Here is a 57,671-nt window from a genome sequence, read left to right on the forward strand (position 1 = left end):
TGTCGAACCCCTATACCGGCGTGATCTCGATCTTTGCCGACCAGATCATGCAGGGCAAGACGCTCAACATCTTCGAGGACGGCGACATCACTCGCGATTTTGTCTATGTCGACGACGTTGTGCGCGCCTTTGCCAGCACCGTCGCGCTGGGCAGTTTCTCGGATCAGATCGTGGATATCGGCGTGGGCGAGGCGGCGACCATCATCGACGTGGCCCGGCAATTGATCGACCTTGTCGGGGACGCGCGCAACGGCGTCCAAGTCACCGGCGACTTCCGCGCCGGCGACATTCGCTATGCTCTGGCCGATATCTCGAAGGCACGCCGCCTGCTGAACTGGTCCCCACAGGTCTCCGTCAGGGACGGCCTCAACCAATTCAGCATTTGGGCAAAAAAGGAGCAGGGGTGATGCGCGGGTTAATCTTCAATCTGGAGTTTCAAAAAGGTGAAGTCCTTGGGTACGCCACGCATTGCCTTACGTCGCTGCGACCGGATTCCTGCCCGAGCTGACAATTGCCCTTTCATTGGGCATATCGTGCTTTATGTTTCAGGCAATCTCGCAACTGGTTGACGTGTATCGTCATAGCAACGAAGAAAAATACCAGTCCCCGACGTTGTTGCGTACAGCACTGTATATCATTCTTTTCCCCGCAGCTGATTGCCGGCCCAATTGTGCGCTTTGGGTCCGTTGTGACGCAGATGGGAAAGCGGCTTGATACCGGCAGCAGGCGCTCGGTTGGGGCCAAGCTCTTCGTCCTGGGCCTGGCGTCAAAGGTCATCATCGCAGATAAGGTCGCACCAATTGCAGACCACGCTTTTTCACTCGGGCCAGCGTTGGACATGGGGGAAGCGTGGCTGGGCGCTGTGGCCTATGCCCTTCAGATCTTCTTCGATTTTGCCGGATATTCGAACATGGCGATCGGACTGGGTCTGTTTTTCGGGTTCAAATTTCCAACCAACTTCCGCGACCCATATGTGTCCAAGTCCATGACCGAGTTCTGGCGGCGTTGGCATATGTCATTGTCCAGCTGGTTTCGCGACTATCTGTACATTCCACTGGGCGGAAACCGTCACGGTCAGGTCCGTACGGTCATCAATCTGCTGATTGTCTTTCTTGCGACCGGTATCTGGCATGGTGCCGCGTGGAACTTTGTCATCTGGGGCCTGTGGCACGGTAGTTTTCTGACGCTTGAGCGGTTCTTTGGCAAACCCCGTCAGATTGTTTTTGCACGAGTCTACACGTTGCTCGTGGTGCTGATCGGTTGGGTGTTCTTCCGGGCCGAGACGTTGGGTGACGCGGTTGACTACCTTGGCCACATGTTCGGCGCCTCGGGGGATGGCGTGATATCCCCCGAGTTCTTTCTGACGGTCAGCAATGAAGTCATGGCGATCTTCGCGATTGGTCTTTTCTTCGGCTTGGTTCCACGGCCGGTCCGCGACCGCATCTGGAAACGCCCCAATAGAATTGGCTGGCTCTCTAGTATGTTGTTCACCTTCCTGCTGTTGGTATTTTTGGTGCTCGTGGCCAACAGCACATAAACGCGATCAGCGCCGATGAAGTTCGCGCGAATTTTGCGGAATTCAAAAACACCAAGATTGTGGTTGGCTTTATTCCTGACACGCTGGATCAGTTGACGAGCGAACAACTGGCATCTGTTCATATCGACCTGAATAACCCTGCACCGGAAATAGACGCCTTGCGGTTCGTTTGGGACAGAATCGTGCCCGGTGGAATTGTGCTTCTGGATGACTATGCTCAGAAAGGGTTCGAGCTGCAGAAACAGGCGATGGATGAGCTGAGCCGGGAGATGAACTTTCACATTTTGTCTCTGCCGACAGGTCAGGGCTTGATCCTGAAAACCTGAGATTTGTATGCCGGACACGTGGCGCGTCACGTGTCCGGTACTTTCTGCATGCAAAGGGTGTCAGAACCGGTCTTGTTGTTGCCATAGGGTGCAGTCTTTTGAAGCAGACCCTGCAGAAGGACCGGCGAGGTTCCGCGGCCGTCGCCTTGCCGTGACCAGTATTGTCAAAGAAGTCCACGCGGGATTGTCTCGCGCCATTCCTTTGTCAGGACTTCGGATTTTTCGGAGCCTTCGGTCGCGTGCAGTTTTCTTTCCAGGAAAAAATTCTGCTCATCACAGGTCATCTGGCCTTCCGTATGTATCTCAACCTGCCAATCGCCTCGTGCGAACGTAAATGACCAATTGGCTTTGTACTGTGCCGTTGTCGGATCGTCCGGGTGGATCGCGTAACGCATGGCCACATGGCTGCCAACTGTCATGCCATGATAAGGATCGGTGGCCTTGCCGTAATCGTCAAATGTCGTAAGGACCACGGTTCCGTCGTCTTCCACCGAGCGCTCCGAACGTCCAGAAGGTGGCCGCAGTTGACTGGCCTGAAGTGTCGGATAATCCTGAACCGGCCCGGGATTTGATGGTGCGATTTCCTCGTGTACGTCCCGCACAGGCAACAGCAGGGCTGAGTGTTCCAGCAGCAGCGTCACTTGTGCAGCGTCGGGTGCGGGCCAGACTATTGGCCAATATGAGGTAGACAGCGCCAGACGCAAGATGTGTCCCGGTAGTAGGCGGTGGGCGCATTCGTTCAATACGATTTCCGCTTCATAGACCTTGCCGGGTACCAGGGCCTCGGGCGTTTCATGGCTGTTGTGATGCGTCAGGTTCAGCGCGCGGTAGGTAATCCGCTGCGACGTTCCGTCGGGGGCAACGTCACACAGACGCGCGACCAGTTGCGCCACCGGCTTGTCCACGGTGAAGGACAGTTTCAACCGGGCGCGCCCCAACAGGTCTAGCGGTTTTTGCATTGCTGTGCTGTCGAAGCAAAGTGACAGTGCGTCATCCTGAGATTGATCCTCGGACAACTCGTTATCTATCCGCATGCCCGGACAGAAATACCCGCCTGCTTGTCCGATATGCGAGGGGCTGGCCACCGTCGCTTTTTCGGCGAAAGGAGCGTCCGCAAATCCACCCGGTCGCAGGTGCCAGTGCTGGGTACCTACATTGGGTGAGGGCCATTGGTTTTCGGCGATCCAGTGCCCCTGTCTTGGCTTGTTTTCCTTGGTCGGATTGAAATGTTGCTGCATATACGTCCGATAGGCGGGCAGATCCTCGGCCCCGTTCTGTTGCCCTTTCAGCCATCGGTCGAACCACCTGATGACTTCCGAGTGGAAGTCCCCGGCATCCAGTTTGGCAATATGCGGATAGCGGTGTTCCCAGGGTCCGATTATAGCCTTAGCGGATACTTCAAGATTGGCGGCCAGCGCGGGGGGCGCGTTGACATAGGCGTCCGCCCAGCCGGTGATTGCCAAAACGGGGGCCTGAATGGCTGACCAGTCTTCACAGACCGAGCCATGTTTCCAAAACCCATCTCGGGTGGGATGGCGCAGCCAGTCGGCGGCTGAAAATGGCACGTTTTCAAGCCGTTTCAGCCAGTCCTCGCGCCAATCTGGTCGCAAAGCGGGGTCAGCGGGGCGCGTCAGGTAGGCGAACATCTGGCACCCCCAGTTGACGTTGTCGCTGAGCAGGCACCCGCCCATGAAATGAATGTCGTCGGCGTAACGATCAACTGTCGAGGCGACACTGACGACCGCTTTCAACGCGGCAGGACGGCGGAAAGCCAGTTGCAACCCGTTGAACCCGCCCCAGGAAATTCCGATCATGCCGACGTTTCCGTCGCACCAGTCCTGTGCTGCGATCCAGTTCAGAACGGCTTCGCCGTCGCTGAGTTCCTGCTCGGAATATTCATCATCGAACTGGCCTTCGCTGTCGCCGGTTCCGGCGATGTCGACCCGGATGCAGGCATACCCGGCCTTGGCAAACACAGGATGGGTGGTTTCATCCCGCGGCGCAGTCCCATCACGCTTTCGGTACGGAAGGTACTCCAGAATCGCAGGGGACGGCCCTGTTTCCGGCAACCAGATCCTTGCGGCAAGCTTTCGCCCGTCCGCTAGTGGTATCCATGTGTTTTCGATGATTTCAACTGGCATTTTCGGACGTCACCCTTTCTGCGACCGGCTTGCCTACCCGGATACCAGTGAATTCGGAACTTGGCGACGTTTTACATGTTTCGGTTCCACCGCGCCGGGTTTTTTTACCGCGGCGCGGTGGCGTCTTAGCTGCGCATCCGTGCGCCTTCCGGATCAAACGCACACGCATATTGAAGTTTCGCCGCAAACCGACTGCCGGCTATGTCAAGCTGGACCCTGACGCCATCAGCGTCTTTCAGTTTGACATGGGCGAGTGCAACCGGCTTGCCGATACGATAGCCAAAATCGGCGGACATCGTATGACCCACAATCTCGTCTCCGGCGTAGATGGGCTCATGTCCCAGTGGCACCGCCGCCTCGTCGTCGATGATCACCGTGACCAGATGGCGTGAACTCGTTTCGCGCCGCTGCGCCAGCGCTTCGGAACCGATAAAGGGCTTCTTCTTCGACACCAGACTGTCCAGCCCGGCCTCGACAGGGGACGTGTCGCTGTCCAGCTCATGACCCATGGCGGCAAATCCCTTTTCGATCCGCATGGCGGTCTGGGCGTACAGGCCCGCCGGTTTTGCGCCCGCTGCCGTCAGCGCTGCATAAACCGCGGGGGCGTTTTCGGCGCGCATGGTGATTTCCCAGCCCGGTTCCCCGACATATGACATGCGCACGGCCCGAACATGGCATCCGGCGATGTGCGCGGGACCGACCTTGAAATAGCCCAGTCTGGTCAGTTCGGGCGCACCGGCCTCGGTGATGATCCGTGCGGCGTCAGGACCCATCAGGCCCAGAACGGCGTAGTCCTCGGTGCTGTCGGTCAGGGTCACATCAAACCCTTCCGAGTGGCGGCAGAACCAGGCCAGGTCCCGTTTGATCGCATTGGTGCCGACGAACAGGCGATAGTGTTTATCGGCAATCCGATGGGCGGTAATGTCGCTTTCATATGTGCCGCGTTCATTCAGTACTGCAGTATAGACGGCACTGCCCGGCGGTTTGGCCATGTTGGACGCGCATGTATGTTGCAGGAACGCCTCGGCATCCGGGCCTTCAACCTCGATCTTGCCGTACGATGACGCATCGAAGACAGCCGCTTGCTCGTGCGCGGCTTTGACTTCATTCGCCACGTTTTCGAACCAGTCGGGTTTGCCGAAACTCATTGCGGGCTCGGCGGTTTTTCCGAAGTAGAGCGGGCGCTCCCAGCCATAAAACTGGCCAAAATGCGCGCCCGCTGCTTTGTATTCCGTCTCGAGCGGCAGGGCACGCAGGTTCCGCGCGGTTGTGAGCTGACGGCCGGGATAGGCGATTTCGTAGTGGGTTCCCAGAATTTCCGGCGCCCGGGCCATCAGATGATCCAGCGAGTTGAACACAGGCGCAAAACGTTTGGCATCCGCTTCGCCCAAATCATACGCCGTGTGCCCATGAACGATGCAATGTGCCAGGTTCATCCCGGCGCCGCCACCCGAAGCGATCCCGACCGAGTTCAGACCACAGCCCAGATAGAGCCCGCGTGTCTCCGCCGTCTCGCCCAGCATGAACATGCCGTCCGGGGTAAAGCTCTCGGGCCCGTTGAGCAGCATTTTGACCTCGGCCGTCTCAAGCGCCGGTAACCGGTGCAGCGCGTTCATCATCATCGGCTCGAAATGGTCCCAGTCCTCGGGCAGTAGGCTGAATTCAAAGTTTTCATCAAGGATGCCGGGTTTCACCGGTTTGCCCATGGGTTCAAAGCAACCCACCAGCAAGCCGCCTGAATCGTCGCGGATGTACAGATGGCTGTCGTGGTCGCTGAGCGTTGGAGTATTTCCGACAATTCCGTCGATTGGCTTGGTCAGCAGGTAGAAATGTTCGCAGGCGAGAGCAGGCACGGCGGCGCCGGCCATGGCGCCCACTTGGCGTGACCAAAGCCCGGTGCACAACGCAATGGCATCGCATGTGATCGTACCTGCCGTTGTTTCAACGCCCTTGATGCGGCCATTTTCAGTCAGGATGCCAGTGACCCCGGTATCCTCGAAAATCCTTGCGCCCAAACCTTTCGCAGCCTTGATCAGTGCGGCGCACACGTCCGAAGGGCTGACACGGCCGTCGTCCGGCGACCAGACAGCGCCGATGACATCTTCGGCATTCATCAGCGGCCAGCGTTCCTTGGCCTCGCCTGCGCTGATGGATTGCGCTGTGACACCATAGGCTTTGGCCAGCGCCTCTTGCCGTCGGATATGTGTCAGGCGCCCGTCCGAGGTGGCGATGGACAGGCTGCCTTTCTGGATCCAGCCAACATTCTGGCCCGTTTCCTGTTCAAGCCGGGAATAAAGGTCGACCGAATACTGGATCATCCGGGTCAAGTTCTGCGAATGGCGAAGGGCGCGAACCTGTGCAGCAGAGTGCCACGTCGTACCGCTGGTCAGCTTGTTGCGTTCCAGCAGGATCGCATCGCCGACCCCCATTTTTGCCAGGTGGTAAAGGGTCGAGCACCCCATAATTCCACCGCCGATAACAATAACTGAAGCGTGGCCTGGGACAGTCATTTCGCTTTCCTGTGATTCTGATTCAAAGCCAATTTTTTCAGAATATTAAATTTGAAAAAATAGTCTAACCAATTTTATCATTCGTTAAATTTTGTGAACAAGCGTAAAGTTTACCACCATTCCGGGAATTTCCCGAGCGGTCCTGAGCCAATCGTTGGCGTATTGCGAGGTTTGTTAGGTCAGGGTCGGAAGACGATCATAGTCTTCCAGCCGGTCCCTCAGGAAAGAATAATCGGTGCGGGCCTGATTCAGAACGGATCGTTCCAAAACGATGTGTTTCAAGGCTTCTTCATGCTGTGGAAACGCGACGGGGCCATTGTTTTCGTCCATCCAGGGCCAGCAGAACAGCGAATTTCCATACTGCTCACCGGCGCGGTTGAGTGACATCAGGAAAATTTGGTTCTCCATCGCTCGGGTGGTCGCGAAGGCGTGCCAGGTGGGGAAGGATTCGTCCCGGAAATAGGCGCCGCAATGGGTTATCAGATCAACACCCCTGTCGACAACCAGGGTACGGCATAGCTCGGGAATGCGGATGTCGTAGCAAATGATAGGGGCGATCCTGAACCCACGGACTTCGTAAGTCAGCAGATGCGCGCCGCGCTCAAAATACTCTTTCTCCATCGAGGCGCCGTATTGGGCCAGATGTAGTTTGTCATAATGCCCGACAAGATTGCCGTCCGGTCCCACAACCGCAATCGAGATATAGTTGCCGTCTGTCCCTCTGCGCGCGAAGCTGTAGGAAACGAAAACGCCGAACTTTAGCGCCACATCACGCCACGCGCGGAATGAAGCACCGTCCAGGGGTTCGGCAATATCGTCCAGACGCGAAAACGCCGCGCGGGAATAATCTATGCTCGACAATTCGGGCAAGACCACCAGGTCCGCAGGCCGGGCGGCCAGTTCCTTGGATACTCTCTGCGTGGATTGCGCCAGATGATCGTCGCGTTCCTGCGCCGAGTTCGTTTGCGGAATGCGGATCTGACACGCCAGAATTGTCAGTGTTTCTTCCTTCGACATTGTCAGACTTCCTTGTCCTTCCAATACTCGCCCAGCCTGATGCGATCCGCTTCAATCTGTTTGATTCTGTCTGTTGCGCTGGCCCGTTCCTCGATCGTGAAGAACCCGATCAGTGCCTCGATCAGCACCGTTACGCCGGCAAAGGAGCCAAAGAAAAACGGGGCCTGATCCTGAGCCAGCAGTGTGTGATCTGCCATGATCGCAATAGGCGACGCGGGGCTGTCGGTGATTGCGATCACCTTCGCCTTTCGTTCCTGTGCAAATTCGGACACCTGAATGGCCGCGTTGGCGCAAGGTTGCAGGCTGATTGTTATCACGGTGTCCTTTTCCGAGATATCGGTGATTGAGTCGGCCAGAACACCGCCCGCGGCCTGAAGCAGGCGGAATTTGCCGCTAGTCATTCCCGCCAGATAGTGCAGGTAAGACGCGTGGGTTTGCGAAGCCTGCATTCCCACCAGATAGACATGTCTGCTTTTGCTCAACATGCGGGCGATCTCGGCGATGTGTTCCGGGTCGTTGGCTTCGAACAGAGAAGATACGTTGGTCAGGGCTGCGTCGCGCAACTGTTCCCAGAACCTGATGTTGCTGCGGCTGTCTTCCGAGTCGCTCATTGTGACGGCGCGCAGATGGTAATCTTTGATGTCGTGCTGCTGCACCTGTTTGCGATAGACGTCGCGCAGTTCGCTATAGGTCTCGTACCCCAGGATTTTTGCCATGCGGGAAAAATTCGGCAGGGAAACGCCCGCATTTGTTGCCACACGGCGCATGGACAGTGTCGCGATGTCGCCCGGATGCTCAAGCATATAGGTCGCGACGATTTTCAGAACGCGGGGAAGGTCGGGGTAAAGGTCCCTCAGGCGTTCGCCGATTTGCTGATAATCGCTCATACTACAAGTGCTCAGAACAGGAGGTTGCTCACGTTGATGTTTCCGGGTACATTGATAGTGGCCCGAACCCAACAGCCTGAGCGCGATGCTAGGATGATTTTCACGTTCGTGCAATATTTCGCGACAACTGTATCATTTGAAAACAGCCGAGCCGGACGATGCCCTGTGTCGCGGTGTCGGCATGTCAGTCCGAGTATGTGCGTTTGCTCAGCGGAGTACTGGATATTCTGGCCTTCAACATTTCAAGAAAGGCGAATTCTGCGGGGTTCAAACGCGCGTTACTGTGGTGGACCATAAAAAAATCGATCACCGGTTCGTTGGTGTAAGGCGGCAGGCGCCAGAGTTTGCCCTGCGCCACATATTGACGGGCGAAGTGGACGGGCAGGGGGCCAAACCCCAGCCCGGCAATGATCATCCGCAAGGCCTCGTCCAGATTAGACGTGTATCCGATAACCTTCTTGTCCAGCGCCTGCTGCGCCCGCAAAAGGGCCACCGGCCTTAGGGCATCCCACAACTGGTCGGTTTTGAAGGAAACGGACGAATACTCTCTCAGATCGCTCAGCTTCAAATCCGCTTGCCCAAAAAGAGGATGCGTCGGTCCGCAAAAGAAGCTGAAGAAAGATCTATACATGATCTCGTGATTCAGTCTGGGGTGAATTTCGTTGGCCAGGCAAAAGCCCACGGCCGCGTTCTTCTCCAGAACACTGCGCTGGACGTTTGCGCTGGACATGACGTTGATTTCAAATGTCACGTTGGGATTCTGTTCGTGAAAATCAGACAGAACCCTGTCGTAGAAAGGGCTTTCAATTCGGCTGGTTGTGGCGATGGAGACCTGACCGGTCAGATGATCCCGTGTGGTTTGGGCTGTCTGCACGGCGCGCGTGATGGTTCCGAACACTTCAACACATTCCTGATACAGGGTTTCGCCGGCCGGCGTGACCCGAAAGCTTGACGGACTGCGCTCGATCAGCTTGGTGCCGGTGCGGGCTTCAAGCCGCTGCAAGGCCTGGCTTATCGTCGGCTGGCGCAATCTCAGCCGGTTGGCTGCGCTGGTCAGGCTACCTTCCTGGACGATGAACATGAAGGTGCGCAGCAGGTTCCAGTCCAGTTCCCGCGCCAGTCTTTCCGCCTTGGTCTCTTTCATGGCATTAACCAGATCAATGATGGCTATTCACATTATCTATTTGGTCTATGACGGATCTGCGCGCAACATCTTCTTGTCGTCCTGATACGTTCAGGGATTCTCGGAGGCCTGTCAGTGCAGAAATCGAATTTGTTCTATCAATCCCGTCTCCGGCGGCCTCAGGTCGACCGTGCCGAAGGGATCTATTTCTGGGATGCGGAAGGCCGACGGTACATTGATGGCTCATCCGGTGCGATGGTCAGCAACATTGGACATTCGAACCCGAACGTTCTGGCTGCGATGAAGGCGCAAATGGACAGCGCCACGTTCGCTTACAGGCTCCATTTCGAAAACGCCCCGGCCGAAGACCTCGCGTCAGCCATCGCCGCGCGCATGCCGGGCGGTCTGAACCGGGTCTTCTTTGTGTCGGGTGGCTCAGAAGCGGTTGAATCCTGCGTGAAGTTTGCGCGGCAATGGGCGGTCGCCACCGGGCAGCAGGACAGATGGAAAGTGATTTCGCGGTTCCCTTCCTACCACGGAAGCACCTTGGGTGCGCTTGCACTGACCGGGTACGGGCCCTTGGTAGACGTGTTTCGGCCAATGTTTCAGGACATGCCCAAGATCCCGGCACCGCGTTGCTATCTGGACAATGACAACCTGTCCGATGACGCGCGCGGTTTGAAATACGCCGAGATGCTAAGGGATGAGATCATCGCTCAGGGTCCTGAGACCGTACTGGCCTTTATCATGGAACCGGTGGGTGGCGCGTCGACCGGAGCGTTGGTTGCACCGGACAGCTATTATCGCCGCATCCGGGAAGTCTGCGACGAATTCGGTATCCTTTTGATCATGGACGAAGTCATGTCCGGCGTTGGCCGGACGGGCAAATTCATGGCGTCCGAACATTGGGATGTTCGTCCGGACCTGGCCGCCGTGTCCAAGGGCTTTGCTGCCGGTTATGCGCCGCTGGGCGCGATGATTGCCGACGAACGGATGGTGGACGCCGTCCTGGCCGCTGGCGGTTTTGCGCACGGTCACACCTATGCAGGCAACCCGCTGGCCTGCGCGGCGGGACTGGCTGTGCTGGGTGAAATCGAACGCCTGAATCTGCTTGAGAACGCGACCCGGATGGGTGGTGTTCTGATGGCCGGGCTGCACGAGTTGATGGGACGCTATTCCTTCATCGGCGATGTGCGGGGCAAAGGTTTGCTGATGGCGTTTGAAATGGTTTCGGATCGCAACAACATGACGCCTCTTCCCAAGCAACTGGATGCGTATTCCCGGTTTGTGGACATCTGCTACGACCGGGGTCTGATCACCTATTCCCGCCGGACCAGGGGCGGGCTGGAAGGGGATCATTTCCTGATTTGCCCGCCGATGATCGTAACCGAAGATCAGGTTGGCGACATTCTGAACATTCTGGATGACAGCCTTTCCGTATTTGCGCGGGAAGCCGGGCTGGAGAGCTGAGTATGACAAGAAAAATCATCATAACCTGTGCGGTCACGGGATCGATCCACACCCCCAGCATGAGCCCGTATCTGCCGGTGACAACGGATGAGATCGCGACTGCGGCTATCGGGGCAGCTGAAGCAGGGGCCTCGGTGTTGCATCTTCACGCGCGCGACCCGGAAACCGGAAAGCCAAGCGCGGATATCGGCGTATTCCGGCAGTTTTTGCCGCGCATCAAACAGGCTACAGATGCGGTCATCAACATCACGACAGGTGGTAGTTCGCAGATGACGATCGAAGAGCGCCTGTCCGCTCCGTCGCAACTGTCGCCCGAGATGTGTTCGCTCAACATGGGGTCAATGAATTTCGGTCTTTTCCCGATGCGCGAACGTTTCTCGGACTGGCAACACGACTGGGAAGAGCCATTTCTGGAAAACTCTCGCGACAATGTTTTCAAGAACACGTTTCATGATATCGAGCGTCTTTTCACGCTGATGGGGGATGGGTGCGGAACACGGTTCGAGCTGGAGTGCTACGACGTTGGTCACATCCAGACCGTCGCCTACTATCTTCGGAAAAAACGGATCAAGGCACCCGTCTTCCTTCAGTTTGTCATGGGTGTCTTTGGCGGTATGGATGCCAGCCCCGAGAACTTGATGCACATGAAATCAACCGCGGACCGTTTGCTGGGTGATCAGTACCAGTTTTCCGTTCTCGCTGCCGGGCGCCAGCAGATGCCTTTGGGGACAATAAGCGTGGTGCTGGGAGGGAACGTGCGCGTCGGGCTGGAAGACAACCTGATGATCGCGAAAGGCGAACTGGCCACAAGCAATGCGCAGCAGGTGCAGAAAATTCGACGCATTGTCGAAGAATTGGGGTTCGATGTCGCAACACCCACGGATGTACGCGAAACACTGGGGCTAAAAGGCGCGGATCAGGTCGCGTTTTAGGGGGATGGCATGAAAGTCTTTGTTGATCAGGAAAAACAGCGCCAACATTTCCCTTCGGGATTTCTGGTGAATGGCCTCATGCAGCCCAATCCGGAAAAACCTGAACGGCTGGAACGGTTTCTGGATGGGGTTGCGACAGGCGGGCATGACATTCTGGCCGCCGAGGATCATGGCCTGGGTCCGATTGCGGCGGTCCACACTCCGGCTTATCTGAAGTTTCTGTCGACGGTTTACCCGCGCTGGCAACGTATTTCGGATGCGGCGCCAGAGATTTTCCCGAACATTCATCCCGACCGCCGCACGGCGAGCTATCCGTTATCCGCCGTGGCGCAAGCGGGATACCACATCGCGGATATGTCTTGTCCTATCGGAGAGCACACCTGGGAAGCGTCGCGCTGGTCTGCGAACTGCGCTGTTTCTGCAGCGCAGGCCGTGAGCGAAGGCGACGATGTCGCCTATGCGATGTGCCGCCCGCCCGGGCATCACTGTTTCAGCGATCTGGCGGGTGGGTTCTGTTATCTCAACAACAGCGCAATCGCGGCGCAATACCTACGAAAGCAGCATGACCGCGTGGCGATCATCGATGTGGATCTGCACCATGGAAACGGTACGCAGGGCATTTTCTATGAACGCAGTGACGTCTTCACGCTTTCCATCCACGCGGATCCCGCGCGGTTCTATCCGTTCTTCTGGGGCCACGCGCATGAACGCGGTGAGGGCGCCGGATTTGGTTATAACCTCAATATTCCCCTACCACGCGGAACCGGGGATGACGGGTTCATGAAGGGGCTGGAAAGCGGGCTTGAACATGTCCGGGCCTTTGCGCCGGGCGCTGTCGTGATCGCGCTGGGCCTCGACGCTTTCGAAGGTGATCCGTTTGGCGGACTGGCGGTATCAACGCCGGGCTTCACCAGAATTGCGGAGAAGCTGAATGAGTTGGCCGTTCCGACCGTCATCGTGCAGGAGGGGGGCTATCTTTGCGATGAACTGGGTGAAAATCTGAACGCATTTCTGTCCGGTTACTCAGGTTGATGTTGAAACGCCCGGGGGGATTCAGCAAGATGACGATCTGCAATTGTTGCAACGTCCGGTGCCAATGGAGTGGTCCGAATGAGTGCGATCCATAGCTGTTCGGGTTTCAGTTCAAATCCACCGGCGACGCGTGGGCCTGCAACAATTATTGGCGGGCTCACATCCACAGGGTTGAAATCAAAATGTTTTTCGTCGGCCAAATTCGCCTTTCAGATGTTTCAATCGAAAAAGATTCGCAAAAACAAATTGCAGATGATAAATTCCAGCTTTAGTGATAACAAAATATTAAGAACTGGCCACGTGGCGATGCTGCTGGCCAAAACGATTCTAAAAGCCCGGTGTTCAAGGGCAAAAACCCCAAAGGGAGGAAAATTCTCATGAAATTCTACAAACTGGCCAAAGGGCTGGTCATTGGCGCCACCAGCGCGCTGATGGCCACCGCTGCATTCGCCGAAGATATGACTTTGCGGTTTGCCGGTGTTTTCCCAATCGACCATCAGGGTACAAAGATGATGGAACAGGTTGCGGCAGACGTCGCGGCGGCGAATGTCGGTCTGAAGATCGAAGTGTTCCCCGCAAACCAGCTGGGCTCGGGCGAGGCGCTGTTTGAAGACGTGGCCCGCGGCAACATCGATCTGGCGGCGGCCTTTATCTATGCCGACACCGATCCGCGCCTGGAGTTTCTGTCGATGCCCTTCCTCGTGGGTGGCTGGGACGACATGAACAACATCATGCGCAACATGGATTCCGAATATAACAAGATCCTGCAGGAAATCACCGACGAGTATGGTGTGAGCGTGATGGCCCAGAACCCCGAAGGGTTTGTCGGCATCGTGGCCACGCAGGAGCCGACCAACTGGAACACCTTTGACGACAAAGGCATGAACATTCGGGTCTGGTCGTCTCCGGCTGTGAAAGCCATGGTAGAAGCACTTGGCTACAAGGCCACGACCATGGCATGGGGCGACATTTTCCCCGCGATCCAGTCCGGTATCGTTGACGGCGCGATCTGCTGCACCAAAACGGCAACCTACTCGATCTTCGCGCAGTCGGATGTCGGCACGCATTTCGTAGAGTACAATTCGATCTCGGAACTGACTACGTTCTATGCCTCGCAGCGTACACTGGACAAGCTGAACGACGAGCAGCGTGCGGCATTGCAGGCCGCAATGACCAAGGCGTCCGACGACTTCTTCCAGTATAACCGCGACAACGATGCGGCCTTTGGGGAGAAGTTGATCGAAAAAGGCTATACTATCCTGTCCCTGAACGAAGAAGAGCAGGCCGCAATGGCTGCCCACATTCAGGAAAATATCTGGCCCATGATGGCGCAAAGCGTCGGTCAGGATGTGATTGACCGTTTGCTTGCAAGCAAAAACTGATAGTCTGAAACTCAGGTGGGCCGGCAAACTTGCCGGCCCTTTTTCTAATACCTGACAAAAAAACAAAAAGCGGGGACAGACATGTCGATAGAAGACGATGACATGACGAGATGGGTTGGCGACGAAGACGCCGATAAACCGCAGAAAGTTACCGACGAATTGCCGCCCGTCATCGGGTATCCCATGAAAATGATCGCGTTTGTTTGCAGACAAATCGTCATGGCCTGCGGCTTCCTGATGGCCTTCACCTTTGGCGCTGTTGTTGTGATCCGATACGGTTTCGGTGGCGACCTGTTCGCTTATGAAGAATGGCTCCTAGCCTTCTCGATCATCGGCTTCTTTGCCGGTGCGGTTCTGGCCTCTGCCCGCAACCTGCATATCAATGCCGACATTTTGGGTATCGTGATCCACAATCCCCGGATGATCTGGTGGCGCGGGTTTGTGGTGCTGTTGGTCGAGCTTCTTGTGATCCTCTTTATGGTCTACGCCTGCTACGTCTCGCTGCTTGACGACTTCTCTTTCCCCCGGCTGCGATCCACTCCGGTCCTGCGTATTCCGTTCGTCTCCTGGCGCATTGCGATCATGTGCTCTTTCGGCTTCATGGCGATGTTCACCGCTGCGTATCTCTACGTTCATATCCGCAAGGGGCTCGGGCTTCCGTTACGCTCTGAAATTCTTAAGGGAGCCGCGAAATGATTATCGCCGGAAGTCTTGTTATTGTCTGCCTGATGCTCTTGCTGGGTGTCAGCGTTTATGTGGCGTTCGGAGCCGTCCTGATCTTTATCGCGATGGTGGGAGATCAATCCATCACAGGATATCTGCCGACCGGAGCGACGGGGATCCGCTCTCTGGTGCTGCTCGCGATTCCACTTTTCATGATTGCCGGTGGCATTATGGAGAAAGGCAGAATTGCGGCGCCTCTGGTGGCGTTGGCCGAAATGTTCATTGGCCACATCAAGGGTGGACTGAACGCGGCCTCCGTGCTGGCCTGCGGCGTGTTCGGCTCGATCTCGGGCAGTGCGAATGCGACCCTGACCTGCATCGGCGGTATTATGATGCCGCACCTGAAAAAGGCGAATTACCCGAAAGGGCAATCCGCGGCCCTGATTGTGTCGGCAAGCCCCCTGGGCCTTCTGATCCCGCCCAGTTCATCGCACATCCTCTACGGCTGGGTCGCACAGCAACACGTGCTGAAGTGCTTCCTGTCGACGGTCATTCCCGCGATCATCCTGATCACGCTGCTGATCATCACCAATCAGTTCATGCTGCGAAAGTATGACGATATTCAACTGAAAGAGCGCCCGAATCCCTTCATGCCTGCATTGTTGGGCCAGGGTCGGTTGGCGGGTCCGGCGCTGATGATGCCAATCATCATCCTGGGCGGTATCTACGGCGGTATCATGACACCGACCGAAGCCGCTGGTATCGCCGTTGTTTACGCGATTCCCGTGGCAATCTACTTCTATCGCGGCCTGACCTGGAAAACCCTGGCACAGACCATCCAGACCTCGGGTGTGACGATCGGGGTGGTCATGGTGATGATTTTCATGGTGCTGATCGTATCGGACAACCTGATCTCGCAGGGCGCGCCGCAGATGGCCAAGGATATGGTCTATTCGGTTTCGGACAACCCGGTCGTGATTTTGCTGATGATCAATGTCGTCATGATCCTGATAGGCATGCTGATGGACGATATCTCGGGGCTGCTGCTGTCCACGCCGATCCTGCTGCCAATTGCGCAGAGCGTGGGCGTTGACCCGATCCACTTTGCCGCGATCATCGGCGTCAATCTAGGTATGGCCAACATCACGCCGCCCACGGCGCCGCTGCTTTATCTGGGTGCGCAGGTTTGTGACACGCCGGTTGCCAAGATGCTGTGGCCGACCTTGATCTTCATCGTGTTCGCATGGCTGCCGACACTGATGCTGACCACGTTTGTTCCTGAACTGGCATTGTGGTTGCCGGACCTGTTGCTGGGCCGGTAATCCGACATTACAAATCTGAAAAGGCATCCGAACCATCCGGGCTCGGATGCCTTGTTTTTTAGTGCAGCCGTTTTCGTTGAGGATCTGATCGTCTGACCTCACATGGATACAATTGGCAGCACCCTGTTCAATGGCGCAGGCCCTATTAAAAAGCCGGAGTGTTCCTCCGGCTTTCAGACAATTCGAAAGTGATGCCTGTCTTTAGGCCGCTTTGCCCGATTAGCTGTAAAATAGGATCGAGAGTGCGGCAATGAATGCCAGCCCGGCAACAACAAAGCTGACGTAGTGTACGGTTTCACGTAGTTCTTTGGTCATCGTGTCATTCCAAGTGTTTCAGGGACAGAAGTTCTTGTTTCTGCATCTATCCCTAAAACCTATGAAAAATAAGTATGTGCAATGCATGTCCGGCATGCGTCGCGGGCATGACTTGGTTGCAGGATCTGACGGCCAACAGGGGTTGCTCCACGCTTTGCCTAACGAGTAGGTAACTGCCACAGATATGCAACGGCAGGAAAACGGCCAAGACCTGTGTTCAGTGTTTTTCGAATGGCTGTGAAAGCGGATTTGTTCAACCGGCACCAACCAGTTGAATGCCAGCCCAGTTCCCGGGATGCGCCAACGGGCGTTCGCGGTGATCTTCGCTGGTGTCCTGTATTAGCGCTTCGATTTCCTGACGCAGTGCTTCGCTGCGGACCCGGTTGGTCGAGGGCGTTACAACCTCGGTGATCAGGCGGGATGTCAGATCATCCCGAACCGGCCAGTGAGTCACCAGGAGGTTCCTGGCACCGGCAAAAAAGAATGCACGGGCCAGCCCGGACAGCCCTTCCGCCCCGGGTTTTGCCCCCGCCGCGGTGTTGCATGCGGACAAAAGAACCCATTCTGTATCCAAGGACAGCGTGGCCGCCTCGGATGCGGTCAAAAGTCCGTCAAACTTGGGGCTGCCCGGCGAAGGCGGGGGCGAAAGCGCCAGGGCAGGCTCGTCCAGATTGTCGAAATCACCGGATATCAGCCCGTGCGTTGCGAAATGCAGAACGCGCGTCTGGCGCAATTGCCCGGAAGCGTCCAGTTTTCTGAGTTCACTTTCGTTGGCCCGAGATCCAAGAAAAACGGAATGTTCACCGGCCCCAAACTGCGATGCCAGCGACAGGATCTCGGTCCGCGTTCCGGGTAATCTTGGCAGGTTTTTCAACCCTTCGCGCAGGTCCTGGGCCGATCTGTGAAGATTGCGGGTCTCCAGCCGCAGGGGTTCGGGTGTCCCCTGGAAATCGGGATCGCCGAACCCGACGTAACTGACGCGCGTGTCTGCCCGAGCCGTGGTGCTTGTGTTGTCTCGCAACACCAGTTGCAGGGAAGGGATGACACTCAGGGCGCGTTCGACGCCAAGCCAGCGCGTATTTTGAAGGGTTTTCGCCACGGACCCGAATTCCTTTTGAGGGGCGGTCGCCAGCGCGCCGAATGGCAGGCTCAGCAGCGAACTTTGCGGGGCAATCAGCCACCGCTTCTTCGGCGCGATTGTCTCTGAAATCTCCGGTGCGCCGAACAGGTCAAGAAACAGACCGTGGGCCAGTTCAATGTCAAACCTGCGTGTGCTGTCCTGTCGCGCGGAACCGGTGGGGTTAATGGGTGCGCGTGCCGCGACAAGGAACTCCTCGTTTGGGTTGATGGAACGGCGAAGGGCCGAGACTCGGGCTTCCAGCTCAGTTGCATCGAATTCCAATCGGGACCATGTGACGCCTTCACGGGTTACGGCCCAGACAAAACCGGGTCCGAAATGCGTTGAACGATCATTCCCACCTTCCGGAACGATCAGGATCAGCGCCTCGTCGTCATCAAGTTCGGCAACGCCACCCGGCAGGAAATCAGTCACCCGGACCACGTGCGGATTTATCAGGTCAAAAAACGCGGGAAAGGCATTCTGCAAGGCCTGCGTTGTTCTATCCAATCTGTCCGTCAGCCGATCAAGCGTATCGGGCGCGGCCACTATCGATGTCCCTGCGCCGGATGCGGCGGCAACGGCCTTGATCTCAAATGCCGCCAAATCGCGTTTGGCGCCAATCCAGTCGTTCAAAAAGGGCTCGACGCGGGCATTGTCTGCCGCAATGCGCCCGGCAGCCCGCGATATGGCAAAGGCCGAAGGCCCAAGCCCGATCGTTTGTGCTGCCTCGAAAGCATCCCGCGCCAACTGGTCAGCCTCGGCTCTATCCGTCTGTTGGGAAACCGCCCAGGACGCCTGAATAAAAGCCCACGCCGCGCGAGAGGCCTGTTCCAGCGCAACCCGCTGTTCGTCGGCGGTGAGGTTGCCGGTGCGGCGCAATCGATCTGCCAAGACGGAATGGGCGTGACGGGACAAGTGCAGTGCCTTGCGGAACGAACCCGAAGCCAGAGAGGATTCGGCCAACCGCAACCGGAACAATTGTGGCCTGACGGACGTCGGGCCGTATACGGTGTCCGCTTTGGGAACCATCCCCTCAAGCTCCTGTGCTGCTTCAAGTGGCAATCCGGCATCGTGAAGGGTTGAAGACAGATTGAACGCCAACCGCAATTCCTCAACCGGTCCGAAATGCGGGTGCGTACCAAGATGTTTGCGGATGTCACGCAGCAAAGCGATGGCGGCTTCGCTATCTCCGGCCTGTGCTTGAATGGCCGCAAGGTTTATGGCGGATTCTACCGTTCGGGGATGAGCAGCCCCGTACAATCCCACAAATCCATCAAGGGCGCGCTCCATCAACTCCCTTGCCTGCGCAACCTGACCGCTTTCCATCAGGTCGAGGGCAACATCGTTCATGGCAATCAACGTGTCTTCGCTACGCTCGCCATTGGTTTTCCGGGAAATCGCTAAAACGCGTTGGCGGATGGTTTGGGCATCCGCTAACCGCCCAACCGCCTCCAGCGCGCTGGCATAGTTTCGCATCGCCCGAACCGTATAGACGTGCTCCGGGCCTGCCGAGCTGATCATGAGGTCCAGATCCCGCCTGCGCAACGCAAGTGCTTCGTCCCCTCGGCCCAGTTTGGACAAAGCGTTTCCCAACATGATCCGCGCCGTCATTGTCTGAGGATGTTGAGGCCCCAGGGTTTGCTCATACGCATTCAGAACCTCGGTAAACAACGGAACAGCCTCAAGCATCCGGCCCTGACTCATGAGGCTGAAACCAAAATTGTTCTTGGCCGTCAGAACTCTGGGTGAAGTCGGACCCTGCCGGCGACTGAGGCCAGCGATAATTCTCGCGTTCAAGGCGTTTGCATCTTCAAAATGCGCCATTGTGTCCAGTGCCAGAGCCAGATTGACGGACCAGGACAGGACCTCGGCATTGTCTTCACCAAGCGTTTGGCCGCCTAGTTCCACCGCGCGTCTCAGAACCTGCTCGGCCCGCTCTGGCTGATTGGCGCGCAACAGGGTATGGCCCAGCATGTTCATGCGGGCCAATGTCTCGGGCGCCGTCTCGCCGTGGGTAATGTTTGACCCTGCGATTGACGCGTCGAGTATTTCGACCGCTTCTTGAAACCTGTTGAGATCCCGAAGGGTGGTTCCCAGATTGCTCATGGCCCGAAGTGTGGCGGGTGAGTTTGGGCCAAGATGCTTGCGGCGCGTCTGAAGAACCAAGCGATGCAACGGTTCCGCTTCATCGGGTTGCCCTAGAATATCCAGCACAACGGCCAGGTTTTCGGTTGTGTCGACCGTATTCGGATGGGTTGGCCCAAGGTTCGCACGATCCTGCGCCAGAGTTCTGCGCAAAAGCGCTTCGGCCTCGGCATAACGTCCCTGATTTGCCAGTTGTACGGCCAGTGCATCTTGCGGTCGGTCGGTTGCATATGACTGTGAAATCAGTGGCCCGGACCACACAACGGAAAATGCAATGACAATTGAAACAACGAAACCAAAACGCAACATGGACAGAGAGTGTAGCGTTTTGAAATGATTAGTCCATTGCCCCGCGGCGGACTGGTCAGGACAAGAGCAGCCTTCTGAGCTTGTCCGCCCCATCCTGCAAGGTGTTCAGGAATTTCTTCAAGCTTTCAAGATCGTGGCGTTGGGTGGGTGCGTGAACGGACAGTGTCGCGGCCAGCCTGTCCTGATCGTCGGTAACAGGCACGGCGACGGCGGCCATTCCCGGCATGAATTCCTCGTTGTCGGTGGAATACCCGTTTTCCGCAATGTGCCCGATCTCGGTGCGCAGGGTCTCGGGGTCCGTCAATGTCCGCTCGGTTTGCGGAAGAAGTTTCCGCGCTGAAAGAAAACCGTCCAGCGTGGCCTTGCGCAGGGTGGACAGATACATCTTTCCGCTGGCGGTACAATGGAACGGAACCTGGGTGCCGATCGGCAACTGAATGCGCAGCGGCCATTTGGTTTCGACCCGATCCAGATAGATCATCCCCTCGCGATCCGGGATCGCAAGGTTGCAGGTCTCTCCAATTTCGTCCGCAACCCCGCGCAGGATTGCTAGACGCGCGGTGCGCAGGTGTTCAGCAGACATTGTGTTGACGGACAGCCTGCGCAGACGTGGACCGGGCCCGAACGAGCGTCCGTCCAGATCGCGTTGCAGGAACCCCTCCGCTTCGGCTGTTTGCAGCAGCCTGTGAACCGTTGGTTTCGCGAGCCCCAGGGTGTCGATCAGGTCGGCCGGTTTAACAGCAACGCCGCGCTTTGCGACTTCTTCCAGGATGAGAAGCAATCGCAGATTTGTCGGTATCTGAGTTTCTCGTTCCGAAGTTTCCGTCTCGACCATCCCCATACATTCTATTTGTTTGGCAGCAGGATCAAGGCCAGATCAGGCACCAGAGATACCAATATCCAGACGGACAGCAGCGCGACCAGATAGGGCACGGTGTAACGCAGCAGCCGGAAATAGGGCACGCCCGTCACGCCTGACGCGACATAAAGGTTCAGGCCATATGGCGGCGTAATGAACCCGATTGATGCGCCGACAAGGAAGATCACCGAGAAGTGGATGGGATCAACGCCGACCGATGCCGCAATGGGTGCCAGAATTGGCGCGAGGATGATTGTCACCGGAAGGCTCTCCAGCACCATGCCCGAGAAAAAGACGATGACCATCGAGGTGAACAGCACCGCATGGTACCCGCCCATCGAGGTCACGAAATCCCCGATGGTTTGTTGAGCGCCAAGCAGCGACAGGATTTGTTGCATGACGACCGAAATGGCGATCAGCGGTGCCAGTATCCCTGTAATTTGCGCGGAGCGGATTACGATCGATGGGATTTCCGGGATCGTGAACCCTTCGACGACCATCATTTCCGCATAGCTCTTGTCCGTCGGGGAAATGTCGTCGCGCGCACCCATGATGCGGTTGATCGGATAGCTCACCAGACCGGCGATGACGCAGAAGCCGACGGTTACACCCGCCGCCTCGGTCGGAGAGAATTTTCCGGTGTAGATGCCCCACAGCACCAGCCCGATTGCAAAGAAACCCAGCCAGGCACCAAAGGCGGTTTTCAGAACGCGGTTCAGTTGCAGCGGGATCAGATGGCCCCAGCCGTTGATGCGGCAGATGATCCAGCAAGCGACCTGCATTCCGATAACCATCAGCGCACCGGGCAGGATGCCGGCAACGAACAGTTCGGAAATGGGCAGGTTCATAAGGAAGCCATAGACAATGAAAATGATCGACGGCGGAATGATGATCCCGACCGTGCCGCCTGCCGCTGCCGTGGCGGCGCTGAACCGTTCGTCATACCCGCCCTTGACCATCTCGGGGTGCAGCATCGATCCGATTGTTGCCGTCGTCGCCGAGTTCGAGCCCGAAATCGCGGCGAACAGCCCGCATGCGCCAAGCGAGGCCATCGCCAGCCCCCCGCGTATCCAACCCAGACAGGCATATGCGAAATCGCTCAGCCGTCGTGCGATGCCCGACTTGTTGATCAGATCGCCGGTCAGAATGAACAGCGGCATCGCCAGAAGGGCAAAGCCCTTGTTGAACACATTCAGAAGCTCGGCCCCCATGTTGTCGAGTGTCAGACCCAGAACAAATGAACAGCCTATGACCCAATAGCCGATTACCAGCAATACCGGCACGCCCAGCATGAACAAGAACGTCACGCCCAGTGAAATCAATGTAACCCAGGTTCCGTCTGCCATCAGTCCGCCCCAATCACGGCTTGCTTGATCAAGGGCTCGCCGGTTTTCCAGTTGTGTAAATCGTCCGCCAGATTCTGAAACACGCGGCCGACCATCAGAAAGAACGACAGTGGCGCTGCAAGCAGGAACCACCACTGCATCACGTTGTCGGTGCCAAGCACGATCTGGAAGTTCGAAGCCGACAGCGCCACCAGCCGAGATGTTGTTACGATGACGATCACCGCAAAGATGAACCACAGGATCGCATCCAAGATCAGACAGGCCAGTTGCCCACCGCGCGGCATCGAGGTGCGGAATTCGCTGAAACTCAGATGCGTGCGCAGGCGAACGTTGTAGGACGCGCCGAACCACGCCATCACCATGAACAGCAGCGGCGGAATGGTTGTGGACCACGGCTCCTGATCGTTGAACACAAAGCGGTCGATCACGCCCCAGAAAATGATCAGCGCAATGGCCAGATAGGAATAGACCATGACCGACCGTTCCAGTTGGCGTTCAATGAAGGGAACCTTTCGATAGATCGCCATAACGATAAGACCGCCCAGGGCAGCGACCACGGTCCCTACCACCCATGTCGCGTCAGACTGCAGCGCAGACTGAATCTCGAACGAATCCTGGCTTAGAATGGCGCTGAATATTGCGCCAACATCGGTCCAAAATGACATGAACCCCGTCCTCCCAGTCGGTGTTTAGTGGAACCGGCCCGCGTGGGGCCGGTTCGGTAGTGTTATCACGCTTCGCCTTTCCACCAACGGCGTGGCTCGACATTTTCCGGCAACATGTCCGCCGGAATCTCACGCGCGATGTCGTAGATTTCCTGATATGTGTCGATGCCGCCGGCCCATTTGTTCAACCGCTCGCGCCACTGTGCCCACGGATCGGGGTTGAAGTTCGGAGCGCACATCTCTTCGGCCAGTTTGATCTGATCGTCTGGCAGGAATGCGGGGCGGACACCGTTTTCGGCAAAGATCGTCCCCGGCAATTGCGGGTCCGAGAACCCGACGGTGTTCAGCAGCGCGGCTTCGTTTGCGCCCTGAATCAGTGCCTGGGTGAAGTAGGATGATTCCATAACCGCGTCCTGCAGTTCGCCGCCCAGGCTGTCAAAGACCTTTGCGGACATCGAGGTATGTTCGGTGCCGCAGAAGAACTTGAGGTTCACGGACTGTGACACCACTGGCGACATGTTGGCGTAAGCCACCGCCGAAGCCCAGGTTTCGGCGCCGTCGATCAGCCCGGTCTTGAGCGCGTCCAGCGTCTCTTCCCATGCCACCGGCACGGGGTTCAGGTTCAGCAACTGCATCGCAATGCGGCCGAGTTGAGTTCCGGTAACACGGTTCTTGGTTCCGAAAAGTTCCTCAAGCTTGGTGACTGTCGGCTTGTCCGAGAATGTCGAACCCATTTGCAGTCCGCGCAGTTCACAGTGGGTGAACAGGAATTTCAGACCGTGCCGTTTTTCCAGCGGGTCCCGCAGAATGCGCTGACTGGCCGGGCTGTAGAAGAAATGATACTGCGCCGCGCGGCTGGGGAACATATAGGCATAGTCCAGCACGTTCAGATAAGGTGCGCCGCCTGCCGAGTTCTGCGTTGAAGCCGCGTAGATGTCGACGATGCCCTGCTGGGTTTTTTCCACACAGCTCAGCTGACCGCAGATCTGGTTGTCGCCGATGAACTCAACACGAATCTCACCATCGGTCCGTTCTTCCAGGTCGCGTGCAAACTCGATGGCGCCTGCGCGCTCGATCAAAAGGTTGCGGGTGTTGAACCCGGCAGCGCCGAATTTCAGGGTGTGTTTGGGTTCTTTCGAGAACCGTTTTTCATAGTTCGATTCAGCGGCCTGCGCCAGATTCGCCAGGCTCATCGCGCCACCGAACCCTCCTGCTGCCAGCAGTGTTGAGCTCATGCCGTATCGGCCCGCCACGCGGAAGAAATCCCTCCGTGATATTCCGCTTAGTTTCCGACCAATCTCCATCTTTTTCCTCCCGATGAAAAATTATTGAGACGTTTTGTATCAAAAAATGCTAGTATATTTGATGCAACTTGCATAGACTTTTTTTAATTTCGCTAAGAGGAGACGGTTATGGAGGTGGATTATGCAGTTGTCGGGGCGGGCTCTTCCGGCTGTGTCATCGCCAACCGTCTGAGCGCCGATTCCGGTACGTCCGTTGCACTTCTCGAAGCCGGTGGGCCAGACACAAATCCGTGGATTCATATTCCGGTCGGCTATTTCAAAACCATGCATAACCCGTCGGTGGACTGGTGCTACCGGACCGAGCCAGACGCGGGTCTGAACGGTCGGTCAATCGACTGGCCGCGCGGCAAGGTTCTTGGGGGGTCGTCCTCGTTGAACGGTTTGCTCTATGTGCGCGGTCAGAAAGAGGACTACGACCGCTGGCGGCAGATGGGGAATATCGGCTGGGGCTGGGATGATGTCCTGCCATTGTTCAGGCGCAGCGAGGACCAGGAGCGCGGAGAAGACGATTTTCATGGGGTCGGAGGCCCGCTTGCCGTATCCAACATGCGTATCCAGCGCCCGATTTGTGATGCCTGGGTCGCTGCCGCGCAAGAAGCGGGCTACCCGTTCAATCCGGACTACAATGGCGCGCAGCAGGAAGGTGTCGGCTATTTTCAGCTGACAACGCGCAACGGACGCAGGTGCAGTTCGGCGGTTGCGTATCTGAAGCCGATCCGGAACCGACAGAATCTGAAGATCATAACGCGCGCCCTTGTAACGCGCATCAAGCTGGAAGGAAAACGCGCGGTCGGTGTGGTGTATCGGGACCGTTCCGGTGCCGAAAAGACTTTGACCGTACGGCGTGAGATTATTCTGTCTGGCGGCGCGATCAATTCCCCGCAGATTTTGATGCTGTCAGGTATAGGCGATCCGGACCACCTGAGGGAAAACGGGATCGAACCGCGACACGCGCTGCCCAAAGTGGGGAAAGGTCTGCAGGATCACCTGCAGGCGCGGCTTGTGTTCAAATGTAACGAACCCACTTTGAACGACGAGGTGAGGAACCTGTTCAATCAGGCGCGAATAGCCTTGAAATACGCGTTGTTCCGTGCCGGCCCGATGACAATGGCCGCCAGTTTGGCGACAGGCTTTCTGAAAACGCGACCAGAAGTTCAGACGCCCGATATTCAATTCCATGTCCAACCCTGGTCGGCCGACAGCCCTGGCGAGGGCGTTCACCCGTTCTCGGCATTTACCATGTCGGTCTGCCAACTGCGCCCCGAAAGCCGGGGAGAGCTGCGTCTGAATGGCCCGGACCCGTCGAGCTATGTCAAGATTTTCCCGAACTACCTGTCGACCGAGACGGATTGCCGAACCATTGTCGATGGCGTCAACATTGCGCGCACCATCGCCAAGGCAAACCCGCTTGCGTCCAAGATTTCCGAAGAGTTCCGGCCATCTGCCGATCTGGCCATGGACGATTTTGACGGAACGCTGGATTGGGTCAGGTCCAACTCGGCATCGATTTACCATCCGACAGGCACTTGCGCGATGGGAGTATCGGATGACGCCGTCGTTGATCCGCAGCTCAAGGTCAGAGGCATTGAAGGCCTGCGGGTGGCTGACTGTTCCATCATGCCCGAAATTGTCAGCGGAAACACAAACGCACCTGCGATCATGATCGGCGAAAAGGCCAGCGATCTGCTTTTCGCGGCAAGGTGAATCCCGGCCCTCGACGAAACCCAGTCGTGTTTGGGCATTTCCAAACGCGCCAAACAAGAACGTTCACGTTCCAAGGGTGATCCGGCGCGACCCTGAGTGATCTTCACTTCGCATCTTGAATATTTCATTTTTTGAAGTATACCGCGCCCAACCTATCCGAGGGCACCGAAATGACCGAGACGGTCGAACCATCAACGCAGAAATACAGTCCTGAAATTCAGTCGATGATGGGCGTCTACGCGCTGTATTGGAAGCTGGAAGAAAGCATCGATCTGTTGCGGACCGATCTGAGCCATCAGGAATGCCACATGCTGATCAAGCTGGAACAGCCCAAGCGGATGGGCGTTCTGGCACATGACATGTTATCTTTGCCCTCTACGATAACCGCGACCGCGGATTCGCTGGCCAAGGCCGGGTATCTGGTTCGACAGCGCGATCCCGAGGACCGCCGCGCTTGGCTGCTGGTTCTGACCGGGCAGGGCGAAGACGCCCGAAAACAACTTGTGACCGAAGCCGGGGAACTGTTTCGCCGCGCCTCGGGGCTCAATGATGAAGAAACCGCTGAATTCGCGCGATTGGCGCAGAAGATCCGCGAAACCGTCCTGAAAACAGGCATACCCGAAGGTTTGAAGAAATGAAGATCCTGTCAACTTTGGCTCTTGGCCTGATCGTGCTGGCGACGTCGCTGACCGCACAGCAAGCCCCGAAACCGGTGAAACTGCTGTTGGTCAGTGAAACGTCACCCGGCTTTTCGCGACAGTTCTTTGGCCGGGTCGCGGCCCGCCAAACGGTCGATCTGGCCTTTCAGGTGGCCGGACAGATCATCGAGATGCCCGTCACCGAAGGTCTGGTTATTCCGAAAGGCGGGCTGATCGCCAGACTCGATCAGGAACCGTTCGAGCTGCAGCTCAACCGCGCCCGACTGCAAAAGGATCAGGCCGACCGCACGGTTGCACGCCTGTCCCGGCTCAGGGGGACCACGGTCAGTCAGGTGGCCCTGGATGATGCGGATACTAACGCGCAGCTGGCGGCAATTGCCACACGTGACGCGGAATACGCGCTTGAACATGCGACCCTCACGGCCCCCTTCGACGCGCTAGTTTCCAGCCGCACGGTCGAGGCATTCACCACCGTTTCTGCCGGAACGCCCATCGTACGTATCCACGACATGTCGGAACTGCGGATAGAAGTCGATGTGCCCGAAATCCTGTTTCAGCGCCGGGGCAGTCAGGATGACGTGACGATCACTGCCAAATTTCCCGCCAGCGATGAAGTCTTTCCGCTGCAAATTCGCGAATTCGATGCTGAAACGTCCAGCGTCGGTCAGACGTTCCGGATCAACTTCGGACTGACACCGCCGGAAGGCATTCAGGTTCTTCCCGGCTCGTCGGTAACGGTAAACGTGCAGGTTCAGGATAATCAAACCGGCATCGTCGTCCCGCCGACCGCCATTGTTGCGGATGCCGAAGGTCGTCTGGGTGTCATGCTGTTTTCCCCGGCGGGCGCGGACGAAGGAACCGTGCAGCGCGTGCCGGTTGAGATCGAGCCCACCCAATCGGGGGATGTGCGTGTCGTGTCCGGTCTTTCCGACGGGGACGAAATCGTTGTGGCTGGCGGTAACGCGCTGAGTGACGGACAGGCGGTGCGCCGCTTTGCCGGGTTTGCGAACTGAAGGGCGGACCGATGAACATCGCGCGCGCATCCATCGACAGGCCGCTTTACACGTGGCTCATCATTCTCGTCGCACTGTTTGGCGGTATCTGGGGCTTTTTCTCGCTCGGAAGGCTGGAGGATCCGGCCTTTACCATCAAACAGGCCGTCATTGTGACAACCTATCCCGGCGCCACCGCCGAGCAGGTTGCATTGGAAGTGTCCGAACCGCTGGAATCGGCCATCCAGCAAATGGGCGAGGTGGACACCATCACCTCGGTCAACCGCCCCGGACAGTCCCTGATCGAGGTCGAGATCAAGTCGACCTATGACGGCAGCGAGCTGCCGGATATCTGGACCCAGCTTCGGGCCAAGGTCAGGGACGCCGCCCGAGGATTGCCGCAGGGCGTGGACCAACCATATGTGAACGATGGCTTCGGCGATGTGTTCGGCCTGTTCTATGCGGTGACCGCCGAAGGTTTCTCGGACGCCGAAAAGCACGAACTGGCCACTTACCTTCGACGGGAGTTGCTGACCGTTGACGGGGTTGCCGATGTCGAGGTTCAGGGCCTTCCCGAGGAAGCAATCTTTATTGAACCTGACCTCGCCATTTCCGTAAACCAGAACGTACCGTTGCAGGCGATCAACGAAGCGATTGCCAACGCCAACTCGGTCAACGCATCTGGTTCACTGCGATCCGAGAACAACCTGACCACGTTGCTGACGGCCGAAGGGTCGGACAGTGTATCCGCAATCGCCGGTTTGTCGGTCGGCTCTCAGGGGCACGTGATCAACCTGTTCGACATGTCAGATGTCTATCGCGGCCGCCAGAGCGATCCCGACCTGATCGTCCGTTTTGACGGCGTCGAGGCGTTCACGCTTGGGATTGCGGGTCTGGCGACCGAGAACATTGTCGAAGTCGGCAAACGCGTTGACACCAAGATGGCAGAGCTGGATCCGAACATCCCCTTTGGTGTCGATATTCTTCCAATCTACCAGCAACACGTCGTGGTTGAACAGGCGTCCAACGACTTTCTGGTGAATCTGGCGATGTCGGTTGCGATCGTGGTTGCGGTGCTAGGCCTGTTCATGGGGTGGCGCGCCGCAATCGTTGTCGGCAGCACGCTGTTGCTGACCGTCGTGGGCACGGTTCTGTTCATGTCGATGTTCTCGATCGAGATGGAGCGGATTTCGCTTGGCGCGCTGATCATTGCGATGGGGATGCTTGTCGACAACGCCATCGTTGTCGCCGAAGGCATGCAGATTGCCATGCTGCGCGGTAAAAACTCGCGCGATGCTGCAGACGACGCGGCCTCCAAAACCCAGATACCATTGCTTGGCGCGACTGTGATCGGAATCATGGCCTTTGCCGGCATCGGCCTGAGCCCCGATGCTACAGGTGAATTTCTGTTTTCGCTGTTCGCAGTGATCGGAATTTCGCTGCTGCTGAGCTGGGTTCTGGCGCTGACCGTCACTCCGCTGTTGGGCCACTACTTTTTCAAGCAGGGTAAGGAAGGCGAAATCGACGCCTATGGCGGTTTGCTGTTTCGGATCTATGGCACGATCCTCAGAGCAGCGCTCAGGTTCCGCTGGCTGGTTATCATTGCGCTGGTTGCAGTGACGGCAGCCTGTTTTGCGGGCTTCGGACTAATGAAGCAGCAGTTTTTCCCGAATTCGAACACCCCGCTTTTCTTTGTCCATTACAAGCTGCCGCAAGGCACCCCGATTGCGCGGACGTCCGAGGATCTGGCGCAGATCGAGGACTGGCTAAGCAAGCGCGACGATGTGGTCTCGGTGGCGACCTTTGTGGGGCAGGGGGCGACCCGTTTCATGCTGACCTATTCCGCTGAAAAGCCCAATCCCAGTTACGGGCATATGATCATACGTACGGAAACTCTGGACGATATCCCGCAGCTTCAGGCTGACCTGGAAGAGTATGGCATGGCGTTGTTCCCCGAAGGAGAGTTCCGCACCAAGCGGCTGGTCTTCGGCCCCGGCGGCGGTGATCCGATCCAGGCCCGGTTTTCAGGCAGCGATCCGATGGTGCTCCGCCAACTCGCCGAAGAGGCCAAGCGGCGCATGGCTGATGCTTCGGACAGTGTCATCGGCGTTCGTCACGACTGGCGCGAGAAAGAACTGGCGCTTCAGCCAATCTACGCAACCGAGCGGGCGCAAACCGCTGGTGTGACGCGCGAAGACGTTGCGGCGACACTTTTGTTTTCCACCGATGGCATCACCGGCGGAGTGTTCCGTGAACGCGACCGCCTGATCCCGATCATCCTGCGCAGACCTGTTGATGGCGACTATTCCGTGGTCGATCAGGTTGTCTATTCAACGCAGGCCGAAAAGTGGGTGCCAATCGAACAGATGGTCGATGGATTTGAGTACAAAACCCAAAATACCCGTGTACATCGCCGAAATCGTGTCCTTACGATAACCGTCGGTGCCGACATTCCGCCGGATATGACAGCCGCGCAAGTGCACTCCGAGGTGCGCGAAGCGATCGAGGCAATGGAAATTCCACCCGGATACAAAATGGAGTGGGGCGGTGAATACGAGAACTCGCGCGATGCTCAGGAAAGCCTTGGAAAACAATTACCGCTGAGCCTGCTGATTATGGTGCTGATATCGGTGTTGCTGTTCAATGCCATCCGCCAGCCTCTGATCATATGGCTGCTGGTGCCCATGTCCGTGAATGGTGTGGTGATCGGCCTTCTGGGTACCGGGTTGCCCTTTACGTTTACCGCGTTGCTTGGGCTGCTCAGCCTGTCCGGGATGCTTATCAAGAACGGGATTGTGCTGGTCGAAGAAATCGATCTGGTCCGCGCGACCGGAAAGCCGTTGAAAGACTCGATCATCGAAGCGTCGATTTCGCGCTTGCGCCCTGTCATTCTGGCCGCGATCACCACCATTCTAGGAATGGCACCCTTGTTGACCGATGCGTTCTTTGTGTCGATGGCGGTCACGATCATGGGAGGCCTGGCCTTTGCCACAATCCTGACAATGGTTGCCGCGCCGGTCCTTTACGCGGTGTTTTTCGCAAGGGATGAACGGCAAGAGGTTGCAGCGGTCGCTGCCTAGGTTGAGAAATCAGCCAGGTTGACCGCGCCGTTTTGTACACGTCGCCCACCCCAAATCCACAGGGTTTGGGGTGGGCGACGTTGCAAATCCACACCCGCAAGTCGAAGGTAGAGCGATCGTACTTCGATTGAGATTTGTGGCCGGAAAACGCGACCGTGAAGACTATGGATGGCAAAACCCGATTGTTGGTGATTGTTGCGCCAAGTTTCAATTTGTCCGCAACCATGAGCTTTATTGACCCGTTTCGTGCGGCAAATTACCTGGACGGACGGTCCTATTTCAGTTGGGAATTTGTCTCAGAATCCGGTGGGTATTGCACCTCAAGCAATGGTGCAGGGATTGAAACCAGGGCGATCGATCAAAGCGCTGCAGGTCAGCGGGATATCGTGATCGTTTCGACCAGCTGGACCCCGGAAAAACACCTGACGCCCAAGATCGGCAATACGTTGCGCGGTTGGGCGCGAGGTGGCGTAACGCTGGGTGCACTGGATACGGGCGCGTTCATTCTTGCGCAGGCCGGATTGCTTTCCGGTCGCCGGGCGACTGTTCACTATGAACATATCGACGCATTTCAGGAACTGTTTCCAGGCGTGGAAGTTGTTGAGAACCTTTACGTTTTAGACGGCAACCGGATCACATGCTGCGGCGGCAGTGCTTCGGTGGATTTTGCGCTGCAGATATTGCAGGGCATTCACGGCAGCGCGCTGGCCAACGCGGCCGCCAGATACATTTTTCACGACCGCTTGCGGGGCCCGGCTTCGATGCAACAACCTGAAGGCAGCGAGCCTTTAGGGGCGGTTGTTCCGGCGACGTTGAAATCTGCGATCCAAATCATGGAGGCACATCTGGAAGAAACGGTGTCTATCCCCGAGATCTGCAGACGCGCGGGTGTCTCGCACCGTCAACTTGATCGGATGTTTGCCACCTTTATCAAGAAAACTCCGGCGCTTTATTATCGCGATATCCGGCTGGACCGGGCGCGGGGGCTTGTGACGCAAACAGAAATGCCGATTTCCGAGATTGCAATGGCGTCGGGGTTTTCCAGCCCGGTGCATTTCAGCCGCTCGTACAGAGACAGGTTTGGCTTGCCGCCCAGTCAGGATCGGATCGAAGGGCGGGTCCCGTTTGAATACCGGGCTTGGCCGATGCATCGCAAGCCCAGGCAGCCTTGAAGCACAACTCTGTGGATGGCGAAAATAGTCATTTGAGAGGCGAAAAAAGTCAACAACGTGAATTGATTTCAAAGGATCATACGCATCGCAAGCCAGCCCCCCGGACCGCGCGGGTCCGAAATCTTGGAGTCACTAATGAACGAGCTGCCAACCCGAGAACAATTCGAGCATATTTCCGATGGATTCAGCCCAGATCCATTCAACACAAGCTCGTTGAAGGCCGAGGCCTATGTTGATCCGGTTTGGCATCAGGTGGATTTGAATGAAATCCTTGCCAAGACATGGCAATGGGTTTGTCACGTCGAGAAGCTGCGCGCGCCAGGATCTTATGTGACGGTTGAAATTGCCGGTCGGCCCATTGCCATCGTGCGCGACCGCGAGGGGGAATTGCGGGCATTCTACAACGTCTGCAAGCACCGCGCGCATCACCTGCTGTCGGGTGAGGGGGAAACGACCCGCATTATGTGCCCCTACCACGCCTGGGTTTACAAGCTGAACGGCCAATTGGTGCGCGCGCCCGAAACGGAAAACCTGACCGGGTTCAGCACCCGGGACATTTGCCTTGATCAAGTGCAAGTCGAAGAATTTGCAGGTTTCGTTTATGTCAACCTGGACCCCCAAGCGCGCCCCCTGCGCGAAGTGTCGGGCAACCTTGAAACGGAAATTCGCCATTGGGCCCCGGAAATTGAACAGCTGACTTTTGGCCATCGCCTGACCTATGACATCAAGTCGAACTGGAAGAACGTCGTCGACAATTTCCTTGAGTGTTATCACTGCCCGACCGCGCATAAGGATTTTTGCGATCTGGTGGATATGGACACCTATAAGGTTACAACCTATGGCATCTATTCCAGTCATATGGCCGATGCAGGCAAAGGCGCAAACTCTGCCTATGACGTGTCGAATGCGTCTGTGCGTACTCATGCCGTCTGGTGGTTGTGGCCCACCACCTGCCTGATGCGTTACCCGGGCCGGTCATCGATGATCGTGCTGAACATTATCCCCGTGGGACCTGACCGCACGCTTGAGACCTATGACTTCTTCCTCGAAACTCCGGAACCGGACGAGGCAGAGCAGGAGGCGATCCGCTATCTCGACGAGGTTCTGCAGCGCGAAGACATCGATATCGTCGAAAGCGTTCAGCGTGGGATGGGTACGCCTGCCTTCACGCAAGGGCGTATCGTTCATGACCCGAGCGGCTCGGGCAAGTCCGAACATGCGGTGCATCACTTCCATGGGCTGGTTCTGGACGCTTACGCAAGGGCCGCGCCGTGACACGGCCCAACATCGTTGTGGTCATGGCCGATCAACTTGCCCCGCATTTCTGCCGGGCTTACGGCCACCCTACGGTCAGGACACCGAACATCGATGCGCTGGCGGCACGCGGTATGCGGTTTGATGCGGCTTACTGCAACTCTCCTCTGTGTGCGCCGTCCCGCTTTGCCTTCATGTCTGGGCAGTTGATCAGCCGGATTGCGGCCTATGACAATGCCAGTGAGTTTCGCGCTTCGGTCCCGACGTTTGCACATTACCTTAAGGCGCTGGGATACCGAACCTGCCTGTCAGGCAAGATGCATTTTGTCGGACCGGATCAGAAACACGGATTTCAGGACCGCATTACAACCGACATCTACCCTGCCGATTTCGCCTGGACACCAGATTGGGAAGCCCCAGACGAGCGGATCGACAAGTGGTATCACAATATGCAAACGGTCAAGGAAAGCGGCGAAGCCATCGCGACGTTCCAGACCGATTACGATGATGAGGTCGAGTTCGCAGCCCGCCGCTGGCTGATTGACCGGGGCCGCGATCGGGCGGCCGGGGACAAAGCGCCGTTCTGCCTGGTCGCCAGCTTCATCCACCCGCATGACCCCTACGTTGCCAAGCCTGAATGGTGGAACCTGTATACGGATGCGGATGTTCCGATGCCGGACACCTCCCTGACGCCCGAGGAACAGGACCCGTTCTCGCGCAGGGTGATGGACGGAATCGAGGCGAGCTGTGTCTCTCTGACGGATGAGGAGGTGCGCCGCGCCCGCCGCGCCTATCTGGCCAATGTCAGCTATTTCGACAGCAAGGTCGGGGCGATTGCGAAGGCGCTGGAAGATATACGCGAACTGGACAACACTATCGTCGTCGTGACCGCCGATCACGGGGATATGCTGGGCGAGCGGGGGTTGTGGTACAAGATGAACTTCTTCGAGCATTCTGCCCGCGTCCCACTGATTATGGCCGGGCCGGGTGTTGCGCAAGGGACAGCACTCAACGCCTGTTCGCTGCTGGACCTGCTGCCGACTTTCGTTGAAATCGCTGGGGGGCAAGAGGAGATGTTTGGCGAACCGGTGGATGGTCGTTCACTCATGCCGCTGGCCCGCGGCGAAGCAGATCTCATCGACGAAGCGATCGGTGAGTATTGTGCAGAGATGACCCCTTATCCGGTCTTCATGATTCGGCGCGGGCCGCTGAAATACATCCATTGTGACCCCGACCCACCGCAACTATACGACCTGTCCGTCGATTCACTGGAAACGGTGAATGTCGCGGACGATCCGGCTTATTCCGCCCATTCTGCTGCCTTCGCCGCCGAAACCGACCAGCGCTGGGATAGTGAAAAGCTGCGTGCGGATATCATCGCAACACAAAAATCCCGTCATGCGCTTCATGCCGCGATGGAAGCCGGGGCGGGTGAGGCCTGGGATTACAATCCGCCGCGCGACGCTTCTCAGGAATATGTGCGCAATCACATGGACTGGACTGTTGCCGCGGCCAGATACCGCTTTTCACCTTTGAAGGAGAACCAAGAATGATGCTGAAGGGCAAAACCGCGCTGGTCACAGGCGGTCGAGGCGGCATCGGGCGCGCCATCGTCGCCCGTTTTCTGCGAGAAGGTGCACGGGTCTATGCGGCTGACCTGACGCCCGAGGGATCGTTGGCCACCCATGACGGCGACGGCAGCGCTTTCGTCAAACTCGACGTCACACAGGAGGAGGATGCTGTTGCGGCTATGGCGCTGGTCGCCGAAAACGCTGGCCAGTTGGACATTCTGGTCAACGCGGCTGGGATCGAGATCGAAAAGACCATCGAACAGACCACTCTGGAGGAATGGAACCTGTCCTTTGCCGTCAACGTGACCGGCACCTTCCTGACGTCAAAACATGCCCTGCCCCTGATGCGAAAAGTCACTGCCGCCGGGACGACGGCATCGATCATCAATTTTGGCAGCTACGACGGCTTCATCGCCGACCCGGGACTGGCGGCTTATTGCGCAACAAAGGGCGCGGTTCACGCCCTGACCAGGGCAATGGCCTGCGACCACGGGCCCGAAGGTATTCGGGTCAACGCAATCTGCCCGGGCTATGTCGACACACCCATGCTGCAAAGCTTTTTTACCGGCGACGGTTCGGGTGGCGGCGGCAAAACCATCGACCAATTGCAGAAGGCGGTCCGCGATGTGCATCCGATGCGCACCTATGGCACGCCGGACGACATCGCCAACCTGGTCAACTGGCTGGCATCGGACGAGGCGCGCTATGCCAGCGGCCAGCTTTGGGTTCTTGACGGAGGGCTGAGCGCGCAGGTCCAGCAGATGAAACTATGAGTGAAGCGTTGGGATACGAAACGAGAAACCCGTTCTTTGGTGCTTGGAAATCGCGATGTGGGGCAATCATCCGGACCGCTCCATCGGCTAAACTGGAAATCAACCGGGACGGCGCCGAGATCGTGCGCAGCGCGATGTTAGGGCCTGTCGGAACACGTCCGCGTGGCAAGGCAATGGTGGCGAACTGATGCGGCTGGCTGGAAAAAGAGCACTTGTGACCGGTGGCCGCCAAGGCATCGGGCGCGGGATTGTCGAGGCCTTTCTGCGCGAGGATGCGACGGTTTCGACCTGCGGGCGTGGCCCGAAGCCCGAAGGGCTGCCAGACAGTGTCACTTGGTACCCGCTGGACGTCACGGACGCCGCTGCCGTCGAGGAATTGGCCATTGCGACGGACGGGATGGATATTCTGGTCAACAATGCCGGCGTTCAGGTCGAAAGAACGGTGGCTGACAGCACCGACGCTGACTGGGATACCGTGATCGGGACAAATTGCCGGGGCGTGTTCAATATGTGTCGCGCATATATCCCCCGAATGCCCCAAGGCGGGTCGATCATCAACATCGGCTCGATCTCGGGGCAGGTCGCGGATCCTTCGATGGCGCTTTACAATGCGTCCAAGGCCTTTGTGCATGGGCTGACCCGGTCGATTGCCGTGGATCATGGTCCCCGAATACGCTGTAACGCAATCTGCCCGGGCTGGATCGAAACGGGCATGTTGGATGCAGGTTTCGACCTTGCATCAAACCCCGAGGCCGCGCGGCAGGATGCGCTTGCCCGACATGCGATGCGCCGTTTCGGCAAGCCCGAAGACATCGCTAGCATGGCGGTCTGGCTTGCCTCGGACGAAGCGAGTTTCGCCACAGGCCAGTTGTTTACCGTGGATGGCGGCATGACCGCCGCATCCCCTCTCAATCCGGGATTGTTCTGATGGAGTTCAAACACACGGCCTGCCTTGGCGGCGGGGTGATCGGCGCCAGTTGGGCGGCCTTGTTTCTGGCATCCGGCCGTTCGGTCGCGATGTTCGACCCGGCCTCCGATGTTGAGCGTAAGGTGCGCGACTACATCGAAACGGCGTGGCCCACAATGACCGAGCTTGGATTGACCCAAGATGGCACGCCCGACGCGATCACCTTCCATACAAACGCGGCCAGCGCGGTCGAGGGCGCGGGTTTCGTGCAGGAAAACGTACCTGAACGGCTGCCGGTCAAGCATGAAACCTTTTCCGTGATCGAGCCCGCCCTGGCCCCCGGTGCAATTGTCGCCAGTTCGGCGTCCGGCCTGACTCTGAGCCAGATGCAGCCCGGCTGGAAGGATCCCTCGCGCTTTGTGCTGGGCCATCCGTTCAATCCGCCGCACCTGATCCCCTTGGTCGAAGTGTTGGGAAACGAAAAAACGGCCTCCGGGGTGGTCGAGACTGCGCAGGGATTCTACGAAAGCGTTGGAAAAACAACGATCCGTTTGCGCAAGGAAGTGCCCGGTCACGTGGCCAACCGTTTGCAGGCGGCCATTTGGCGCGAGGCCGTTAGTCTGGTTGTCTCGGGAGTGGCTTCGGTCGAGGATGTCGACAAGGCCGTCTGGGCCGGTCCCGGGCTCAGGTGGGCGGCTATGGGGCCGACCATGCTGTTCAACCTTGGGGCGGGTGAAGGTGGGCTGAAGGCGTTTTGCGATCACTTCGCCGATACGTTCAACGGCTGGTGGGACGATCTGGGTCAGATCCATCTGTCCGATCAGGTCGCTCAACAATTGACCGAGGGCGTTCAGGCCGAAGCAAGGGGCATGACACCGGGCGAGTTGTCGCAAAAACGCGATGCTTTGATTGTGGCAATGCAAAAGTCAATTGTGGGGATGCGTTGAGGAACCGGGTCGTTTCGCGCCGATGTCATTTGACCGCCGAACCGGTGAAGGTGCGGGGCCGTGTCGAGTTAAATCCAACGGTTTTACAACTGGCCAGCAGAAAGCGCAGAAGTCACAGGAAACCTCATAACAAACCTTCGTTAAACAATTAATTGCGCTGGCCTGTTGGTAGATTGGACCATCATACCCGCGCGTATATCTGGTCGATCTGTCTGTTGGCACCCGAAACTGTTTCCGAAACCGAACGTCATTCTGCGTGACATTAATTTTCGAAAAAATCAAATTTGAGTGCCAGGACTCGACCCAGAACCAACGGCAAGTCCCGCCCACGAAATGGCAGTGCGACCAGCTTGTCACGAAACGCTGGCCAGCGACGTTTAACGGTTTTTGAGCGCAGAGCGCAGAGCGTCACCCAGTGCGCCGTTCTGCGCGTTTCCGCCTGAGCCCGGTCGCTGCGTGTTGCGGTGTTTTGGTTGACCGCTGGCCTTTCCCGCGCCGCGCGAGGTTTGGTCCTGACGCGCAGAGGCGCCTCCGTCCTTGCGCATGGTCAGACCGATCCTTTTGCGGGGTACGTCGACCTCCACCACACGAACCCTGACGACCTGACCGGTCTTGACGATCTCGTGCGGGTCTTTGACAAACCGGTCGGCCAGCTGGCTGACATGCACCAGCCCATCCTGATGAACGCCGATATCGACGAATGCCCCAAAGGCCGCAACGTTGGTGACGGTCCCTTCCAGCATCATGCCGGGTTTGAGATCAGTGATGTCTTCCACCCCGTCGGTGAATGAGGCGGTCACAAAGCTTGGGCGCGGGTCGCGTCCGGGCTTTTCCAGCTCGGAAAAAATGTCCCGTACCGTCGGCAGGCCAAAGCGGTCGTCGACGAATTGCTCGGCCCGCAGACCTTTCAGGGCGCCGTCATGTCCCATGATTTGCCGAATGTCACGTCCACATGCGGCCACGACGCGGCGCGCGACGTCATAGGCCTCGGGGTGGACCGAGGACGCGTCCAGCGGGTCGGCCCCGTCGCGGATACGCAGGAAGCCCGCACATTGTTCGAAGGCCCGCGGACCAAGGCGGGCGACATCCAGCAGCTCTTTGCGAGACTGAAACGCGCCATGCAGGTCGCGGTGCATCACAATCGCTTCGGCCAGCCCAGGCCCCAGACCGGAAACATGCGACAGCAACGGGGCCGAGGCCGTGTTCAGGTCGACGCCCACGGCGTTCACCACATCCTCGATCACGGAATCAAGCGATTGGGAAAGGCGGTACTGGTCGACGTCGTGCTGGTACTGCCCGACACCGATCGATTTCGGCTCGATCTTGACCAATTCGGCCAAGGGGTCCTGCAGTCGCCGGGCGATCGACACCGCGCCGCGTAGTGACACATCGAGGTCGGGAAACTCCCGCGCGGCCAGTTCCGATGCCGAATAGACCGAGGCACCGGCTTCCGAGACCACAACCTTTGTCGGGGCCTTCACCGTCTTCGGCAAAAGGTTCAGCGTGTCAGCTACCAATCGCTCGGTCTCGCGGCTGGCAGTGCCGTTGCCGATCGCAATCAGTTCGATCTTGTGGGCCGAGATCAGGTTCAGGATTGCAGCCTGCGCCCCGCGCAGATCGTTTTTGGGCTGGAACGGATACAAGGTATCCGTGGCTACCACTTTCCCGGTTGCATCCACCACAGCCGCCTTAACGCCGGTACGAATTCCGGGGTCCAGACCCAGCGTTGCGCGTGCGCCGGCAGGCGCCGCGAACAGAAGGTCCTTGAGGTTGCGGGAGAACACCTGAATGGCCTCTTCCTGCGCCCGGCCGCGCAGGTCCGCCATCAGTTCGACCATCATCGACAGTGACAGTTTCACCCGCCAGGTCCATCCCGCCACCTTGCGAAGCCATTTATCTGCCGGCCCATCGCTGCGTGTCTGCAGATGTGCGGCCACAATCGCTTCGGCCCGTGTTGCGCCGGTTTCGGGTTCGGGCGCGATGTCCAGCGTCACGATCCCCTCTTTCGAGGCGCGTAGCATTGCCAGCGCGCGATGCGAGGGCACTTTGGACCACAGCTCGGAATGGTCGAAGTAATCGCTGAATTTCGCGCCTTCCTGCTGCTTGCCTTCAATCACCTTTGCGCTCAGCACTGCCTCGCGTTGCATGAAGCTGCGCAGTTCACCCAGCAGCGAAGCATTTTCGGTCAGGCGTTCAGCGATGATGTCGCGGGCACCGTTCAGCGCGTCCCTGGTTGTAGGTACCGCATCGCTCACAAAACCTTGGGCCAGGGCTTCGGGGTCGGCAGAACGGTCGGCCAGAATGGCATCGGCCAGCGGCTCCAGCCCGTTTTCGCGGGCGATCATCGCCTTGGTCCGACGTTTGGGTTTATACGGCAGATAGATGTCTTCCAGCTGCGCTTTGGTGTCGGCTTGCGCGATGGATTTGGCCAGGTCTTCGGTCAGCTTTCCCTGATCCTTGATCGAGTTCAGGATGCTGTCGCGGCGGGTATCCAGTTCGCGCAGATAGGTCAGGCGGTCCGACAGAACCCGCAACTGCGTATCATCCAGCCCGCCCGTCGCCTCTTTCCGGTAACGGGCGACAAAAGGCACGGTGGCCCCTTCGTCCAGCAGCTTGACCGCTGCGCCCACCTGTTCGGGACGCGCGTTGATCTCGGTAGCGATAGTGCGGGCGATGCGGTCCAATGAGGCCTCCTGAACTACGGTTGGAAGGACTTCTTATCCAGCGCCGCCCAAGAGGGGAAGAGGTGAAAACGACCCGCCTCTACAGTTACAACAAAGCCTGCAAATCGTCGTACAGGTTTTTGGAGATTTCGACATACCCGCGTGCAGTATTGCGGGCGCGGGCCGCAAATCGCCGCTGCGACGGCAACCGCGCGCCCTGATCCAGAATGTCGGCAAAAAGCCGTTCGGCCCTTGCGTCGTTCTCCTGCGTTTTGCCGCCGCTGAATTGATCGGGGTCAAATGCCAGAATGATCTCGCCGTGATAGGGCGCACCGCCCGCGCCTTCGGCAAACGCCATGCTTTCCAGACTGGTCAGGTCGTCGATCAGGGGACCGGCCAGCAATTCGATCATGATCGACAAGGCCGACCCCTTGTAGCTGCCGAAGGTCAGCATGGCACCGTCCATGGCCGCCTGAGGATCGGTGGTCGGATTGCCGTTTTTGTCGATGGCAACGCCCTCGGGCAGCGGTTTTCCTGCCCTTCTATAGAGTTCGATTTCACCGCGGGCAAAGGCGCTGGTGGCGAAATCGAAGGTGAACGGATCTTTTCCTGACCGGGGCCAGCTGAAGGCCAGCGGGTTGGTGCCCAGACTGCCGCGTGTTCCGCCTGCCGGGGCGACCCATGAATGGCTGGGCACCATCGCCATCGCGGCAAGCCCGGCCGATGACAGGCGTTCGACTTCGGGCCAGAGCGCAGAGAAGTGAAAGCATCGATTGATCGCCATCGCGGCGATACCGTGGGTCCGGGTCTTTTCAATCAGAACCGGCAAGGCCTGCTGAAACGCCAGCAGCGACATGCCGCCCTGGGCATCCACGCGAACGATCGCGTTTTTCGATGTGGTCAAAACCGGCGCGGCATGGCCATCGATCTTGCCCGCCTGCATCGTCTCGGTACACATGAACAGGCGAAACAGCCCGTGCGACTGGCAATCATCGATCTGGCAAGTGGTCAGCATGTCTGCGATGGCCGCTGCGTGGGCCGATCCAAACCCGGATTTTATGAGTACGCTCAAGCTTAGCTGCCGGATTTCGTCCAGATTTAGTTTGACCATATCGCTCATGCCTGTCCCCTGTGCCGGTAATTCAGCACAAGGGATAGCGTGGCAACCCAGCGATTGAAAAGCGGGATTTCGGTTCAGCCCTGCGATTCAGATTGCAGATAGGCGATGAGATTGGTGATGTCGGTCCGGTTCTTCAGGCCGGGAAACTGCATCCGGTTGCCGGGAACGGTGTTTTTCGGATCGGACAGAAACGCGCTGAGCGCGTCTGCCGTCCAGACAATTTCAGAGGTCTGCAAGGGGCCGGAGTATTTGAAACCGTCGCTCCGACCCGCTGTCGCGCCGATGATCCCGTGCAGCGAGGGGCCGACACCGTGGCGGCCCTCTTGCAACTGGTGACAGGCCTTGCATTTGCGATAGACCTTTTTGCCCGCCTTGATATCGCCCTCGATGGCGGCGAGGGTGACCGGGGCCGAGGGCCCTGCCTCGACCTTTTTGTCGTCCTTGTTGAAGATCAGTCGCGCGGTGATCGGCACGGTTCGGGTAATGCCCGGCAGGTCCGCCAGTTCCATCAGCGTATCGATCCCGGCGTTGACGCCTGCATCTTCCGTGCTGAGGAAAACCATATCGTTGGTTGAGACCATGACCGAAGTTTCGGACAGGCGCGCCACGAACATTTCGGCATCGAACGCGACGTCCGTGCCTGCCAGCGACAAGATGGCCTCGGCATCGATGGTGGTGGTTTCGCCAACGCCAAGCCCCGAGACCTCATCCATATCGAACTGGGCCGTCAGCGTTGCGATTCCGGCTTTGCGAAACACGTATTCGATCATCCGTTCATTTCGAATGTCGATATTCGTTTCGACTGAAGACAGGTCGATCTTAATGTCCGCCTTGCCATCCGGGCTGACGTGACCGCTGAGACGGGTAAAGCTGTTGACCTCGCCCACGGTGTCTTTCTTGATCGAGCCATATGCCAGGTGCGAGCCTTCCGGGGCCAGTGTCCAGCTGTCCGCCAGCGCCGGGCCTGCAACAATTGCCGACGCAATCGTGACTGCTGTAAGCAGAAGTTTCATTTCTTTCCTCCTGAGTCTGTGTCAATCCTGACCCCGCGGGCCCGGTCCGTGAAAAACAAACACACACAGGTCGCAAATTATTCGATGAGTGGTGAGATCAGTTCTGAACAGGCCGTGCGTGGCGCGATCCAGATACATTCGAAACGTGTCTGGCGGTTTGGTCTGGCATTGTCGGGCGCGTCGGACGTTGCAGACGATCTTTTGCAGTCCACATGCCTGCGTGCGCTGGAGCGTCACCATCAGGTGACATCGCATGATCGGCTGGACAGCTGGCTGATGACGATCTGTCGCTCGATCTGGCTGAACGAGGTGCGCGCGCGATCGGTTCGCAAGGCCCAGGCGCTGTCGGTCACGCCCGAGGCGGATTTAATTGCACCTGGAAACGATTCTGAGACGAATATTTTCGCCACTGAAGTGTTTACACAGGTGATGCAACTGCCAGAAGCGCAGCGCGAGACGGTAATGCTTGTGTTTGTCGAAGGCTATAGCTACCGCGAGGCCGCCGCGTTGTTGGAGGTGCCGATAGGGACAATCATGAGCCGGCTTTCCAACGCCCGGCAGAAACTGAAAAACGTGATGCAGCAAGACGCAGCGGATGTCGTTCGACGGAGTGGCAAATGAAGTTTTCCGACGAGACGCTAGTGGCGTATCTGGAAGGCACCCTGGACGAGGGTGAGGCCCGCGCGATCGAAGAAGCGGTTGCGGATGACCCTGCATTGGAACAACGTCTGATGGCGCTGGACCCGTTTGCACCGGTGGTGAAGCAGGTGTTCGAGGCGATGCCTGCCCAAACGCCGCACGTCGATTTGCCGGATACCTACGCATCAACGGCTGCAAGGTCGGTCGCTGGCTCATGGCGTCTGCTTGCGGTTGCGGCTTCGGTTGCTGTCATTGCGGTGTCGGCGACGTTCTGGGCAACGCGCCCGGTCGAGATGGGCTGGGCGGAACAGGCCGCGATCTATCAGTCGCTTTATGTGCCGGATACGATTGCAACGCTGGACAACTCCTCTGCCGCGCTGGATGTGCAATTCGCTCAGGCCGAGGAACAGCTTGGACGATCGTTGAACCGTGATGCGCTCGAGGCGCTGCCGGGCCTTGATCTGAAGCGGGCGCAGGTCCTGTCGTTCAAAGGCAAACCTCTGATCCAGATTGTATTCGCGGATGCGCAGGGGCAGCCTTTGGCCTTTTGTGTCATACGGCAGGGACCGGCGGCCCCGAACAAGGACGTAAAACAGGCGGTTCTCAGCGGGTTGGCCACGGCCACATGGGCGCAGGGTGGCTATGGTTACATGTTGCTGGGCAGCGACGCGCAAACCGACCTTGGTGGGCAGTTGGACAGTTTGACTGCGCTGTTTGCTGGCTGAGCCGCGAAATAGCCTTGTGAAGCCGCGAATTTGCCCGAAGAATAGCGGGCATGAAGCCCCGAACCGTCCTGCCTGACCCGGATGATGAGGCCGATCCGCTCGGCCCGCAAAGTATCTATGACGCGGACCCGTCCGAGGACGAAGACCTTTGGTTCCTGCCCCCGGACGAAGATGAAGCGCTTCCGGACTATCTGCCGCCCGGGACGCGGATGCAGGAACGCCTGCTGTTCGATCCACGCGACTGGTATGCAGGGCAGTCGGAGTTGTCCAATGAACTGGCCGATGTCGCGGTCACCTTCGGCGCGTTGGACGAGCGTCTGCGGGCGGGGCCCAAAGGATGGGGCCATCGTCTGGCCTTGATGGAAGTGTCTGACCTGGGTTGGTGGACAGGGGACCGGATCAGCGCCGATCGTCTGGCGCTGTGGACCGGTTTGCGGCTGGGCTCGACCGGCGATGACATTCAGGCCCTGTTTCGCGCGGGCTGGGCCGTGCGTCGCCTGACGACAGGTGCCGACCCGTCAGAAGGCGGGTGGGAGTCCGGATTGACAGCTTTTCTGGACCGAATGGGTCAGGGGGTCGAAGAAGTACCCGAAGCAGTGGCCGATCTGGCTGACGTCATGCGCAACACGGACAGTTTGCACCCGATAACGCAGGCAGCAGTTGGGTTTCACGCGTGGCGCAGTCTGGCGCAGGGCATCGGACAGGACACCGAGGCGGCAATCATAGCCGCGCGCCTTGCCGCGAAGATGGGGCGGGGCGGGGCACTGTTTCTTCCACTTGCGCTGTCCGGCCCGGGCGCGTTGCGCGGGACTGGCGAACCGAGAGAAAAACTGGAGGCATGGCTGAGCGGAGCAGGGCAGGCGGTTCTGGCCGCACTGCTGCATCTGGATCGTGTGAGCGCGTGGGAACAGCGCGCGCGCGACGCCACGCAGGATCTGAGCGGCCGGACGCCTCCGCTATTGCTTGACGCGTTGACGGCCTGGCCCATGATATCGGCACCCTTGGCGGAGGAACTGACCCAAGCCTCGCGTGCGGCAGTTCAGAGAAACCTCGACCGTTTCACGCGTCGCGGCCTGATCCGGGAGGTCACGGGGCAAGGACGTTACCGCGTCTGGACGGCTGCACTATAGTCCAGCAGCCAATCGCGAAACACACGAGCCGGAGGACGCAACGCGGTGCGCGATGGATAGATCAAATGATAGGCTTCCTGTCCCGGAACACTGATGCCGGGCAGGCAGGGGACAAGTCCCGACAGTTGCATTATCCTGTCAGATGCGGGCGCGCGGGCCAGCGCAATGCCGCCGCCACTGGCCGACAACTCGGCCGCCATCAGGGAATTGTCGGCGAAGAAATAGCGGGCTTGACCGGCGGGCAGGCGCAAGGCCTCGAACAGGTGCGGCCAGCTTGCGCGGTGTGTTGAGACCTCGATCAAGGTGAACTTGAACAGGTCCTGGGGCGATCTGATCTGCGCGGCTGTCTCTGGCGGAGCGATCGGGAAAAGGCGCTCTTTCAGCAACTCGTCCCATTCGGTGTTCAAGAGGGCCGGATTGCCGAACACGATTTGCAGATCAGAAAACTGGTTTGCGAAATCCGAGATCATGTTGCCTGTGGACAGTGACAGGTTGATGCGAGGTTGCTCCGCCTGAAAGGCGGGCAGACCACCGGCAAGAACCCCATGTGCAAACAGCAGAACGGATTGAACATAAAGGCGTTGCTCCCGTGTCTCCCCGAACAGCCCCGTCGTGGCCGTTTCCAACATCAGCAGCGATTGCTGAACCGATGGCAGATAGGCGCGGCCGGCCTCGGTCAGTGTCACTGCGTGGGCGTGGCGGTGAAACAGTGGTGTACCAAGGCGGGTTTCCAGCGCCTTGACCTGCTGGCTGACGGCGGCGGCGGACATGTTCAGCTGTGCGGCCGCGCGGGAAAAGCTTTCGGTACGTGCTGCTGCTTCGAAAACGCGCAGCCAGTTCAGCGAGGGAATTCGGGTTGCCATGAAATCAGGCTAAGCAAAACTTAGGCTGACCGGCAAGACAATAAGTTCTGAGCTTTCCCTTACAGATCCTAAGCTGGCGATCAGCAAATTGAACAGACGAGCCACATCATGTCGGATTCACCCCCCCAGCCGCGCCCAAAGCGCAAGATCTGGAACTATACCCCGCAATTGCCTATTCAGACCTCGCCCTATTGGGACTGGCCGATGAAGCCTCTGGCCACCTTGCGATACCTGCTGCAAAGCTGGAACCCCTTGGCGCTGCGCGCGTTGCTTTTGGTCTTCGCGATCATCACGTGGACCTATCTGACCCCGGCTCTGGCCCGGATCGAAACGCTGAGCTGGGGTTGGGTGGCCGAGATCTGGTTCCGCAATTTCTGCATCCTTATGGTGGTTGCGGGCGGCTTGCATTTGGCCTTGTGGAAATTCCGCACCCAGCAGGACGAATACCGATATGACATGCGCCCGATGATGAAAGGCGCCAAGGTCTTTACCTTCAAAAACCAGGTCTGGGACAACATGTTCTGGACCCTGGGTCCGGCGCTGACATTCTGGACGTTCTGGGAATGCTTCATTCTGTATGCCTACGCCAATGGGTGGGTGACGATGATTTCCCTTGATGGCAATCCGATCTGGTTCATTGCCATGGTTGTGTTCATTCCGATCTGGGCAGGTTTCCATTTCTACTGGCTGCACCGGCTGCTGCATGTCGGCCCGCTTTATACCAAGGTGCACGCCTGGCATCACCGCAACATCAATACCGGTCCATGGTCAGGTCTGGCGATGCATCCGGTTGAAAGCTTCTTTCTGATGTTCGACACGATGATTTTCTTCCTGCTGCCGTCTCACCCGATCCACGCCATCTTTCTGCTGTTTCACCACGGGATTGGCGCGCCGACCTCTCATGCCGGGTTCGAGCACGTGAAGTTCGGCAACAAGGGTAAATTCCTGGTCGGCGACTTTTTTCATCAGCTGCACCATAGGTTCTTTGACTGCAATTACGGCACCTGGGAAACGCCGTGGGATGAGTGGTTCAATACTTTCCATGATGGAACCGACGAGGGCAACGAGATGGTCAAGGAACGCCGCCGTAAGATCTGGGCAGCCGAGTAAGCCAACCGAAAACGGGTATTGCCGGGTCTTATTGGGCCCGGCAACTGCTATCTGAAAACAGGGAAGATCATGAAAAACATCTATACTTTCGGCCGCCGCCCGGCCCGGCGAAACTATACCGTCAAGGATCTGCTGGACCTGAAGAAAACCGGCCAGCGTTTGACTATGTGCAACCCGGTGAACGAGGCCGAGATACAGGCCTGCGTCGATGCGGGGATCGACCTGCTGACGCTGTGGGATGTGCACCTGGACATGGCGCGTGAGATTGCACCGACCCATTTTGCCGGTACTGCCATGAACTGGGGCCAGTTCGCCACCAATGACGAGATCATGCGCCATGCCATCGAGTGTATGGAAAAGGGCGCGGACATGTATTTCACCAACCGCTCTTACGACGTGGTGGAAATGCTGGCGCGTGAAAGCATTCCGGTTCAGGTCCATATGGGGCTGGTTCCGTCGCTCAGCCATTGGGCCGGGGGATTGCGGGCCTTTGGCCGTACCGCCGATGAGGCGATGCAGATCTACAAGACCTTCAAGCGCTATGAGGACGCAGGCGCGATGGCCTGCGAAATCGAATGTGTCGCCGAAGACACTTTGAACCTGCTGAACGACAAGACTTCGATCGTCACGGTTTCATTGGGGTCGGGCAATGCGGGTGACGTGATTTTCCTGTTCATGGCCGATATTTACGGCGAAGCGGAAAATCCTCCGCGTCACGCCCATGCCTTTGGCAATCTGGGCCGTCTGCACAAGCAGATGTATCACGAGCGGGTCGTGGCGCTGAAGGAATTTCAATCCGAGGTGCAGGCCAAAGCCTTTCCATATCCGGCGCAGTCCTTTGGGATGCACGAAGGTGAGATGGCAAAACTGCAGGAAGAGTTGGATAAGGTCTGATGGATTAGTCGGGCGCGTTCAGCGCCCGACACCTACATAGGTATCAAAACCGGATTTCAACGCGGTGCTGCCGGAATAGACGTTGCGCAAATCGACCATCCTTGCGGTTTTCATGGTCCCGGCCAGTTCCGTCAGGTTCAGTGCGCGAAATTCGTTCCATTCCGTCAGGATGACCACCGCATCCGCATCCTTTGCCGCGGTATACGGATCGTCGGACCATTCGACGCCGGGCAACAGTGCTTCACCCTCGGACCGGCCCTGAGGATCAACAACGCGGACCTTTGCGCCACCGCCGATCAGGGCAGGGACAATGGTCAGCGACGGAGCATCCCGCATGTCGTCGGTATTTGGTTTGAACGTCACGCCCAGAACGGCGATGGTCTTGCCGTTGAAACTGTCGTCACAGGCGTCCCGGATCTTGCCGATCATGCGTTTCTTGACCTCGTCGTTCACGCGAATGACGGTTTCGGTGATCTGCATCGGGTGCGCATGCTCCTGCCCGATCCGGGCCAGCGCAGCGGTGTCCTTGGGAAAACACGAACCGCCATAGCCGGGGCCTGCGTGCAGGAACTTGTTGCCGATCCGGCCATCTAGGCCAATGCCGCGCGCCACTTCCTTGACGTCGCCCCCCGCCTTTTCGCACAGGCCCGCGATTTCGTTCATGAAGGTGATCTTGGTCGCAAGAAAGGCGTTCGCCGCGTATTTGATCATCTCGGCGCTTTCCAGATCGGTGGTCAGGATCGGGAAATCGCGCAAATAGAGCGGGCGGTAGATTTCGGCCATCACGTCTGCCGCGCGGTCGCTTTCGACGCCGACAACCACCCGGTCGGGGCGCATGAAGTCGTCAATTGCGGCACCCTCGCGCAAAAACTCGGGGTTCGACGCGACGTCGAAATCGGCTTGGGGATTTGCGGCAGAAACGACCTGATGCACCCGGCGATTGGTCCCGACCGGAACGGTCGATTTGGTGACAACAACGGTGTAGCCGGTTATGGCTCGTGCGATCTCTTCTGCGGCGGCCATCACATAAGTCAGGTCCGCGTGTCCGTCGCCCCGGCGGGTGGGTGTCCCCACAGCTATGAAAACGGCATCCGCGCCATCGACAGCTGCAGTCAAATCAGTGGTAAAGCTCAGCCGGCCGGCCGCCACGTTCTTGGCCATAAGCACATCAAGGCCCGGTTCATAAATCGGAACCTTTCCGGCCTGCAGCATCTCGATTTTTTCCCGGGCCTTATCGACGCAAATCACGTCATGGCCAAAATCCGAGAAACAGACACCGGATACCAAACCGACATAGCCAGTTCCGATCATTGCAATACGCATTCGTTAAAATCCTTCTTACCAATTACCAAGTCTGGCGACCGCACATTCGAAGAATCTTCCGCCGGATTCAATGCCTGACTGTGACCTTGGCTTGCATTCCATGGTTTCTTGCTGTTTTTGAGACGCTAAACTGACACATTGATATTTGTGAGGCGCAGAAATGACCAAAAAGGCATTGATTACCGGTATCACGGGCCAGGATGGGTCGTATCTGGCCGAGTTTCTGCTGGAAAAGGGCTACGAGGTTCACGGAATCAAACGGCGGGCATCGTCCTTCAACACGCAGCGCATCGATCACATTTATCAGGATCCGCATGTACCGAACCCGAAGCTGCATTTGCATTACGGGGACCTGAGCGACACCTCGAATCTGACCCGGATCATGCAGGAGGTGCAGCCTGACGAGGTCTACAACCTTGGTGCACAGTCTCATGTTGCCGTCAGTTTTGAAGCTCCGGAATACACCGCCGATGTGGATGCGATCGGCACCCTGCGCCTGCTTGAAGCGATCCGGTTTCTCGGGCTCGAGGACAAGACGCGGTTCTATCAGGCCTCGACGTCGGAATTGTATGGTCTGGTTCAGGAAACACCGCAGCGGGAAACGACGCCGTTCCACCCCAGATCGCCCTATGCGGTGGCCAAGCTGTATTCCTACTGGATCACTGTGAACTACCGCGAGGCTTATGGTCTTTATGCCTGCAACGGAATTCTGTTCAATCATGAAAGCCCACGCCGAGGCGAAACCTTCGTGACGCGCAAGATCACCCGCGGTCTGGCCAACATCGCGCAGGGGCTTGAAGATTGCCTTTATATGGGCAACATCGACAGTTTGCGCGACTGGGGACATGCCAAGGATTATGTCCGTATGCAGTGGATGATGTTGCAACAGGACAATCCCGAGGATTTCGTGATTGCAACCGGCAAGCAGTATTCTGTGCGTCAGTTCATCGAGTGGTCAGCGGCTGAACTCGGCATTTCGCTGAAGTTTTCGGGCGAAGGGGTGGATGAGGTTGCGACGGTCACCGCCATTGAAGGCAACGATGCGCCGGCTTTGAAGCCCGGTGATGTCATCCTGCGGATCAACCCCCGTTATTTCCGCCCGGCCGAGGTGGAGACGCTGTTGGGTGATCCGTCAAAGGCGAAACAGAAGCTCGGGTGGGAGCCGGAGTTGACTGTGCAGGAAATGTGCGCCGAGATGGTTCTGGAAGACTTGAAAACAGCCAAACGCCATGCGCTGTTGAAAGAGCACGGGTTCGAGCTGCCGGTCAGCCTGGAAAACGGCTGAGGGGGGACGCCATGCGCAAGATCTACGTAGCAGGGCATCGCGGCATGGTCGGCGGTGCCATCCTGCGCCGGTTGCAGGATCGTCAGGCTGGGGGTGAAGCGATTGAGCTTGTGACTCGAACGTCAGCCGAGCTCAATCTGACGGACCAGACAGCTGTGCGGGAATTCATGCAGGTTGAACGACCCGATGTGGTCATTTTGGCGGCGGCCAAGGTTGGCGGCATTCACGCCAACAATACGTACCCCGCTGATTTCATTTATGAAAACCTGATGATTGAATGCAATGTGATTCATCAAGCCTTTTCGGCCGGGGTCACAAGCCTGCTGCAACTGGGCAGTTCCTGCATCTATCCACGCGCAGTTCCGCAGCCGATGCGGGAAGATGCATTGCTGACGGGCGTGTTAGAGCCTACAAACGAACCGTATGCGATTGCCAAGATCGCGGGGATCAAGCTGTGCGAAAGCTACAACCGTCAACACGGTGTCGACTACCGCTCGGTCATGCCCACGAACCTCTATGGTCCGGGGGACAATTTCCACCCCGAAAACAGCCATGTTCTGCCTGCCCTGATCCGGCGGTTTCACGAGGCAAAGCGCGACGGGCTGGACGAGGTTGTGATATGGGGAACCGGAAAACCGAGACGCGAGTTCCTGCATGTGGATGACATGGCCGAGGCGTCGCTGTTCGTCCTCGACCTGCCGCGCGACAAATATGAGGCAAACACGCAACCGATGCTGAGCCACATCAATGTTGGCACCGGCTCGGACATCTCGATTGCTGAACTGGCGGTGCTGGTGGCTGAAGTCACCGGGTTTGAGGGGCGGATCACACAGGATGTGTCCAAACCCGACGGCACGATGCGCAAGCTAATGGATGTGACCCGCCTGGCGGATATGGGCTGGCGCGCAAGCGTAGAGCTTGAGGATGGTTTGCGCGAGACTTATGCGTGGTTTCTTGAACAGAACGACGCAGATCTGCGTTCAAAGTGATTGCCCGGACTAAGGCCCGGGCAGCCTGATGTTCAGAACCAGCGACCAATTGCAATGGCCGTTGGCGCGTGCGTGGCTGCATCCGAGGATGCAGACAATACCTTGTAGGTCACCTGCGTTTCTGAAGGCGAAGCGAAGCCCACAAACCGGGATGCCGCACCCCCTGAGCCACTGATGACTGGAGCCGACCCCGGGGCGAAGCTTACAGGGAAGGTCCAGGTGTCTGTATTGCTTGCAAACATCGTCCCTTCGGCGGTGGTACACGCAACGGCATTCAATGCGGCGTTGCAGATCTGCGTTCCATCGGCAAAACGAACATAGTCACCATTTGCTGTACTGCCCCGTTCGATCACCGCACCGGTTGGAACGCCGCCGGATTCGGATACAGACCCCAGCAAATTGCCTGGACCATATCCGTAATCCGCCCGCATCAGGCGGCCTGTCGTTGTGTCGTCGGCACTGGCCTGAACGGCGGCGCCATCCACGATACCGGTGGTCGGATCAAGGCGCAGCGCTTCGGTCCAGCTGCCCCCATCAGGAGAGACCTTGATGGAAAACCCTGTGTTTCCAGCCAACCCCATTTCCGCATGGCCGGTCCAGTTGGACTGGAACAAAAGCGATGCGGTATCACCGGAACCGGCCTTGTTGATCTTGACCTGATGTCCGCCGCCATCATGGCTGAACAGCGTAGCAGGGCCGCGCACTGAAAGGCGATTTGTGTCGTCATAGCTGGTGGCGATGCCGACACCGTTCAGATTCTGTGTCGCCACCGGCGGATCAATCCAGGCAGATCCGTCCCAAATCCTGATCTGGCCAGCGGTCTGATCCCAGGCGCGCCATCCGATGCCGGGGGAAAGGAAGTGCCAGGCGTTGTCCAGCCAGGCTGCAAGGTTACCTGCCTGACCCGCCCATTCATCGGTTGGCGCAGATCCCAGCGCATGAACCTCGCCCTGCTCCGGAGCCGGGGGAGGCGTGGTCGCGTTGGTGGCCACCACGCTGAGCTGCACCACGAGATCCAGCCGGCGCAGGGCCTCGTTATGGGTGACGTGTTTCTGGGCCTGCGAAGGTTGAAGAAATGGCAGGTCCAATCGGGGTGAGGTCTGTGACACGGGCGTCCTCCTGTGGCTGTCGGTCCGACAATTGCATTGCGCGCCACCCTGCCGTGGCACACATGAATCCTGTCCGACCGGGCCGAACGCCCGCGAAACGATTTGCTAATTAACTGCTGGTTGCCTGACACAGGGCCAGGAACCGCGTGCGAGAATCGGTCGCCTAGTCGCGCGCGTAGATATCCTCGTAACGGATGATGTCATCCTCACCCAGATATGTTCCGGTCTGCACCTCGATCAGAACCATCGGCACCTTTCCGGGGTTTTCCATCCGGTGCGTGGCACCCAGCGGGATGTAGACCGACTGGTTCTCGGACACGAGGCGCACGTCGTCGTCAATCGTGACTTTTGCCGTGCCTTCCACAACGATCCAGTGCTCCGAGCGATGGTGGTGTGACTGAAGGCTCAGCGCGGCACCGGGATGGACATGGATACGCTTCACCTGAAACCGGTCCCCGATCACAAGGCTTTCGAACCAGCCCCACGGGCGATGATCCACCGGCAGAGATTCCGCCTGCTTCGCGCCTTTCGCTTTAAGTGCAGCGACGGCCAGTTTTACGTCCTGCGCCTTGTCCATGCTGGCCACCAGAACCGCATCGGGCATGGCAACCGTAATCACGTTTTCCAGCCCCATGGCCACAACTTCCTGCGTCGGGGATTCCGACCGGATCAGGACATTGCGGCAATCGATTGCAGTCACTTCTCCGGTAGTGGCGACGCCATCGGCGTCAGGATTGCTCAACTCCTGCACAGCGGACCAGCTTCCGACGTCAGACCAGCCAGCGGCATAGGGCACGACGCTCAGGTTAGTTGCTTTTTCCATGACCGCGTAGTCGATCGAAATATCGTTGACCTCGCTCCAAGCGGTCGCATCGAGACGCAGAAATCCAAGGTCGGCCTGCGCATCGGTAACCGCTTTTTGCACCGGCGGGATCAGGTCCGGGGCGTGTTGTTCGAAACTTGCAATGATGTCTTTCACCGCAAACAGGAAAATACCCGAGTTCCAGAGATAGCTGCCATCGGCGACCATTGCTTGGGCGTTTTCGAGATCGGGCTTTTCAACAAACCGGTCCAGCGGAACTGCGGTGTCTGCGTTCGGGGCCTGGCTGAGTTTCAGATACCCATACCCCGTTTCCGGTCGGTCCGGAGTGATGCCGAAGGTCACCAGATCACCGCGTTCGCGGATAGCTTCGACACCTTTGGCAACAGCCGCGTGGAACGCGGCTTTGTCGGGGATCACGTGATCGGAAGGGGCCACAAGCATGAAGGCTTCAGGGTTTTCAGCAGCCAGGTATAGCGCAGCCGCCAATACGGCTGGGGCAGTATTGCGGCCCTCGGGCTCGATCAGGACCGGACCGGGATCGATGCCAATGCCGTTAAGCTGCTCGGGTACAACGAACCGAAACGCTTCATTGGTCAGGATCAGCGGTTTGGCATAAGGCGCGTCAGATGGTCCGCACATCCGCGCGGCACAATCCTGCAACAGGCTGGTTTCGCCAAGCAGCGGCACAAATTGCTTGGGATAGCTCTTGCGGGATAAGGGCCACAGCCGGGTCCCGGAGCCACCGCAAAGAATGACGGGATGGACAGTTGTCATGACGTTTGCCTTTGGATTTCACTTGCCCTGAAAGAGGGGTTCGGGTCGCGCAATAGCCTATTGCGCCGCCTTTCCCGCAACAACGACATCATGGAGATACTGGCTCAGATCGTCGCGCAAATCGTTGCGTGCCAACGCAAAGGCCACGGTGGCTTGCAGGAACCCGGATTTGGAACCGCAATCGAACCTCTGACCGTTGAACTTGTATCCGAAAACAGGGACACCGTTCACAATGTCTTCGGCAATCGCGTCAGTTAGCTGGATTTCACCGCCGCTGCCCTTCTTTTTCTGATTGAGGTTGTACAGAACCGACGGCCCCAGAATATAACGCCCGATCACCGCCAGGTTGGACGGCGCATCATCGGGGTCTGGCTTTTCGACCATGCCCTTGGTCCGGACAACCGTACCGATATTCTCGCCAACATCGAGAACACCGTAGGAACTGGTTTTATCCTTGGGAATTTCCATCGCGGCGACCATGTTGCCACCGGTTTCTTCATAGGCCTCGACCATTTGCTGCAGGCAGGGTTTGTCCGCCGCGATCACATCGTCGGGCAGCATGACGGCAAAGGGCTCGTCCCCGATCAGACGCCGGGCGCACCAAACCGCGTGGCCAAGGCCTAGTGCTTTGTGCTGGCGGATATAGGCGATGGCGCCGCTTTCCATGTTGGTTGCGCTCAGGGTTTCCAGCAGGTCGTCCTTGCCCTTGGCCTTGAGTTCCTGTTCGAGCACCAGATTGTGATCGAAATAGTCCTCAAGCGCGGATTTCCCGCGCGAGGTGACAAAGATGAATTCGGTAATTCCCGCGGCACGGGCTTCGTCGATGGCGTATTGAACCAGCGGCCGGTCAACCAAAGTCATGATCTCTTTCGGAACTGATTTTGTTGCGGGCAAAAATCGCGTACCCAGCCCTGCAACCGGGAAAATCGCCTTTGTGACCTTACGTGCCATGTTACCTCTCAAATTCAATACGAGCCCGACAGAGTGTGGTGAGGCCGGTCTCTCCTCTTAGGCTGCAATGCCTGAACAATCAACGTCGCCCGGATTCCCAGGCTAGAAGTGATCGGAAAGGTGCCATCTCGATGAGGAGGAGTCAAAACATCCGGTCCAAACCCAGTTCAAAAAAACGTACCCCCGGCGCCTGCAATCAGGCGCCGGAAGCAGTATCAGGACGCCTTCATGATAATCTCCAGCGGATCATGTTCGGCCACGTAGTGATCGGGTGCGATCTCGCTGAGTTGCGGAACATAGTCCGGTTGACCGGCCGACAGGCGACTCGGCAGAAACCGCAGGGCCGCCTTCGGATCCATGGGCGACGGCAATTCTCCCGGTAATTTCAGACGTTGGCGCGTCCGCTCCACATCGGGGTCGGGTATCGGTACAGCCGAAATCAGCGACTTTGTGTATGGGTGAACCGGATCGGAACAAATCACTTCGCCATCGCCCAGTTCGACGATACGGCCAAGATACAGGACCATGATCCGGTTCGACACCGCGCGCACCACGGACAGATCATGGCTGATGAAGATCATCGACAGGCCAAATTCCTGTTGCAATTCTCGCAACAATTCCACGATCTGAGCTTGAATGGACACATCCAGAGCCGAAACCGCTTCATCACAGATGATCAGCTTTGGCTTGTTGATCATCGCCCGGGCGATTCCCACACGCTGGTTTTGTCCGCCAGACAATTCGTGCGGATAACGGTTGATCATGTTCGCCTTGAGGCCGACCCGCTCCATCATCTCGGCGACCAGTTCCTTGCGTTCCCGCTCGGTCAGGTCGGGACGGTAGGTTTTCAGCGGCTCGGCAATCGAGGCCGAGATCGTCATGCGCGGATCCAGACTGGCAAGCGGATCCTGGAACACGATCTGCAGGTCCTTGCGATACTTGTTAAGCTCAGCCCGTCTCAGTCCGACGATCGGATGCCCCAGCCAGCTGACATTGCCCGCGCTGGGTTCGATCAGTTGAAGTACGGCCCGTGCCAGCGTGGATTTTCCGCAACCCGACTCGCCAACAACGCCCAGCGTTTCACCCTTGCGGATATCGAAGCTGACACCGTCGACCGCCTTTAGTGGAACCTTGCGCCCGAACAAACCGCCCTTGACGTGGATCGGGAAGTGAACCTTGACGTTATCGACCTTGAGCAGCGGCTCTTCGACCTTGGCCAGAGCTTTGGGGGCATCACCGGCGTCGATGCGCGGCATCGCTTCAAGCAATGTGCGGGTATATTCATGCTGAGGCGCGCGGAAAATTTCCCGGGTGTCACCGGCCTCGACGAATTGACCAAGCCGCATGACTTGAATGCGGTCGCACATCCGCGCCACGACGCCCATGTCATGAGTGATAAGCGCGATTGCCGTACCCTCGTCCTTTTGCAGTCGAACCATCAGGTCCAGAATGTCGGCCTGCACCGTTACATCTAGAGCGGTCGTTGGTTCGTCCGCGATCAGTAGTTTGGGATTGCACAGCATCGACATGGCGATCATGACACGCTGGCGCATCCCGCCGGACAACTCATGCGGGTATTGATCCAACCGGCGCGCGGCTTCGGGGATGCGTACACGGTCCAGCCAGTCCAGACACCGGGCACGAGCGGCCGAACCTTGCAAGCCTTCGTGAACCTGCAGCACTTCGCGCATTTGCTGGCCGACCCGCAAATGTGGCGTCAGGGCCGTGAGTGGATCCTGAAAGATCATTCCCACATCGGCACCGCGGATCTGATTGAGCTTTTGTACCGGCAGGTTCAGGATTTCCTTGCCGTTCAGCATTGCCGACCCGCTCGCGTGGCCTGCAGATGGCAACAGCCCCATCGCGGCCATGAAGGTCTGGCTTTTGCCCGAACCACTTTCGCCAACAATGCCCAGGCACTCACCCGGATTTATGTCGAAGCTGATGCCGTTGACGGCCTCGACCACGCCATCTGGAGTGTCGAAACGGACGCTCAGGTCTTTTACGGAAAACAGGCTCATATCAACGATCCTTCGGGTCCAGAGCGTCACGCAGACCGTCACCGATGAAGAACATGGTGATGATGATGGCGACATAGAATGTCAGCGGGTACATCAGCTGCCACAGCGTGCCATAGCTCATCGTGCCAGCCCCTTCGGCAATCAGACGGCCCAATGAGGTGTAAGGTTCTGAAATCCCGAGACCCAGGAACGAGATGAAGCTTTCGGTCAGGATCATCTCGGGCACCAGTAGCGAGGCATAGACGATCACCACGCCCAGCAGGTTGGGCAGGATGTGTCGGTACATGATGGTAAACTCGCTGACCCCGGCGGCGCGGGCGGCCTCGATAAACTCGCGGTTTTTTAGAGTCAGAGTTTGTCCCCGCACGATCCGCGCCATGGTCAGCCAGCCGACCGCCCCAAGGGCGATGAATAGCATGAAGAATGACCGACCTGCCACGACAAGCAGCAGGATGATGACCAGCGTGGCCGGGATCGCCAGCAGGATGTCGACAAAGCGCATCATGACACTGTCGGTACGGCCGCCGATATAACCTGCAGCGATGCCGTAGCAGGTGCCCACGATCAGCGCCGTTGCCGCCCCGATCAGACCCACCAGCAGCGACGTCGTGGTTGCCTGAATGACACGGCTGTACAGATCGCGCCCCAGATCATCGACGCCGAAATAGTGCCCGGTCTCGATGGACGGCATTCCCATGCCGCGCACGTCGCCCATGACATTCCAGTCGATCTCTTCATTGTTCCAGGCTGCGAAATAGGGTCCGATAATCGTGAA

General features: G+C 58.0%; 48 protein-coding genes (1 of these 48 running past the window's edge). 27 read left to right on the forward strand and 21 right to left on the reverse strand.

Translation table 11 applies throughout. The features are described 5' to 3' along the window. From ACR0JW_RS14600 to ACR0JW_RS14610, 3 genes are all read left to right on the forward strand, one after another. On the forward strand, positions 1 to 407 hold a 407-nt coding region (locus tag ACR0JW_RS14600; RefSeq protein WP_480714114.1), incomplete at its 5' end, for a GDP-mannose 4,6-dehydratase. Positions 408 to 565: 158 nt separating this feature from the next. Beyond that, a complete protein-coding gene (locus tag ACR0JW_RS14605; protein ID WP_480714115.1) occupies positions 566 to 1,537 on the forward strand; it encodes an MBOAT family O-acyltransferase in 972 nt (323 codons plus the stop codon). Between the two features lie 5 nt (positions 1,538 to 1,542). Beyond that, on the forward strand, positions 1,543 to 1,863 hold the full coding sequence (locus ACR0JW_RS14610; protein ID WP_480714161.1) for a TylF/MycF/NovP-related O-methyltransferase: 321 nt from the start codon (positions 1,543 to 1,545) through the stop codon (positions 1,861 to 1,863). A gap of 164 nt (positions 1,864 to 2,027) precedes the next feature. On the opposite strand, the gene ACR0JW_RS14615 is transcribed toward ACR0JW_RS14610, so the two are convergent. From ACR0JW_RS14615 to ACR0JW_RS14635, 5 genes are all read right to left on the reverse strand, one after another. Continuing rightward, positions 2,028 to 4,004, reverse strand: a complete 1,977-nt coding sequence (locus ACR0JW_RS14615; RefSeq protein WP_480714116.1) for a CocE/NonD family hydrolase — start codon at positions 4,002 to 4,004, stop codon at positions 2,028 to 2,030. Between the two features lie 125 nt (positions 4,005 to 4,129). Beyond that, on the reverse strand, positions 4,130 to 6,514 hold the full coding sequence (locus ACR0JW_RS14620; RefSeq protein WP_170825037.1) for a GcvT family protein: 2,385 nt from the start codon (positions 6,512 to 6,514) through the stop codon (positions 4,130 to 4,132). A gap of 174 nt (positions 6,515 to 6,688) precedes the next feature. After that, positions 6,689 to 7,531 carry a carbon-nitrogen hydrolase family protein gene (locus ACR0JW_RS14625; protein WP_170681157.1) on the reverse strand — a complete coding sequence of 281 codons (843 nt, stop codon included), beginning with the start codon at positions 7,529 to 7,531 and terminating at the stop codon, positions 6,689 to 6,691. A 2-nt stretch (positions 7,532 to 7,533) separates the two neighbouring features. Further along, positions 7,534 to 8,418 carry a MurR/RpiR family transcriptional regulator gene (locus tag ACR0JW_RS14630; protein WP_170611449.1) on the reverse strand — a complete coding sequence of 295 codons (885 nt, stop codon included), beginning with the start codon at positions 8,416 to 8,418 and terminating at the stop codon, positions 7,534 to 7,536. Between the two features lie 184 nt (positions 8,419 to 8,602). After that, positions 8,603 to 9,562: a LysR family transcriptional regulator gene (locus ACR0JW_RS14635; RefSeq protein ID WP_170681159.1), complete on the reverse strand. Its 960-nt coding sequence runs from the start codon at positions 9,560 to 9,562 to the stop codon at positions 8,603 to 8,605. A gap of 108 nt (positions 9,563 to 9,670) precedes the next feature. Between ACR0JW_RS14635 and ACR0JW_RS14640 the strand changes: the two genes are divergently transcribed. Genes ACR0JW_RS14640 through ACR0JW_RS14650 form a run of 3 tightly spaced genes read left to right on the forward strand, consistent with a single transcriptional unit; the run spans position 9,671 to position 12,975 of the window. After that, entirely contained in the window at positions 9,671 to 11,011 is a 1,341-nt protein-coding gene (locus ACR0JW_RS14640) for an aminotransferase family protein (RefSeq protein ID WP_170681478.1), read from the forward strand. 2 nt (positions 11,012 to 11,013) lie between these two features. Further along, positions 11,014 to 11,943, forward strand: coding sequence for a 3,5-dioxohexanoate:acetyl-CoA acetone transferase (gene kce, locus ACR0JW_RS14645; RefSeq protein ID WP_170681161.1), 930 nt, complete (start codon positions 11,014 to 11,016; stop codon positions 11,941 to 11,943). A gap of 9 nt (positions 11,944 to 11,952) precedes the next feature. Beyond that, positions 11,953 to 12,975, forward strand: coding sequence for a histone deacetylase family protein (locus tag ACR0JW_RS14650; protein WP_170681163.1), 1,023 nt, complete (start codon positions 11,953 to 11,955; stop codon positions 12,973 to 12,975). Here ACR0JW_RS14650 and ACR0JW_RS14655 read toward each other — a convergent pair. Continuing rightward, positions 12,963 to 13,175, reverse strand: coding sequence for a hypothetical protein (locus ACR0JW_RS14655; protein ID WP_480714117.1), 213 nt, complete (start codon positions 13,173 to 13,175; stop codon positions 12,963 to 12,965). The genes ACR0JW_RS14650 and ACR0JW_RS14655 overlap by 13 nt on opposite strands. Before the next feature lie 177 nt (positions 13,176 to 13,352). Here ACR0JW_RS14655 and dctP point away from each other — a divergent pair, with 177 nt between their 5' ends. The 3 genes from dctP to ACR0JW_RS14670 all read left to right on the forward strand — a co-directional run bounded on the left by dctP (position 13,353) and on the right by ACR0JW_RS14670 (position 16,342). Then, positions 13,353 to 14,357 carry a TRAP transporter substrate-binding protein DctP gene (dctP, locus tag ACR0JW_RS14660; RefSeq protein ID WP_170681167.1) on the forward strand — a complete coding sequence of 335 codons (1,005 nt, stop codon included), beginning with the start codon at positions 13,353 to 13,355 and terminating at the stop codon, positions 14,355 to 14,357. Between the two features lie 81 nt (positions 14,358 to 14,438). Beyond that, the gene (locus ACR0JW_RS14665; protein ID WP_170681169.1) at positions 14,439 to 15,053 is read left to right on the forward strand and encodes a TRAP transporter small permease subunit; all 615 of its coding nucleotides are present in this window, start codon (positions 14,439 to 14,441) and stop codon (positions 15,051 to 15,053) included. Continuing rightward, positions 15,050 to 16,342 carry a TRAP transporter large permease gene (locus tag ACR0JW_RS14670; protein WP_170681171.1) on the forward strand — a complete coding sequence of 431 codons (1,293 nt, stop codon included), beginning with the start codon at positions 15,050 to 15,052 and terminating at the stop codon, positions 16,340 to 16,342. Before ACR0JW_RS14665 ends, ACR0JW_RS14670 begins: the two co-directional genes overlap by 4 nt. Positions 16,343 to 16,910: 568 nt before the next feature. Here ACR0JW_RS14670 and ACR0JW_RS14675 read toward each other — a convergent pair. The 5 genes from ACR0JW_RS14675 to ACR0JW_RS14695 all read right to left on the reverse strand — a co-directional run bounded on the left by ACR0JW_RS14675 (position 16,911) and on the right by ACR0JW_RS14695 (position 24,405). Continuing rightward, a complete protein-coding gene (locus ACR0JW_RS14675) occupies positions 16,911 to 20,231 on the reverse strand; it encodes a tetratricopeptide repeat protein (protein WP_480714118.1) in 3,321 nt (1,106 codons plus the stop codon). A gap of 55 nt (positions 20,232 to 20,286) precedes the next feature. Next, on the reverse strand, positions 20,287 to 21,066 hold the full coding sequence (locus tag ACR0JW_RS14680; RefSeq protein WP_170681176.1) for an IclR family transcriptional regulator: 780 nt from the start codon (positions 21,064 to 21,066) through the stop codon (positions 20,287 to 20,289). A gap of 11 nt (positions 21,067 to 21,077) precedes the next feature. Continuing rightward, a complete protein-coding gene (locus ACR0JW_RS14685; protein WP_170611430.1) occupies positions 21,078 to 22,436 on the reverse strand; it encodes a TRAP transporter large permease in 1,359 nt (452 codons plus the stop codon). Beyond that, positions 22,436 to 23,101: a TRAP transporter small permease subunit gene (locus tag ACR0JW_RS14690; RefSeq protein ID WP_170681178.1), complete on the reverse strand. Its 666-nt coding sequence runs from the start codon at positions 23,099 to 23,101 to the stop codon at positions 22,436 to 22,438. Before ACR0JW_RS14690 ends, ACR0JW_RS14685 begins: the two co-directional genes overlap by 1 nt. A gap of 65 nt (positions 23,102 to 23,166) precedes the next feature. Then, complete coding sequence (locus ACR0JW_RS14695; RefSeq protein ID WP_170681180.1) at positions 23,167 to 24,405, reverse strand: TRAP transporter substrate-binding protein; 1,239 nt, start codon at positions 24,403 to 24,405, stop codon at positions 23,167 to 23,169. Positions 24,406 to 24,513: 108 nt separating this feature from the next. On the opposite strand from ACR0JW_RS14695, the gene ACR0JW_RS14700 reads away from it, so the two are divergent. From ACR0JW_RS14700 to ACR0JW_RS14750, 11 genes are all read left to right on the forward strand, one after another. After that, positions 24,514 to 26,109 (forward strand): GMC family oxidoreductase N-terminal domain-containing protein, encoded by a 1,596-nt coding sequence (locus ACR0JW_RS14700; RefSeq protein WP_170681182.1) that lies wholly within the window; start codon positions 24,514 to 24,516, stop codon positions 26,107 to 26,109. Positions 26,110 to 26,279: 170 nt separating this feature from the next. Then, positions 26,280 to 26,747: a MarR family winged helix-turn-helix transcriptional regulator gene (locus ACR0JW_RS14705; protein ID WP_480441606.1), complete on the forward strand. Its 468-nt coding sequence runs from the start codon at positions 26,280 to 26,282 to the stop codon at positions 26,745 to 26,747. Beyond that, a complete protein-coding gene (locus ACR0JW_RS14710; protein ID WP_480714119.1) occupies positions 26,744 to 27,781 on the forward strand; it encodes an efflux RND transporter periplasmic adaptor subunit in 1,038 nt (345 codons plus the stop codon). Before ACR0JW_RS14705 ends, ACR0JW_RS14710 begins: the two co-directional genes overlap by 4 nt. A gap of 11 nt (positions 27,782 to 27,792) precedes the next feature. Beyond that, complete coding sequence (locus tag ACR0JW_RS14715) at positions 27,793 to 30,840, forward strand: efflux RND transporter permease subunit (RefSeq protein WP_170681185.1); 3,048 nt, start codon at positions 27,793 to 27,795, stop codon at positions 30,838 to 30,840. A gap of 164 nt (positions 30,841 to 31,004) precedes the next feature. Beyond that, positions 31,005 to 32,012, forward strand: coding sequence for a GlxA family transcriptional regulator (locus tag ACR0JW_RS14720; protein ID WP_170681480.1), 1,008 nt, complete (start codon positions 31,005 to 31,007; stop codon positions 32,010 to 32,012). 135 nt (positions 32,013 to 32,147) lie between these two features. Next, positions 32,148 to 33,287 carry a ring-hydroxylating oxygenase subunit alpha gene (locus tag ACR0JW_RS14725; RefSeq protein WP_170681194.1) on the forward strand — a complete coding sequence of 380 codons (1,140 nt, stop codon included), beginning with the start codon at positions 32,148 to 32,150 and terminating at the stop codon, positions 33,285 to 33,287. After that, positions 33,284 to 34,819 carry a choline-sulfatase gene (gene betC, locus ACR0JW_RS14730; protein ID WP_480714120.1) on the forward strand — a complete coding sequence of 512 codons (1,536 nt, stop codon included), beginning with the start codon at positions 33,284 to 33,286 and terminating at the stop codon, positions 34,817 to 34,819. Before ACR0JW_RS14725 ends, betC begins: the two co-directional genes overlap by 4 nt. Then, entirely contained in the window at positions 34,816 to 35,610 is a 795-nt protein-coding gene (locus ACR0JW_RS14735) for an SDR family oxidoreductase (protein ID WP_170681197.1), read from the forward strand. Before betC ends, ACR0JW_RS14735 begins: the two co-directional genes overlap by 4 nt. Then, positions 35,607 to 35,798 (forward strand): hypothetical protein, encoded by a 192-nt coding sequence (locus ACR0JW_RS14740; protein WP_170681199.1) that lies wholly within the window; start codon positions 35,607 to 35,609, stop codon positions 35,796 to 35,798. Before ACR0JW_RS14735 ends, ACR0JW_RS14740 begins: the two co-directional genes overlap by 4 nt. Continuing rightward, positions 35,798 to 36,538, forward strand: coding sequence for an SDR family oxidoreductase (locus tag ACR0JW_RS14745; protein WP_170825030.1), 741 nt, complete (start codon positions 35,798 to 35,800; stop codon positions 36,536 to 36,538). Before ACR0JW_RS14740 ends, ACR0JW_RS14745 begins: the two co-directional genes overlap by 1 nt. After that, the gene (locus tag ACR0JW_RS14750; protein WP_480714121.1) at positions 36,538 to 37,464 is read left to right on the forward strand and encodes a 3-hydroxyacyl-CoA dehydrogenase NAD-binding domain-containing protein; all 927 of its coding nucleotides are present in this window, start codon (positions 36,538 to 36,540) and stop codon (positions 37,462 to 37,464) included. The genes ACR0JW_RS14745 and ACR0JW_RS14750 overlap by 1 nt, the downstream gene beginning before the upstream one ends. Positions 37,465 to 37,841: 377 nt before the next feature. Here ACR0JW_RS14750 and ACR0JW_RS14755 read toward each other — a convergent pair whose 3' ends face one another. The 3 genes from ACR0JW_RS14755 to ACR0JW_RS14765 all read right to left on the reverse strand — a co-directional run bounded on the left by ACR0JW_RS14755 (position 37,842) and on the right by ACR0JW_RS14765 (position 42,260). After that, positions 37,842 to 40,148 carry a Tex family protein gene (locus ACR0JW_RS14755; RefSeq protein WP_170681205.1) on the reverse strand — a complete coding sequence of 769 codons (2,307 nt, stop codon included), beginning with the start codon at positions 40,146 to 40,148 and terminating at the stop codon, positions 37,842 to 37,844. Between the two features lie 85 nt (positions 40,149 to 40,233). Further along, complete coding sequence (locus tag ACR0JW_RS14760; protein ID WP_480714122.1) at positions 40,234 to 41,247, reverse strand: Ldh family oxidoreductase; 1,014 nt, start codon at positions 41,245 to 41,247, stop codon at positions 40,234 to 40,236. A gap of 74 nt (positions 41,248 to 41,321) precedes the next feature. Next, positions 41,322 to 42,260, reverse strand: a complete 939-nt coding sequence (locus ACR0JW_RS14765) for a c-type cytochrome (RefSeq protein WP_170681209.1) — start codon at positions 42,258 to 42,260, stop codon at positions 41,322 to 41,324. A 48-nt stretch (positions 42,261 to 42,308) separates the two neighbouring features. Between ACR0JW_RS14765 and ACR0JW_RS14770 the strand changes: the two genes are divergently transcribed. Genes ACR0JW_RS14770 through ACR0JW_RS14780 form a run of 3 tightly spaced genes read left to right on the forward strand, consistent with a single transcriptional unit; the run spans position 42,309 to position 44,754 of the window. Then, positions 42,309 to 42,881 carry an RNA polymerase sigma factor gene (locus ACR0JW_RS14770; protein ID WP_480714123.1) on the forward strand — a complete coding sequence of 191 codons (573 nt, stop codon included), beginning with the start codon at positions 42,309 to 42,311 and terminating at the stop codon, positions 42,879 to 42,881. Continuing rightward, positions 42,878 to 43,624 carry a hypothetical protein gene (locus tag ACR0JW_RS14775; protein WP_170681211.1) on the forward strand — a complete coding sequence of 249 codons (747 nt, stop codon included), beginning with the start codon at positions 42,878 to 42,880 and terminating at the stop codon, positions 43,622 to 43,624. The genes ACR0JW_RS14770 and ACR0JW_RS14775 overlap by 4 nt, the downstream gene beginning before the upstream one ends. A 50-nt stretch (positions 43,625 to 43,674) precedes the next feature. After that, positions 43,675 to 44,754, forward strand: a complete 1,080-nt coding sequence (locus ACR0JW_RS14780; protein WP_170681213.1) for a hypothetical protein — start codon at positions 43,675 to 43,677, stop codon at positions 44,752 to 44,754. On the opposite strand, the gene ACR0JW_RS14785 is transcribed toward ACR0JW_RS14780, so the two are convergent. Next, entirely contained in the window at positions 44,727 to 45,617 is an 891-nt protein-coding gene (locus tag ACR0JW_RS14785; protein ID WP_170681215.1) for a LysR family transcriptional regulator, read from the reverse strand. The genes ACR0JW_RS14780 and ACR0JW_RS14785 overlap by 28 nt on opposite strands. A 108-nt stretch (positions 45,618 to 45,725) precedes the next feature. Here ACR0JW_RS14785 and ACR0JW_RS14790 point away from each other — a divergent pair, with 108 nt between their 5' ends. Both ACR0JW_RS14790 and ACR0JW_RS14795 read left to right on the forward strand, forming a co-directional pair. Then, complete coding sequence (locus ACR0JW_RS14790) at positions 45,726 to 46,727, forward strand: sterol desaturase family protein (RefSeq protein WP_170681217.1); 1,002 nt, start codon at positions 45,726 to 45,728, stop codon at positions 46,725 to 46,727. A 69-nt stretch (positions 46,728 to 46,796) separates the two neighbouring features. Further along, on the forward strand, positions 46,797 to 47,621 hold the full coding sequence (locus ACR0JW_RS14795) for a 3-methyl-2-oxobutanoate hydroxymethyltransferase (RefSeq protein WP_480714124.1): 825 nt from the start codon (positions 46,797 to 46,799) through the stop codon (positions 47,619 to 47,621). Positions 47,622 to 47,639: 18 nt separating this feature from the next. Here the strand turns inward: ACR0JW_RS14795 and ACR0JW_RS14800 are convergent, their stop codons facing one another. Continuing rightward, positions 47,640 to 48,944 carry a UDP-glucose dehydrogenase family protein gene (locus ACR0JW_RS14800; protein ID WP_170681221.1) on the reverse strand — a complete coding sequence of 435 codons (1,305 nt, stop codon included), beginning with the start codon at positions 48,942 to 48,944 and terminating at the stop codon, positions 47,640 to 47,642. A gap of 160 nt (positions 48,945 to 49,104) precedes the next feature. Here ACR0JW_RS14800 and gmd point away from each other — a divergent pair, with 160 nt between their 5' ends. Next, positions 49,105 to 50,229, forward strand: coding sequence for a GDP-mannose 4,6-dehydratase (gmd, locus tag ACR0JW_RS14805; protein ID WP_170681223.1), 1,125 nt, complete (start codon positions 49,105 to 49,107; stop codon positions 50,227 to 50,229). Between the two features lie 11 nt (positions 50,230 to 50,240). Then, positions 50,241 to 51,218: a GDP-L-fucose synthase gene (fcl, locus tag ACR0JW_RS14810; RefSeq protein WP_170825029.1), complete on the forward strand. Its 978-nt coding sequence runs from the start codon at positions 50,241 to 50,243 to the stop codon at positions 51,216 to 51,218. Between the two features lie 32 nt (positions 51,219 to 51,250). Here fcl and ACR0JW_RS14815 read toward each other — a convergent pair whose 3' ends face one another. From ACR0JW_RS14815 to ACR0JW_RS14835, 5 genes are all read right to left on the reverse strand, one after another. Then, positions 51,251 to 52,327 carry a DUF2793 domain-containing protein gene (locus ACR0JW_RS14815; protein WP_170681227.1) on the reverse strand — a complete coding sequence of 359 codons (1,077 nt, stop codon included), beginning with the start codon at positions 52,325 to 52,327 and terminating at the stop codon, positions 51,251 to 51,253. Positions 52,328 to 52,490: 163 nt separating this feature from the next. After that, complete coding sequence (locus tag ACR0JW_RS14820; RefSeq protein ID WP_170681229.1) at positions 52,491 to 53,924, reverse strand: mannose-1-phosphate guanylyltransferase/mannose-6-phosphate isomerase; 1,434 nt, start codon at positions 53,922 to 53,924, stop codon at positions 52,491 to 52,493. A gap of 57 nt (positions 53,925 to 53,981) precedes the next feature. Then, complete coding sequence (galU, locus tag ACR0JW_RS14825) at positions 53,982 to 54,875, reverse strand: UTP--glucose-1-phosphate uridylyltransferase GalU (protein WP_170681231.1); 894 nt, start codon at positions 54,873 to 54,875, stop codon at positions 53,982 to 53,984. Between the two features lie 215 nt (positions 54,876 to 55,090). Beyond that, positions 55,091 to 56,896, reverse strand: coding sequence for an ABC transporter ATP-binding protein (locus ACR0JW_RS14830; RefSeq protein ID WP_170681233.1), 1,806 nt, complete (start codon positions 56,894 to 56,896; stop codon positions 55,091 to 55,093). A 1-nt stretch (position 56,897) separates the two neighbouring features. After that, positions 56,898 to 57,671, reverse strand: the 3' portion of a protein-coding gene (locus ACR0JW_RS14835; protein WP_170611380.1) for an ABC transporter permease subunit. The gene runs 156 nt beyond the window's last position; the window shows 774 of its 930 coding nt (coding positions 157-930); its start codon lies off the right edge, out of view; it ends in the stop codon at positions 56,898 to 56,900.

Source organism: Ruegeria sp. BG6 (assembly GCF_056538465.1).

Coding starts and splice junctions, on each gene's coding strand:
- ACR0JW_RS14670 (WP_170681171.1), top strand. CDS start 15,050: ATGATTATCGCCGGAAGTCTTGTTATTGTCTGCCTGATGCTCTTGCTG.
- ACR0JW_RS14620 (WP_170825037.1), bottom strand. CDS start 6,514: ATGACTGTCCCAGGCCACGCTTCAGTTATTGTTATCGGCGGTGGAATT.
- ACR0JW_RS14800 (WP_170681221.1), bottom strand. CDS start 48,944: ATGCGTATTGCAATGATCGGAACTGGCTATGTCGGTTTGGTATCCGGT.
- ACR0JW_RS14775 (WP_170681211.1), top strand. CDS start 42,878: ATGAAGTTTTCCGACGAGACGCTAGTGGCGTATCTGGAAGGCACCCTG.
- ACR0JW_RS14715 (WP_170681185.1), top strand. CDS start 27,793: ATGAACATCGCGCGCGCATCCATCGACAGGCCGCTTTACACGTGGCTC.
- ACR0JW_RS14745 (WP_170825030.1), top strand. CDS start 35,798: ATGCGGCTGGCTGGAAAAAGAGCACTTGTGACCGGTGGCCGCCAAGGC.
- ACR0JW_RS14760 (WP_480714122.1), bottom strand. CDS start 41,247: ATGAGCGATATGGTCAAACTAAATCTGGACGAAATCCGGCAGCTAAGC.
- ACR0JW_RS14705 (WP_480441606.1), top strand. CDS start 26,280: ATGACCGAGACGGTCGAACCATCAACGCAGAAATACAGTCCTGAAATT.
- ACR0JW_RS14695 (WP_170681180.1), bottom strand. CDS start 24,405: ATGGAGATTGGTCGGAAACTAAGCGGAATATCACGGAGGGATTTCTTC.
- ACR0JW_RS14680 (WP_170681176.1), bottom strand. CDS start 21,066: ATGGTCGAGACGGAAACTTCGGAACGAGAAACTCAGATACCGACAAAT.
- ACR0JW_RS14650 (WP_170681163.1), top strand. CDS start 11,953: ATGAAAGTCTTTGTTGATCAGGAAAAACAGCGCCAACATTTCCCTTCG.
- fcl (WP_170825029.1), top strand. CDS start 50,241: ATGCGCAAGATCTACGTAGCAGGGCATCGCGGCATGGTCGGCGGTGCC.
- ACR0JW_RS14630 (WP_170611449.1), bottom strand. CDS start 8,418: ATGAGCGATTATCAGCAAATCGGCGAACGCCTGAGGGACCTTTACCCC.
- ACR0JW_RS14820 (WP_170681229.1), bottom strand. CDS start 53,924: ATGACAACTGTCCATCCCGTCATTCTTTGCGGTGGCTCCGGGACCCGG.
- ACR0JW_RS14665 (WP_170681169.1), top strand. CDS start 14,439: ATGTCGATAGAAGACGATGACATGACGAGATGGGTTGGCGACGAAGAC.
- ACR0JW_RS14785 (WP_170681215.1), bottom strand. CDS start 45,617: ATGGCAACCCGAATTCCCTCGCTGAACTGGCTGCGCGTTTTCGAAGCA.
- ACR0JW_RS14830 (WP_170681233.1), bottom strand. CDS start 56,896: ATGAGCCTGTTTTCCGTAAAAGACCTGAGCGTCCGTTTCGACACTCCA.
- ACR0JW_RS14725 (WP_170681194.1), top strand. CDS start 32,148: ATGAACGAGCTGCCAACCCGAGAACAATTCGAGCATATTTCCGATGGA.
- kce (WP_170681161.1), top strand. CDS start 11,014: ATGACAAGAAAAATCATCATAACCTGTGCGGTCACGGGATCGATCCAC.
- gmd (WP_170681223.1), top strand. CDS start 49,105: ATGACCAAAAAGGCATTGATTACCGGTATCACGGGCCAGGATGGGTCG.
- dctP (WP_170681167.1), top strand. CDS start 13,353: ATGAAATTCTACAAACTGGCCAAAGGGCTGGTCATTGGCGCCACCAGC.
- ACR0JW_RS14735 (WP_170681197.1), top strand. CDS start 34,816: ATGATGCTGAAGGGCAAAACCGCGCTGGTCACAGGCGGTCGAGGCGGC.
- ACR0JW_RS14750 (WP_480714121.1), top strand. CDS start 36,538: ATGGAGTTCAAACACACGGCCTGCCTTGGCGGCGGGGTGATCGGCGCC.
- ACR0JW_RS14685 (WP_170611430.1), bottom strand. CDS start 22,436: ATGGCAGACGGAACCTGGGTTACATTGATTTCACTGGGCGTGACGTTC.
- ACR0JW_RS14625 (WP_170681157.1), bottom strand. CDS start 7,531: ATGTCGAAGGAAGAAACACTGACAATTCTGGCGTGTCAGATCCGCATT.
- ACR0JW_RS14790 (WP_170681217.1), top strand. CDS start 45,726: ATGTCGGATTCACCCCCCCAGCCGCGCCCAAAGCGCAAGATCTGGAAC.
- ACR0JW_RS14700 (WP_170681182.1), top strand. CDS start 24,514: ATGGAGGTGGATTATGCAGTTGTCGGGGCGGGCTCTTCCGGCTGTGTC.
- ACR0JW_RS14720 (WP_170681480.1), top strand. CDS start 31,005: ATGGATGGCAAAACCCGATTGTTGGTGATTGTTGCGCCAAGTTTCAAT.
- ACR0JW_RS14615 (WP_480714116.1), bottom strand. CDS start 4,004: ATGCCAGTTGAAATCATCGAAAACACATGGATACCACTAGCGGACGGG.
- ACR0JW_RS14710 (WP_480714119.1), top strand. CDS start 26,744: ATGAAGATCCTGTCAACTTTGGCTCTTGGCCTGATCGTGCTGGCGACG.
- ACR0JW_RS14795 (WP_480714124.1), top strand. CDS start 46,797: ATGAAAAACATCTATACTTTCGGCCGCCGCCCGGCCCGGCGAAACTAT.
- ACR0JW_RS14780 (WP_170681213.1), top strand. CDS start 43,675: ATGAAGCCCCGAACCGTCCTGCCTGACCCGGATGATGAGGCCGATCCG.
- galU (WP_170681231.1), bottom strand. CDS start 54,875: ATGGCACGTAAGGTCACAAAGGCGATTTTCCCGGTTGCAGGGCTGGGT.
- ACR0JW_RS14765 (WP_170681209.1), bottom strand. CDS start 42,260: ATGAAACTTCTGCTTACAGCAGTCACGATTGCGTCGGCAATTGTTGCA.
- ACR0JW_RS14690 (WP_170681178.1), bottom strand. CDS start 23,101: ATGTCATTTTGGACCGATGTTGGCGCAATATTCAGCGCCATTCTAAGC.
- ACR0JW_RS14675 (WP_480714118.1), bottom strand. CDS start 20,231: ATGTTGCGTTTTGGTTTCGTTGTTTCAATTGTCATTGCATTTTCCGTT.
- ACR0JW_RS14635 (WP_170681159.1), bottom strand. CDS start 9,562: ATGAAAGAGACCAAGGCGGAAAGACTGGCGCGGGAACTGGACTGGAAC.
- ACR0JW_RS14740 (WP_170681199.1), top strand. CDS start 35,607: ATGAGTGAAGCGTTGGGATACGAAACGAGAAACCCGTTCTTTGGTGCT.